Genomic DNA, 57,671 nt, shown 5'->3' with positions numbered 1-57,671 from the left:
AAAACTCGGCTCAGGGTTACCGTTTAAAAGATGGAACCATCGCAGCAAGGTACGATCCCACTAAAAAGGATCTCTATTTATTTAAGGCAATAAATGGTATAAATGCACCCGTGCCCAATGTAGAACACTTTAACCTCGCCAACCCGAGCTATACCATTAAAAATTTAAGCGATTACGTATTTACCAAAACAGAAATTCCGGCTGCATATAATCTGGTTAACGCAGTGTACCTGCAAGATCAGATAAAATACCATCAGCTCACTTTAACATTGGGTTTACGACAAGAGTGGTACGAAGATTACAGCAATTACAAATTGGCTACCGAAAAGAAAATTTATCAGCATAAGCTTTTGCCAAGGGCCGGAATTACCTATGCCATAAACGCAAACATTAACCTTTACGGAACCTATTTACAGGGGTACCAGCCTCAAGGAAATACCTCAACCCTGGTTATTGTTCCACCACCTGCAGGAACCAATTTTAAACCTTTAGAAAGTGATTTAAAAGAGATTGGTGCAAAATCTGAATGGTTGAATAAAAGTTTGATGGTTAACATTTCGGTATTCGAAATTAACCAGAAAAACCTATTGATGAATGCAAACGATCCGTTGGATGTAAACCGCCTGATAGAACGCGGTGCCCAACGCAGCCGTGGTGTCGAATTCGAAGCTTCTGGCTTTATCAGGTCTAACTGGCAGTTTAATGCAGGTTATAGTTATGTAGATGCCATTATTAAGGATGATTTTAATCCTGATTTAATTGGTCAAAGGGTGCAGAACACACCAAAACACAGTGCCAGCTTATGGACACGCTACAACTTTGAAACACTTAAGCTAAAGGGAATAGGTTTTGGAGCCGGTTTACAGTATAGTGGCACTAAACTTCCGTTGTACATCAGAGATTTCGTACTACCTGCTTATACCCTTTTTGATGCTGCGCTTTATTATTCGCCCGCTGGTTCTAAAGTTCAACTGGCTGTAAATATGAATAACATTTTAAATAAAACCTATTGGGTTGGCGCACAAAACTATCTACGCCTTTTCCCCGGTACGCCAAGAAACATAATGTTTAACGTAACCTATAGAATATAATGCCAAATAGAATAAGCACTATAGCCAAACAAACTTTTAAAACCGTCCTTAACAACAGGGCCACCTTAGCCTTAACCCTTTTATTAGGTTTATCGCTTGGTTTGGCTACCTATGTAGGCTGGCAAAATTTTAAAACACAAAACAATCAGCGCCTGCACTATAAAGAATTGGTTAGGGCACAATGGCTGGCCAAACCAGATAAACATCCACACCGGATGGCGCACTATGGTTACCTCGCCTTTCGCGAGAAACACGAACTCAGTTTCTTCGATTTTGGGATAGAAAGTTTTGCTGGTGTATCGATCTTTTTAGAAGCGCATAAACAAAACACAGTGAATTTTAGTGAAGCAGGTTTTTCTAACGGCATGTTGCGCTTCGGCGAAATTAGTGTGGCCATGGTTTTGCAACTCCTGGTACCACTTCTCATTTTCTTTTTAGGTTACAACAGCATTTCGGCTGAGCGCGAATCGGGAACATTAAAAATCCTGCTATGTCAAAATGTAAGCTGGAAACAGCTCCTCTGGGGCAAAACATTGGGCATAATTGGTGTTTGTTTGTCGATATTTATACCGCTTATGCTGCTTACCATTTTGCTATGGGCCTCGCTAAGTCATTGGCAGATTAGTGGCGATGCCAGTTTACGCTTACTGGTATTGATTTTTAGCTATGCAATTTATTTCTTCATTGTATCTGCCATAACGGTTTTGGTTTCGGCATTTGCGCGCAGTTCTAAATCAGCCCTAACTACTTTATTGGCCTGCTGGATATTTTTTATGGTCATTATGCCCAGGATTACCCAGGCAATCGGCGTAAAAATCTATCCCTCGCCATCTAAAATAGAATTTGCAGATGCCATTGCTGCCGACATCCATAAACAGGGCGATAGCCATAATCCAGATGACCCACATTATGCTGCGATTAAAGACTCACTGCTCAAAACTTACGGTGTTACCGATGTAAAAAAACTGCCATTTAACTATGGTGGCTATATTATGGCAGAGGGCGAAAAAATAACGTCAAAAATTTACAGTAACCACCAAAAGGAACTGAATAAAATTTTTGAAAAGCAGAACAGCATTACAAAGGTAGCAGGTTTCATAAACCCTTACTTATCCCTCAAGCATATTTCGATGGCCATAACAGCCGCTGATTTTAACACCTTTGTTGATTTTCAGAACCAGGCAGAAGCCTACCGTTATCAGCTGGCTCAAAAGATGAATAAACTACAAATTGATAAGATCAGTAACATTGCCCCAGGAGAAGAAGAAAAACCTTTGGCCATTAGTAAGGCAAACTGGGCCGAGCAACCTGATTTCAATTACCACTTTGGCAAATTAAGTTTAGTAATAACAAATGAGTTATTGGCACTGAGTGCTTTAGCCTGTTGGTTATTGGCAACGGTTATGCTGCTACAGTACACGACCAGGTGGATTAAAACGATATAGCTATTAAGGATGAAAAAAAGTATATATAACCTCGAATTTAAACTGTTTTTTAGAAACAGCTCCTCATGGACAGGCATCATTGTGCTGCTGATTACAGGCTTTGCCGGTTTGTATTTCGGCAAAACATTAATTGCCAAGCAACAGGCCGTAATTGAAAAAGCAGCAATGTTACAAAAGAAAAACACCCTCAGCAATATCGATCATTTTGGTAAAGATATTGGCTTATTGTTTTACCACAATAAATTTTCATTGGCTAATGCACCAAATGCCTGGGCCGCCTTTGCTAATGGGCAGCGGGATATTAACCCTTATTTAATCTCGGTAACCATGCTGGGTTTAGAAGGTCAGATTTACGATACAGATATTAATAACCCGGTAAGCCTGCTTTTGGGCAACATGGACCTGAGTTTTGTATTTATCTTTTTATTCCCCCTGGTAATTATTGCCTTTAGCTATAACTTACTTTCGGAGCAAAAAGAGAGTGGAATTTGGTCGCTTTTAAGGGCGCAGACCAATGAGTCTTTTCGGGTAATCTTGCAAAAATTTTTAGTTAGGGTAGCCGTAATTTTTTCTGTTGCTTTATTCCTATTATTTGTAGCTATTCTTTATCTGCATTTGCCTGTAGATTTCATTTTCTTTTCAATAACCACTCTCATCATCCTTTATCTGGCCTTCTGGTTTGCAGTTTCATTTTTTGTCATTTCTTTAGCAAAATCATCGAACTTTAATGCATCGGCATTGGTTGCTGTTTGGGTACTTATCTGCATTGTAATTCCAGCATCACTTAACCTTTTTCTTACCCGAAAATATCCCATGCCAGAAGCACTGCAACATGTAATTAACCAACGCGAGGGTTATCACGAAAAATGGGACATGGCCAAAGAAGTAACCATGAAACCATTTTTTGAACATTACCCGCAGCTGAAGCAATATCCCTTCCCGCAAGAGAAAACTTTTAGCTGGTTCTGGTATTATGCCATGCAACAGATGGGTGATGACCAGGCAGTGGCAAGCAGGCGCGCAATTGAGAATAAACTGGCCGCCAGACAGCGATTTACAAATACGTTTGCATTTTTCTTCCCTACCATACAAACCCAGTTAGGGATAAACAACATGGCTGGGTCGGATCTTAATACCCATCTCGATTTCCAGCAGGCGGTTAGAAAATATCACGAGCAGATCCGCTTGCATTTTTATCCAACAATTTTTCTTAATAAGGCAGTAGACAGTACAGATATTAAGGCCTATAAACTGGAAAAATATACTCCGCAGCAAAGGCCTTCAGTTTGGGTTAATTTGCTATCTATATCGATCCTCACCGTAATCTTAATTGGAACAACAGCTTTTAACTTTAAAAGGCAGGAACAATTTTAGGTTTACAGTGGTTGAAACAATATAAAAATGGTCTGTGTTTACATGGACCATTTTTTTATCATAAAAACGTTTAGCACGTTAATATTGAATAAGATAGCCCCTCAAATAAAAATTAGCCAAAATCAAAAGCAGTATGAGTTAAACCCTAAGTTGCAGCAAATAACTATTGAACCATTTACTAAAACCTATTACCCAAAAAAGAAAATCTTTACATCTGGCTGTGCCTACAGGATGGAACAGGATGGACTAACGAAATAAAAGTTCTAATCTCGTATAACCAAATATAATCAATTATTAATCGATACTTATATGAGCAAGAAAAACCACACATCAAACAATGCAATCGTTTGCACTTAATTGCCCCCTATATTGCCATTTAAAGCCTTAAAAACGAAGCAAAGACTATTGTAGTCAAAAAAAATTAAAAACTAACTCATTTTTCATTCAACAACTGCTAATTCATCCCAATAAACAATGGATTAATTGCTTAATCATATGCCCTCAAAACAGATAGCACATTCCATCTGATATGCTATTTGGCTAAATAACCAAATATTTACATAACCAATAAAACTATGGATCTTAATTTTTATCCAGAAAATCTAAAGCGACGAAAAGGCTCTTCGTACAAAAAAATCCTGTTTACGGGTATGTCGGCATTGTGCCTACTCTGTGTGGCGAATACTGCAGATGCGACCAACCGTAAAGCAATACCAAGAACTGTGGGTACAAACATTTCAACGAGCAAACGAGATGTTAACCTTAAAGGAAAAATTGTTGATGAAAAAGGTGAAACTTTAGTTGGCGTTAGCATTAAAGTGAAGGGCACTACCATTGTTGCTTCTACCGATGCCAACGGTGCTTTCTCCATTACTATCCCATCAACCGTGAGCAACCCGGTTTTGGTGGTTTCGTACATTGGATATACCACACAAGAGGTACCTGTAGATGGAAAAACAACGATCAGCATCCAATTAAAAAGTTCCACAAATGATTTAGACGAGGTTGTAGTTGTTGGTTATAATACCGTAAAGAAAAGTGATTTAACTGGATCGGTTGTAAGCGTGGGTGCAGAACAGATCAGATCGAGACCCGTACAAAATGCATTACAAGCCATACAAGGCAAGGCAGCTGGGGTTGATGTTACTTCAAACGAGCGCCCAGGTCAGATCGGCTCCATTTTAATCAGAGGCGTACGATCTATAAACGCCAGCAATTCACCACTTTACGTGGTAGACGGTATTCCATTTTCCGCAGGCGGTATCGAAGCTATCAATCCTAACGATATTGAAACCATCGACATTTTAAAAGATGCATCGGCAACTGCAATATATGGATCCAAAGGAGCAAATGGTGTTGTTCTGGTTACCACTAAAAAAGGTAAAGCCGGCAGATTAACTTTAGATTATGTGGGTACAGCAACTATCGAAACCATCCAGGATAGAACACAGATGATGAATGCTGCCGAATATATCGAATTCCGTCGCGATGCTTACCGTCGTGTAGGTTATTTAAACCCTGCAGCACAGGCAAGCACTACTTATCCTGTTATACCAACACAAGCAGATGATAACCGTATATTTCCTAACGATAGTTATGTAACGGCAAATATTGCGCAAGGCTGGCAAAATGGAGTTTACAATGGCAGTTTAGTGCCCACAACAAACTGGACCGATTTGGTTACACGTACTGGTGTTACACAAGACCATGTATTAAGCGCCAGTGGCGGTACAGACAAATTAAAAGCCTACGCCTCATTTGGCTACTTAAACCAGATTGGTACAGAACTTGGCCAGGATTATAACCGTTATACTTCTAAGGTAAGTGTAGAATTGAATCCGGTAAAGTGGTTTAAATTCGGGGCTAACATTACCGCATCTTATGGCTTGCAGAACTATGGATTTTCAACAGGTAATGCAACAGGGCCGAGCAGTTTATATGGCGCAGCACTTGGCATGCTGCCTGTTGCTGTACCTTTTGATGCAAACGGTAACAGGATCAATTTACCAGGTGCCGACATCAATATTCAAAATCCAGTGGGTGAGGATCAATACAATATTAACTTACGTAAAGTGTTAAGAACAATCGGCTCTTTCTATGCTGAAGTAAGCCTTTTAAAAGGATTAAAGTACCGTATTAACTTCGGTCCTGATTTTTACAACAACTACAACGGAAGATATCAGGACGCAAAATCAATCAATCGCGGTGCGGGCGAATCAGGTTCTACCAATTATGCTCAGCTTAACCAAAACAACAGATTTGCCTATACGCTAGATCACTTGGTTTACTACGATAAAACAATAAAAAAGCACAATTTTGGCGTTACTTTATTGCAGAGTTCATCACTCTTTAAAGAAGAGAGTTCATCAATGACCGGAACTAAAATCCCTTTAAGTAACCCACTTTGGTATGGCTTAGGCGGGGCCAATATTCCGAGCCTTGATGCTTTTAGTACCGATTTGAGCCGAAACACGCTTGTATCTTACATGGCCAGGGTTAATTACAGCTTTAATAGCAAATACCTATTAACTGCATCTGCCCGTTGGGATGGTGCATCGCAATTAGCTGAAGGCAACAAATGGGACTTTTTCCCTTCTACTGCAATTGCATGGCGTATAGATCAGGAAGATTTCATGAAAAACATTAAATGGGTTGATCAATTGAAACTTCGATTAGGTGTGGGTAGTGTAGGTAATTCGGCCATTTCTTATGGAACAACTCTAGGTAAATTACAGCCCTTAACTTATACTTATGGTGGTTCGGTACAAACCGGCTATGTAGCTTCTGATGCATCACTGGCCAATCCGCCTACCTTACCAAACAAGGCGCTTGGGTGGGAGCATACCTTACAATATAACCTTGGTCTTGATTTTAGCTTAGTTAAAGGAAGAGTTGGCGGTTCCATAGACTTATATAAATCTAAAACCACCGATCTGTTATTGCAAAAAGATATCTCTTCGATAAATGGTTATACTTCATCTTTCGATAACATTGGAGAAACCCATAATAAAGGTATCGACATTACCCTGAACACGGTGAACTTAAAAAACAAAGATTTTAACTGGTCTACAACATTAAGTTTCTCGGCGAGCAAAGATAAAGTGGTTAAATTGGCCAACGGCGATGTAATTGGCAGTTTATTGTTCATCGGTCAAAGGGTTAGAGTGGCCTACGATTTTGTAAAAGATGGCATCTGGCAAAATACGCCTGAAGACTTAGCTGAAATGGCAAAATTTAATGCTAACCTACCGGCAGCAAGCGCTTTTAAACCAGGCAGCATTCGGGTTAGGGACTTAAATAACGATTATAAAATTGATGCCAATAACGATAGAATGATTAGAGGAAGTTACACGCCAAGCTGGACCAGCGGGATGACCAATACCTTTACTTATAAAAATTTCGACCTTTCTATTTTTATTATTGCTAGATATAATTTCTTAATTGCCACAGGTGCGGAGTCACTACAAGGCCGTTTTGCCCAGCGCTTGGTTGACTATTGGACACCAACCAACCCAACAAACGATTATCCTGCACCAAATTATGGAAGTGCAGCCGGCGACCCTTACAGAAGTTCTATGAACTACCAGGACGGATCTTTCGTAAAAATCAGAAATATCTCATTGGGCTATTATTTCCCAGAAAAAATTGCTAAAAAATTAGCATTATCTAAATTAAGGGTATATGCACAGGCCATTAACCCGGGTTTAATTTACTCTAATGTTGGTTGGGTTGATCCTGATTCGGGCATCTCATCCAACAATACCGTTACCTCAACTTTTAACCGAGGTGTAGTATTTGGTGTTAATGTTAGCCTGTAATCCTTAATCGCTATTTAAAGAAATTGATCATGAAAAAGATTATAAATATATTATCGGGTGCTGCAATATTGGGAGGATTAATGATTTTCCCTACTTCTTGCAAAAAAAGCTTCTTAGATGAAGAAGTTGTTAATGCCCGTACCACTGCAGATTTTATCACAACTGATGGCCTCGACGGTTTAACCATAGGCATGTACCAAAGTTTAAAATTTCATTTTAATTATACCTGGGCATACACTACATCTAACTATGGAGTGGATGAATTTACCGTTGGTGGAGATAGAACCGAACAAATGTGGAACTCTTACGACGCAAGTTTAAATTCCCTTAATTCGGATGTGGCCAGTGTATGGGATAATATGTACGAAAACATAAATTCGGCCAATATTCTTATCAAGAACGTGCCACTGTATTATCAGGGTACAAGTAAAAACACACGCCTGGGCGAAGGTTATTTTATGCGTGCTTTCGATTATTTTAAACTGGTAAAACAATATGGTGGTGTTCCGTTGAGGTTAGAAGCACAGGATTTCATTCAGGAAGAATTTACAAGGAATAGTGCAAAAGAGGTATATGAGCAAGTGATTCAAGATTTTACACAGGCTTATAACTTTTTGCCAGCAACGGTAACAGAAACCGGGCGGATTACCAAATGGGCAGCTGCGCACTTTTTGGCAAAAGCGTATTTATTCCGTGCAAGCGAAATAAACAATGCATGGAATAGTGACACCAAAACTGCTGATTTACAAAATGCAGTAAAATATGCCGACCTGGTGATTAACAGCGGTCAACATACCCTGGCTACCAACTTTAGCGATTTATGGAATTTCACCACCATTGATGGCGCGAACGAAACCAACAAAGAAATCATATTAGCCGCACAATTTTCTGGCAATACAGCTACTCAGGGGCGTTATGGTAACCAGGTACATTTGTATTATCCCTCTATTTACCAAAATTTACCCGGTATGCAACGTGATATCCCGGGCGATCGTGAATTCCAGCGTTTAAGATCTACGGATTATGCCCTCGACGTTTTCGACCGTGTAAACGACTCGAGGTTTTGGAAAAGTTTTAAAACACGTTATTTATGTAATAGGCCTGCCGGAGCACCACTTTGGACAGCAGGAACAGCGCCAACACCAGATCTTGTAGGTAAAGCAAAATTTGCCGGCGGAGAAGAATCTATTTTATATATCGTTAATAATGCAGGCGATACCAGGTATACACCTGCCGTTGCAAATGCAAACCCTGCACTTCCCACCGATATTGGCCGCCGTAAACCAAGTATGTATATAAGGTATTTTGCTGGCCAACCCCAAAGTTATTTGGGTGGGCATGGAAATTATGGTGTAAGTCAGTTTGTTGCTTTATCAAAATTTATGGATGGTTCCAGAAATGCTGTTGCCTCGCAATTTGGTCAACGTGATGGCATTTTAGCCCGTTTGGCAGAAACCTATTTAATTGCGGCTGAAGCTTACGGACGAATGGGCCAGTTTGCGCAGGCCATTCCATACCTAAATAAAGTTAGAGACCGCGCTGCGTATAAAGAGGGAGAAGACAGATCAGCGTATGTAGATGGTGGTGCGTCGTATAAAAACAACCCTGCTGCAAACACAGCGCCATTTGTTTCATACTCTGATAAAAACAGCTATTTCGAGTCGAATAACCTAACCGCCACAACTGCCACTACCCTAACCGGTATGCACTTAAATAGCGAGGCCGATATATTTAACTCCAACAAAGAGTTTTATGATAAAATTGGTGCAACCTCACAAGAAAATAAGTTTACAGCTTTTATCTTAAACGAACGCTCGAGAGAGCTAATGGGCGAGTTATTGCGTTGGGAAGATTTGGCACGTACCAAAACATTGGTGACCAGAACCGCTGCCTTTAACGATGAGGCAAAACCTTCAGAAAGCAAACATTACCTGCGCCCAATTCCTCAAAGTTTCTTAGATGTGATTAAGAGCGGGGGCGCAGCATTAACACCTGAACAAAAACAAGCTATGCAAAACCCTGGCTGGTAAGCAAATTAAGCCTTAAAAAGAGCAATTTACCTTCGGGTTTATTGCTCTTTTTTTGTTTGGATATTTACTATTTATTGTAGTGAAACCGGCATTGAATAACGGCACATTGTTGATCTTTACCTTTGGTACCCGATATTTGATAAACCAGACGATGCTCCCCGGTAATCCGCCGCGACCAAAAGCCCTTTAAATTATGCTTTAATGGTTCTGGTTTACCCAAACCATGAAACGGAGTTCTCTTTATGTCCTTCAACAGTTCTCTGATTTTTCTTTCTGCTTCCGCATCGTTATCCATCCAATATTCAAAATCTTCCCAAGCTTCTTCAGTGAATACGATATTCATAGCTTAGTCCTCAACCGATTTTCCGTCTTCTAAAGAGAATCTCCTAGTTTTACCTACTTTCAAACTTTCAATTGAGTTTTCTAATCTTTTACGATTTGCTTCCGTTGACATGAGATGTGCAGTTTCGGTAAGTGCATTATATTCTTTAATTGAAATCACTACAATAGCATCATCTTCATTATTATTTCTTGGAACAATCAAAACGTCCTCTGTAGCACTTACCTCATCGAAATAGCCTTTCATGTTTGTTCTCAGAGAAGAAATGGTCACTGCTTTCATATTTATAAAATTTGTACAATCAAATGTACATCATAACGTACAAAAAACCAAATAAAAATAAATAACATGACCTCTATTATTATTTCCTTTCATCTTATATTCGGCTCCGTTAAATTGTATTACTTTTGTTACCACCTCGCTATATCGGATAAAGCATTCTTTCAAGCATTTGAAAAGCGCTAAAAGCTGTTTATCCATATGCAACCCATTCTCTACAGGATAGAGCAGGATGGCACTCTCAATTTTAAACGTTAATCTCGTTTAAACTATTTAACCAAATATTTCCTTTTTATTAATGGCGTTTTTATCCCAATGGTATAGAAACTGTCCAATAATGATCAATTTGAGATGAAGAAACTCCTCCTTACCTTTTTAGTACTGTTTTCTATATGTGCTTTTGCTCAAAAAAGCAATAAAACAACGCTAGTTTCCAAGCCATTGTACAGCGATCCTGTTTATAATGGTGCGGCTGATCCGGTCGTGATCTGGAATAAAGGCGAAAAAAAATGGTTTATGTTTTATACCAACCGCAGGGCCAACGAAAAAAAATTAGATGGGGTAAGCTGGGTGCATGGCACGAGGATTGGCATTGCCGAATCGAAAGACGGTGTAAAATGGAAATACCGCGATACCTGCGATATTCAATATCGGTTAACCGATTATACCCATTGGGCACCCGAAGTAATCGAAAATAAAGGACTGTACCACATGTATTTAACCTATGTGCCCGGCGTTTTTAAAGATTGGCGCCACCCGAGGTATATTGTCCACCTCACCAGCAAAAACCTCATCAACTGGAAATTCGAATCGAAACTAAACCTTGCTTCCGACCGTTGCATTGATGCCTGTGTGTTTAAACTGCCCGACAACAAAGGCTGGCGCATGTATTACAACAATGAAATGGCTGGTAAATCGATCTATTATGCCGATAGTAAAGATCTATACAACTGGGAAGATAGCGGTAAAAAACTGATTGGCGATAAAGGCTGCGAAGGTCCGAAAGTTTTCTATTGGAAAAACACTTATTGGATGGTGGTCGACAACTGGAACGGTTTAGGCATATATTCATCTACCGATCTCCTTACCTGGAAACGACAGCCTAAAAACATTTTACAGGCACCCGGAAAAGGAACTGATGATGGTGTAATGGGCGGCCATGCCGATGTGGTAGTGAATGGAGATAAAGCCTACATCTATTACTTTACCCATCCTGGCCGAACACCCGAAAATAAAGGAATCGATAACTACACCACCAGAAGAAGTGTGATTCAACTGGCAGAATTAGATTACGCCAATGGCGAAATCAGCTGCAACCGCGATAACCCCCTATCCATTAAATTAAACCCCTAAGCAAATATAATGAAGCATATTTACCTCTTTTTAATGGTTGCGTTCCTACCCTTTATCGCTTTGGCCCAACAACCAGCTACCCCACGAAAAACCTACAACTTTAATCCTGGATGGAAACTGTATGTTGGCGATTTACCTGGTGCAGAAGGTAGCGATTTTGACGACAAAACGTGGAAAGCCATTGCCCTTCCCTACGCCTGGAACGAAGATGAAGCCTTTAAAAAGTCGATAGAAGATTTATCAACAGGCATTGCCTGGTACCGCAAACATTTTACCATTCCAGAAACCAGCCAAAGCACTAAAATATTCCTCGAATTTGAAGGCATCAGGCAGGCCGGTGAATTTTACCTGAACGGAAAGTTTATTGGTCGGCATGAAAACGGTGTAATGGCCTTTGGGTTTGACATAAGTAGCTTAATCAATCAGAACAAAGAAAATGTGATTGCAGTTAGGATCGATAATGCCTGGAACTACAAAGAAAAGGCAACCAATTCTGGCTACCAGTGGAACGATAAAAATTTTAATGCCAATTATGGTGGGATATCGAAAAATGTACGCCTGCATGTAACAGGCAACATATACCAAACACTTCCACTTTATTCTACTTTAAAAACTACGGGTAACTATTGTTACGCTAAAGACTTTAATATTAAAGGTAAATCGGCTGTGATTGTTTCCGAATCGCAGGTAAAAAACGAAAGCACTGCAGATCAGAAACTGGTATATGAAGTGGAACTAAAAGATCTTGACGGAAAAATTGTTAAAATCTTTAAATCCGTAGAAGCCCATATCAAAGCGGGCGATACTTTAACTTTAAAAGCACAGGCATTGGTAACAGATTTAAACTTCTGGAGCTGGGGCTATGGTTATCTGTATACCGTTACCTCAAGGTTAAAATCTGAGGGCAAGATTATCGATGAGCTGAAAACCAAAACCGGATTTAGAAAAACAGCATTTAAGAACGGGATGGTTTATTTGAACGACCGGGTATTGATGATGAAGGGTTATGCCCAGCGCAGCAGTAATGAGTGGCCGGCAATAGGCCTATCGGTACCACCTTGGCTAAGCGATTACAGTAATCAACTCATGGTAGAAAGCAATGCCAATTTAGTCCGTTGGATGCACATTACACCCTGGAAACAGGATATAGAATCTTGCGACCGTGTAGGTTTGATTCAGGCGATGCCTGCCGGAGATTCGGAAAAAGATGTAACGGGCACCCGTTGGGACCAACGAAAAGCGGTAATGACGGATGCCATTATTTACAACCGCAACAACCCGAGTATCGTTTTTTACGAGTGTGGAAACGAATCGATCAGTGTAGCGCACATGCAGGAAATGAAAGACATTAGAAATCTTTATGACCCAAATGGCGGCAGAGCTATCGGATCGAGAGAAATGCTCGATATTCCTGAAGCCGAATATGGCGGCGAAATGTTGTACATCAATAAAAGTGCAACTAAACCAGTATGGTCTATGGAGTATTCGAGAGATGAAGCCTTACGGAAGTATTGGGATGAGTTCTCCCCTCCCTTCCATGTAAATGGTGCAGGTCCGAAATACAAAGATGCCGATGCCAGCGACTACAACCGCAACCAGGATTCTTTTGCCATTGAAGATGTAATCCGTTGGAACGAATATTACGAAGAACGCCCCGGAACAGGAACTAGGGTAAGTTCTGGTGGGGTGAACATTATATTTTCTGATTCGAACACCCACCACCGCGGGGAAGAAAACTACCGCAGAAGTGGCGAAGTGGATGCGATGCGCATTCCAAAAGATGCCTTTTTTGCGCACAAAGTGATGTGGGATGGTTGGGTTGATGCAAAAAAAACTGGCATCCACTTAATCGGGCACTGGAACTACAGGGCCGGCGTTAAGAAGAATGTATATGTGGTGGCCAGTGGCAACAAGGTAGAGCTGATTTTGAACAATAAATCGCTTGGTTTTGGTGAAAAAAGTAATGGTTTTCTATTCACTTTTAAAAACGTTAATTATCAGGCAGGAACAATCAAAGCCATCTCTTATTCTTCAGTAGGAAAAAAACTGGCCGAAACACAATTAAAAACAGCAGGCAAACCAGTAGGATTAAAACTTACTGCTATGAAAAACCCAAGCGGTTTTAAGGCTGATGGTGCCGATGTGGTATTGGTACAAATTGAAGTAACAGATGAGAATGGAAACCGTTGCCCTACGGCTTCAGATATGGTCAAATTTAGTTTAGATGGACCAGCCGAATGGCGTGGAGGTTTGGCCCAGGGACCCGATAACTATATTTTAGCTAAAGACCTGCCAGTTGAAAATGGAATAAACAGAGTGCTCATCAGATCAACAAGCACTGCTGGAAAAATTAATTTAACAGCAAAAGCTGAAGGCTTAGAATCTGCCAGCCTTTCTTTTGAAACTTTAGCAGTTAAAACTGAGAATGGATTATCTGGCCAATTGCCAAGCGATGGCTTAAAACCAAACTTAACCAAAGGGGCAACACCAGTTGATCCATCATACACTGTTTCGCGGAAATCGATCAAAATTGTGTCAGCCGAAGCTGGTGCCAATAACGATAAAGCTAATTTAAGTTTTGATGATAACGAATTGAGCGATTGGGTAAACGATGGAAAAATCGCTACTGCATGGATTAAATATACTTTAGCGAAAGAAAGTACAGTATCAGCAGTGTCTTTAAAATTGAATGGTTTCAGGACTAAAATTTATCCATTAAGGATCCTGGTTGATGGAAAGGTGGTTTTTGAAGGCAATAGCAAACCAAGTTTGGGTTATTTTACAGCAAATTGCAAAGCAACAAAAGGAAAAACAGTGACTATACAATTGGTGAGTTCAGGTAAAGAAAAAGAAAACTCATATATTGGCGTAGAGGTAAATGGTAAAAAACTCGATGATGGTGTTGACCGTGCAGAAACCAAACTAAAAGGTGGTTTAAGTATTATTGAAGCAGAAATTTACGAGCAGCCTTAACCGATGAACTGTCTGTAGCGTTAAGCGCAGCGTCTCTACGGAGTTAATTATAAGATTGAGTTTCAAATTCAACTGACAAGAACGAGTCGGAGACTCTTTTCCATTGATAGTCCGTAGAGCCCTACTGAACGCTACGAACAGATTTTGAGATCTTTGAACCAGGTTATTGAAATGAAATTTAAAAGATTTTGCTTCGCAGAGCCTTTGGGTTCTCCTCCGAAGGAGTTCCTTTGGACACTGCGGTCGAAATGACGACACTTCAGGGAGACAAATTAGCCCTCAGACTGACATTAAATAACATGAACTGTCCGTAGAGTTAAGCGCAGCGTCTCTACGGATTTAATTATAAAATTGAGTTTCAAACTCAACTGACAAGAACGAGTCGGAGACTCTTTTCCATTAATAGTCCGTAGAGCCCTACTGAACGCTACGAACAGATTTTGAGATTTTTGAACCAAGTTATTGAAATGAAATTTAAAAGATTTTGCTTTGCAGAGCCTTCGGGTTCTCCTCTGCGGTCGAAATGACGACACTTCGAGGAGACAAATTAGCCCTCAGACTGACATTAAATAACATGATATGAAAACATTTAAAAAAGCTTACCTCCTACTCTTTAGCTTAACCGCTTTCATCCATACGGCAAATGCACAGTCTAAAGCCAATATTGAGGTTAATTTCGACAAGAATATAGCGCCCATGAAACCCATTTGGGCCTGGTTTGGCTACGATGAGCCAAATTACACCTATATGAAAGATGGCCAGAAGTTATTGACCGAGATTTCAAAATTAAGTCCCGTTCCAGTATATGTACGTGCGCACAATTTACTTACCTCCGGAGATGGTACACCAGCTTTAAAATGGGGATCGACGAATGCCTATACAGAAGATGCCAAAGGCAATCCGGTTTACGACTGGAAAATTGTTGATCAGATTTTCGATACCTACGTAAAAAGAGGTATGAAACCTTTGGCTCAAATTGGCTTTATGCCCGAGGCGCTTTCAACCAAACCTCAACCCTATCAACACAAATGGAAACCTGGCGCCCGGTATGATGAAATTTTAACCGGCTGGGCCTACCCACCTAAAGATTATAAAAAATGGGGCAATTTGGTTTACGAATGGGTGAAACATAGTGTAGCACGTTATGGCAAAGCAGAGGTAGAAAGCTGGTACTGGGAAGTGTGGAACGAGCCAGATGGCGCTTATTGGAAAGGCACACAGGCCGAATTCTTTAAACTTTACGATTATGCTGCCGATGGACTTAAAAGGGCTTTACCCACAGCAAAAATTGGTGGCGCTAATGTAACAGGTGGTGGCACCAAGTATTTAGATGCCTTTATTAAACACTGCTTAAACGATACCAATTATGTAACCGGCAAAATTGGATCGCCTTTAGATGCCGTACTTTTTCATGCTAAAGGTTCACCAAGGGTGGTTAATGGAACCGTTGTGATGAATGTAAGGGCTCAGCTCCGCAATATTGATGGCAACTATAAAATTATCAGTAAATACCCTCAGCTAAAAAACATACCAGTAATTATTGGCGAATCCGATCCTGAAGGCTGTGCCGCTTGTGGCATGAGTACCAATCCTGAAAATGCCTACCGAAACGGCACCATGTATTCGAGTTATACAGCAGCCTCTTTTGCCCGGCTTTACGAACTTACAGATAAATATAAAATCAACTTATTGGGCGCTGTTACCTGGTCGTTCGAATTTGAAAACCAGCCTTGGTTTGCGGGTTTTCGCGATTTAGCTACCAACGGCGTGGATAAACCTGTTTTAAATGTATTCAGAATGTTTGGCCAGATGAAAGGGAACCGTGTTGAAGCCATAAGTAACCGCATGTACAATTTAAACTCTATTTTAGATTCGAGCATCAGAAAACTACAAACAGACATAGGTGTTTTGGCCACCAAAGCAGAGAAAACTGCTGCTGTTATGTTTTGGAATTACCATGATGAGGATAAAACGGATTCTAAAGATGTTGTATCCATCTTGTTGAATAAATTGCCTGCAAAAATGGTAACTATTACAGCATATCGCATTGATACCGAAAACAGCAACGCTTATTCGGAATGGAAAAAAATGGGTTCACCTCAAAATCCAGATGCGAAACAGATTGCAGCATTAGAAAAAGCAGGCCAGCTAAAAATGATTGGTAAACCCAGAAAATTTGATACCGCAGCTGGTGCTTTTGAAATTGAACTAGCCAGGCAGGGTGTTGCTTTGTTGAAGCTGGATTGGTAGCATTTTGCTTTTTTGCCACGGAAAGCACGGAAATAAGGAAGGTATTTTTCTCCAATTCCGTGGTCTGTGTCTCCACAGATCACCTAAATATTCTTTTTTCCGTTCTGTGAGGACACAGACCCAGGATGAAGGTTACTCACAATCTCAGCCAACGCTCGTTTCTAACAAGCGTTAAATAAACAATCGTTTATAACGATATAATCGTAATGTTATTTACGCACTCGTTTGGAAACGAGCGCGAGCAATGAAAGTTGCCGTGGTTTGCGTCTCCACAGATCACCTAAATATTCTTTTTTCCGTTCTGTGAGGACACAGCCCCAGGATGAAGGTTACTCACAATCTCAGCCAACGCTCGTTTCTAACAAGCGTTAAATAAACAATCGTTTACAACGATATAATCGTAATGTTATTTACGCACTCGTTTGGAAACGAGCGCGAGCAATGAAAGTTGCCGTGGTCTGTGTCTCCACAGATCACCTAAATATTATTTTTTCGTTCTGTGAGGACACAGACCGAGGTTAAAGTTGACACTAAATACTTTCACATTTAGAGCGCAAGGCCTATAGTAAATGCTAAATTTCTTCCCGTTTTCCGCTTATACGCTTCGCTTCCTCGTGCCTCGTTGCTGCAGGGTATTGCTCCAACAGCGGCTTAGCGGCTACAACAGCATTTCATTTGTAAAGTTGCAGGGTGCACAACCCCTTGTTCCTAAACCCGATTGTAATGTAAAGCCCAAAGCGTAGCGAGGACTTGAAATGAAAGCGGGACTGAAAACCGCCAAGAACCACAAGCCGCTTATTTCCTAATACTAAAATATTTTTAGGGGAGCACAATGCTTGTACTACACAATTTACCGTTGCCCGCTGACTGAAATTATTAGTTATCTTCAGCACTAAGGTTTAACGATCAATGGTGCTCCGTTTACCATTACGTTCTCAATTTTAACATCCTGGTAGCTGTTTTTCAAAAAAGGTGTTTTTGTAGTTACTCCCAAATCTTTAAAAAGAAAACCCGATACCTTATCTTCAGGGTTTCCATCCATTTCGCCAAATTTTGTTGCTTCTACTTTAATGTTTGAGATCTTGATGTTTCTGATTGTGCCAAATGGTTTTGCAGTGCTGCCTGCCAAATCGAAAAACTGTTTCCAGGGATTTAAGTCGATAATAGCGCCGCATTTTCCTGTAATGTTTTCTACCGTAATATTTTCGTAAAGCTGAAAAGTATCTCCACGCATTTTCATTTTTAAAATCGGGCAGTTATTTTCTACCTTACAATTTCGCATGGTAATATTGCGTGCATGAATACACTCGCTTCCCATGGTTAAAGTAGCATGTGCTTCGCCAATGGTACAATTTTCTATTAAAATATCCTCAACAATACCATTTTCTGGGCGTTTCTGTGCATCAGGGCCTTTACCGCCTTTAATGCAAATGGCATCGTCATTTACCGAGATATAACAATTCCTGATCGTTACTTTTTTACAAAAATCAATGTCTATACCATCAGTGCTTGGTGCTTTTACGGGCCTAAATGGCGAACGGATATCGCAATTCTCAATTAATACATCATTAGATTGGTATAAATGGGTTGTCCAGAATCCAGAATTACGCAATTTTACCCCTTTAATATTCACATTATTACATCCCCAGATAAAAAGTAACCGCGGACGGCTCACCTCCAGGTTTGTAGATTCCCTTCCTAATTTCTTAAGCGAATCGCGGTGTGCCCAAAATGTTTTCCAGAATTTAAGTCCATTTCCATCAATGGTACCTGGGCCTGAAATACTAAAACCATCTACTTTTGTCGCATTAATTAATGCAGCAAAGTATTTAAGGCTCCTCCCTTCCATACGCGATGGGATAAAAGGGTAATCTTTTATGTTATCAGATCCTTTAAGCACAGCACCTTCTTGCAGCAGCAGTTTCGTTTTAGGTTTAAAAAAGAGTGCTCCGCTAAGATAAACACCTTTAGGGATTACGATCGTTCCTCCTCCTTTTTGATAAGCCTTGTCTATTACGGCCTGAATAACTTTCGTGTTTAATTTGGTGCTATCTGATCCAACGCCAAATTTTGTGATGATATAATTTTGAGCCATGGCATTTGTACCAATGGCCGTAAACAAAGCGAGTATAATGAGTTTTTTCATGATAAAATGCATATTGATTTGTACAAAGCAAGATTTCCGACTGCGCAGGAAAGACGGTATACGATTAATTAAAAGCTGTAATGCTTACCGGGCCGATTAAGCCTGAAGGCATTACGTTCCAGTTTGATGCATCAAAATCCTTATAGTTAATATTTACGAAATTGATTTCATGGTAATTCCGCCATTGGACTTTTTTGATATCCATATCACGGATGCGGTTCGCCATCAAATTAACCACTTCTATTTTGATGGTATTATGCCCTGCTTTTAAATATTTGCCAACACGGGCCTGAAAAGGGATACTCCATAAAATCCCAACCTCCTGCCCGTTGATCCATACACGCGCACTCTCATCTACCTCATTCAGATTTAAAACATACTCTTTAGCCGTTTTTGAACTCAGCGTAAAGCTTGAAGTATAAACACCTGTACCAGAAAAGGTCTGTAATTTAGGGTCGTTTAAAGTAGTCCAGCTTACCAGTTTAGCTAACTGCTGATCTGCAGGAAGCTCCGGCCCACCTTCGGTAAAATGTAAATTCCATGGTTGGTTAAGATTGATCGAATGCGCAGCTTTGTTTAAATAAACCCAAGGCGAGTTGCTTGTTCCATTCTGATCAACCTTTAAAAACAAACCCTCTCCAGATTTAAGTTGTACACGAACTTTTTTATCGCGTACTGCCGCCAACCCCACATTCGAGCTTTGCGGATCCATGATTAAAACCTGCCCCCTTTCGTTTAAAGAAAGTTCGGTATCAATATCTTTAGCCGTGTGGTTTACCAGATAATAATATCTGCCAGTTGTTGTTTTTCTCCTGATAAACTGTAGTCCGCTATCGGTTAAAGTTTCTCTGTTAATGGCGATTGCGCTTAATGCTTTTTGCACATCGTTAGCCAATAAAATTATTCCAGCGCCAACTTTAACCTGTTTAATACCCTCTGCGCCATCCGTAAAAATCAATTTAGCCAAGGTGGCCTTTAGCTGTGCCCTGCGGGTTTCCAGGTTGTTTAAACCCGGAACATCTTTAGGTAATGCCTGAAAAATGACTTTCGCTCCGTTACCGGCCAATTTAATCATTTGATCCAGCGTTTCCGGGCGCATCATTTCGCATTGCGGAACAATCAACACCTTGTACGGCGAAGCAGTCGTGTTAGTACTAATCAATGCCTTGTTAACCGTTGATTGTTTTAACAGTCGATCGGATGCAAAATCAAAAGAGTAACCCGATTTGGAAAGCGCTTTCGATAATTTATAAAAAGCCGTTGGATGTAACCACTCGTCAACATCATGTACTTTTAAGGCCATATCTAAACCTTTAGCCTTGTTCCATACATCATATATTGGCCAGTAGATTAAAAGTTCGTTGTCTGACTTTCCTGATTGAAGAATAGATTGACAACGGGCGATGTAATTATTCAATCCCTGAGCCTGCGGCCATAAACTGTTGTTCGGATTCATTTCTACCGAGGCATAAAACAGCCATCCCGGCCAGGAAACATTTGCTGGCGAATTGGTGGTTCCGTGATAAAAGATATGGTTTATGCCTGCCAGAAACAACTGTTCTGCTTCTGGTTTACATTGCGAAAATGATGTTTTAAAATGCTCGGTTAGCCAGGTAAACGTTTCGGAAGACACCAGTTTTTTGCCGCCTGTATGTGCTGCAGATGATGCAAATTTGCTCATTATCGGATCGGGATCTACATTACGGATATCTCCTGCATCGCGCCTAAGGCCTGGAATAGGGAAATAACTCGAACCAAAGGTTTCCGTTTCAGGAATATCAACCGCTCCATAAAGATCGAGCAGATTGCCTGGCGAACCATGCGACTGGTTTTTGGTCACCGATTTAAGCTGATGTGCCCAACTACTCCAGTTTTGCGTAAAATTATGGAGCAAAAGTTCATCCATGGTTTCGCGGTAATCAGATTTTAAACGGGCAATATTTGCATTCGTAGAATCTTTACCAGTTAATTCTTTAATATGAGTGGCCAGATCATAGCCCCTGTTTTTCTTAAATTCCTGAAAAAAAGTTGGCGTCCATGTTGCGCCATAAACTTCATAACTATCATTAAAAAACGAGCGAACACCTTGGGGTTTACCTCCAAAAGCGTCCGAAAATCTTTTAAGATAAACATCTACTGCATTTTTATCGAGGTGATCCAAAGTAAAACCTTCGCCGCCAGGTGCTGCACGTTTAACCATTTGTCTGGTTTTACCTGCAAAAGCAGCATAAATATCCCAGCTGCCGCTTCCAGGCGACCAATTTAAAAATCCATCAGTCTGAACTTTAGAAAGCAGGTTGAGCACCTCACCATTATTACCATATGCGGTTAAAGCCTGTAACTGCGCGAAATCCTGTTTGGCTTCTTTAACCTTAACGGCTTCAGTCAACTTCTCGCCACCTTTGAGCGTGTATTGCTGGGTAATCAGTTTGGTTGCTGCATGCTCTGGTTTAATCTGCGGACCGCCAAATGGCCATCCTGTGCCAGTGTTCATATCTACACCCAAGCCTAAAGTATTGGCTTTATTTATCGTGTAGTGTAGTATATTCATCCACTCTGGCGATAAAAACTGTAAATATTGCTTTTCAAAGCCCTTAGCACCATAAATTGGCGTAATTTCTACACCGCCAAGACCAGCATCTGCGTATTTTTTTAAAACCAGGTTCAAGTTCTGTTCGTCTACAGCATTTCCCATCCACCACCAGCGGGTCCAGGGTTTCATCTGCTTTTCGATAACAGGCCAATTGCCTGTATTTTTAACAGGCTTTTGTGCTTTAGCCAAACTAAAAGCTAATGTGCTTAACAGCAGAACAGAACAGAATCTTTGTAATTGCATAAGTTTAATCTAAATGGAATACCATTTCTAAAGGGAATGTTTTTGGGGAATTATCGGCATTGGTTTCCATAATATCGGCCATGTATGCCCACCATTTTTGCACAATCTGGGTGCTGCCCAAATCTTGTGAGGAGCTTCCGTTTTGTTGTTGCACAGCGAAAAGTGTGTTTGTTTCTTCATCTAAAAAGATAGAATAATCGCTGATCCCATTTTCCTTTAACAAAGTGGATAGTTCTGGCCAGATCTCATCATGACGCTTTTTGTATTCTGTTTCAAAACCGGGTTTAAGTTTCATCTTAAATGCAATTTTCATGTGATCAATTTTATTATTTAATCGGGTTAAAACTTATATGTACTCATTAATACTCTATTATCTCAACAAAATGTTTGTCAGTCTGAGCGTAGTCGAAGACCCTTACGTTAAATAATTAAAAAAAGATTGTCCTTCCCTCGCCGTGGTTTGTGTCCGCACGAACCGCTAATATTATTTATTTTATACTCAAACTGAAATCGTTCAGTTTCGGTCTGTGAGGACACAGACCGAGGAACTACCCCACTATTAATTCACTACAAAACTCAAATCTGCACTGTTATCTCCGGCCGATTTAATCCATAATATTTTATTCTTGGTATCATAAAACCAGCCCTCAGTTTTATCTAAACGATCTGGTGTTTTTAAAACTTTTAGTTTTTGCCCATTCTCCGAAACTGTTGTAGGATCAGCTTTTCCTGTCCAATGTATTTTAGCCAGATATTTATGCTTAGCAGACTGAAAACTACCTGCTGGTTTAGCTACTTTCAGCGTTAAAGTCGACGCTGTTAATGAGGAAGTGATCTTGGTTAACGCAAAGTTTCCTGTTTTGTAGGCAGCACTTAAATTATCGTCTTCGTACATATCACATTTAGAAGTTCCATAAGGAAAAACGTCAAGCGTAATCACATCAACAGGTTTTTCACCACTGTAGGCCATTTCTGGCTGCATCGGAATAATACTTCCTGCCTTAACAAATAAAGGAATGGTATCCAAAGGTGCTACCACATGGCGATAACTTTTACCTTCGTATTTTTCATTTGTCCAATAGTTAAACCAGGTACCTTCTGGTAGATAAACCGAACGGGTAATGGCACCTTTGGTGGTTACCGGAGCAACCATTAAGTTATCTCCAAACATATACTGATCACCAATTTCGTACACATTTTCGTCATCCTGATGGTTGAGCACTAAGGCCCTCATCATTGGCAAACCTGTTTCGTATTGCTGATGCATACTAGTATACATATAAGGGAATAAACGGTAACGCAAGAGATCGTATTTTTTGAAATTACGCAAAGCATCTTCACCATATTTCCAGGGTTCTTTATAACCGGGGTGATCCATTCCAAAAACGAGTGCAATCGGGCTGAACATCCCAAACTGGACCCAACGGATATACAGCTCCGGATCGGCCTGATGCTCGAAACCGCCCATACAATGTGCCCAGGAACCTACACCCGAAAGACCAACATTTAGTCCTGCCTTAATTACCGGAGCAAAGTATTGCCATTCGCTTGGCCAATCGCCTGCAAAAATATACGGATAACGTTGAATGCCCGAATAACCCTCTCTGGTTTGATTTAATCCCCTAAAACCATTAAACTTTTCGAACTCCAAAAACGGTGCTTTGGCATAAGCTATTGGAAAAAGATTGTGCAAACGTTCTGCATCTTTCCCTGTTGGGCCAACCTTCTCACTTTCGTTGGCTAAAGATCCAAACGCACTACCTTCATCCGTTTTCAGAAATTTAGCACCTAATTTTGCTACGCGCATTACGCCGTTATCCCACCACCATTGCGTTGCCTTTTCATCAAAAAAGTTTACAAATTCGCCGGGTTTACCGTTTTCGGGATAAGTATAGCCCTGCGCCCTGGCCTGATCTAACAGGTTTAATTTTTTGGCATTATCAAACCGTGGACGCAGGTGCAATCCAACCATTTTATAATTCAAGGCGTAAATGCTATCGAACATCAATTTTGGATCTTTAAAGGTTTCTCTCCATTCGAAAGAAGTTGCACCTTTACCTCCATTTTCGCCGAATAAGCGCCAGGTAGAATCTAACCAAAGCAGATCAACCGGGATACCTAACGACCTGTATTTCTTTGCAAGCTCAACCACATAATGATCGGAACTTTTTGCCTCATAACCCCATGTACCTCCACTATATGTACCGGCATGTAAGCCCAAGGCAAACTGCGGCAACATGGGCGATTTGCCAGTAATATTTGTATAATGATCTAAAATAGCAGGGAAAGTTGGCCCATATATGAAATAATAATCCAATTCACCATCAGCTGCTTTAAAACTGTACTGATCTTTTTTAGAAGCGCCCATGTCCCATTCGGTAGCAAAAGAATTATGCAAGAAAATACCATAGCCTTTTGTACTCATAAAAAACGGAACCGGACAATAATTGGCTTCCAATATATTGTAAGCGCCAATGGCATGCGGCAAACCTTTACCACGCCCAACATTTAAGGTTACTTTTTTAAAGCGGCGATCCATAAAATCCATGCGCTCGCCAAAACCAAAGAAATGCTCGTCGGCCTGCAGTTTTTTGCTTACCCCAACCTGCGTATTTTCTTTATTTACAGATCCGTTCACTTCGCTGCTCAGCAATTTACCCTTGGCGTCAAAAACATCAATCCTGAAAGGGGCTTTGTATAATTTAACCACCAATTTTGAGGTAGCAAGCAAGAAATGATCCTTTTTATCCGAAACTTTAACTACTACATTAGCCCAGTTGTAATGAATCACCATCAGGTTTTCGTTGGCTTCGAATTTTCCGTTCCAACTGGTTCTGATCCTGAAGATTTCTGGTGTACAGAACTCCAATTTCACTTCTCCCTTTGTGGTTAAAAATGAAATGGTATTACCCGTTTTTTTAAAACCAGATTTATAATCGCCAATGCTTTGCGCCCTGGCGATGGCAAGCATAAAAATTAAGGATAGGGCAAAAGCTAAAAGTTTCTTCATCATATTTATTGTATTTCCAACTGGTTAATTACCAAGCCCGGATCGAGCATATAAATTTTCACAGTCGATTTACCTGTTTTATTAATCTGGTGTTTGGTTATGCCTGAAGCGTAACCCTGTAATACATTCTGTTTCCAGATATTATTTTCTGAAGCCGGAGAAATATTAATCACCTGCGGCTTGTCGTTATTTACAGAAACAGCATAACGCACTTTAATCCCATTATTAACGCCCTGGGTAGGTAAACATTTCACTTCGATCTGGTGTTCGCCTTGTGTTTTGAAATCAACTTCGTAAATAGTAAAGGCGGCATTTTGAAGCGCTGTTTCCCCGAATGGCTTAAAAGTAAAAGGATAAAGAGAAATACCATCACCACCTAAACCAAGTCCTTTTAGGGTTTGTAAAGATAGTCCCTTCGGCACTGATTTCTCGGCATATTTAGCCGCACCTACAATAATCTTATTTTCAGATTTCGCGCTAATGTCTGATGATTTCGCAGCTACAGAATCGGCCACTTTTGGCATTTTAAAAACGGCTAAATCGCGTGGCTTCCAGCTCATCATTCCGTTCCATTTGCCACCAGCAATTTCTTCATTGTATTTTTTGGTAATCAACTGAATCTGCTCAAAAGCAGCTTTTGATTTTTTCGAATAAGTTAAGGCCGATTGATCGCCGTTTGCCGCTAAAACCAGACTTTTCTTTGCGTATAAAATCTTCTGGTTCATCAGCATGGCGCCTTCAACCGGGTATAAAATTAATTCAAAATAAGCATCTTTTAAGCGTGCTGGCATCTGATTATTTAAACTTTTGGCCTGACCATAAATCTTTTGATATGCAGCCAAACGTTCTTCGGCCTGGGCATCGGTAAAATTAACACTGGCCATATGCTCTGGCTTAGCAGCATGCGCCAAGCGGTAATAAACAGCTTTTATTTCGGCAATGGGTTTTGCAAATTCAGCTCCGAAAGTCTCTGCAGCCCAGCTTTCAGCATATTGATCTGCGTTTTCGGGTTTCCACTGGTTTACATTCCAGGCCAAATCCATGGCAAACTGCATTTCCATTTCTGCAGGTTTAATATCGCCTACATTTACAACCCAAAGTCGGTCGGCTTTATACTGGTAAGCTTTGCTTAACTCATAAGAAATCAACGATGGAGAAATAGACGAAAGCCAGAGGTAATCTTGTGGCGCACCCCAGTAAGAAATATGGTAATACACCCCGCTTCCACCCGAGCGTTTTTGCTCTTCAGGGTTCGAAAGCTGACGGATATAACCATGGTTATCATCAGCCCAAACAATCGTTACATCATCAGGCAGTTTTAATCCGGCCTGGTATAAGGAAAGCACCTCTTTGTAAGGGCAAAAAATCTGCGGAATGGAACTTACCGGTTTAGTAATATTCTTACCGAGAATAGTTCGTTGATCGGCAATTACCTCACCCAACAATTTCACTTTTTCATTTTTATCTTTCGGGCCTGGCATGCTGCCATCGTGGATACCGCGCATCCCCACAGTATAAACCGATTCGTAATTTTTTGCCTGTTTTACACGGTCGGTCCAATAGTTTTCAATTTCATTTTTATTCAGATCGTAGCGCCATTCGCCTGGTTTTTTACCATATTCGTGCTCGAAATTCTCAGCCCATTCGAAAACATTGTTCCTCAGCATCGGCTCACAATGACTCGAACCTAAAACAATGGCATATTTATCGGCCATTATGGGATTATTGGCATAATAATAAAACGCTTTGGTTGAAGGATGCATACCTGGCCAGATGTAGTTAGCTTTTAGCCTGAGTAGCAGTTCGAATATTTTAGTATAAGTTTTTGGGCCGATATCTTTCACATCGGTATCCATCATTTTAGCTGCCCAGGGCTGGATTCCCCAATCTTCATCATTGATAAAAATACCACGGTATTTAACTGAAGGCGATTCTACCAAAGGCCGACCAGCTTTTACGTATAACGATTTTTTTGTTGCAGGTTTCACATCGGCCCACCAGCTCAGTGGAGATACACCAAGCATCCTCGACAGTTGAAAAACACCAAAAGCCGTTCCCCGCCTATCGCTACCGGCAATCACCAAAGCTTTTTTTACTCCTTTTAAAGGATTTTCAATCACTGAAATAGAAAAGGTTTCCCATTTGCCGTATAAAGCGGCTCTGTTTACTTTTCCAGTTTTAACCAATTGATCTATGTAAAGCGAATGCCCCATGGTACCAATAATGATGGGGTAAGCACTTAAAACAGGATTATTTCTCAAAACCGAAGTCATTGTTCCGGTTAATAAGTGAATATCGTCTTTAAACGCTTCGGCAGCGATACCAACAACTTCTGCATCTTTTTCATCGATATAAATAGAGGCTGCTTTTCCTCTATCCACAATGGGGAAAGATGAAATACTATTAATTTCAGAAACGGCAATGCCTATCCTTTGCGCCATATTTTGTTTAGGCAGAAAGAATAATAATAACATCAATACCGATAAGCCAGCTAGATTTCTGAAATTCATCTTAATTATTTTTTAAGCTTGTAAACCTCAGTTCCGGCCAATAAGAAACAACCCAAACCATAATCTTCAAAATCAGGTACACTAGTATAACTTACGGGCTGTCCATCTTTTGGTTCCTTACCTGTCCCTTGCATAAAACCGATAAAACCATTTTTTTGAACAGCATCTTTCGTCATGGCGTTCCATGCTTTGGTGATGACAGGCAGATAAGTAGCTTTATCTAAAATACCCTGATTTACACCCCAGGCCATACCATATACAAACAAAGCAGTACCTGAAGTTTCTTTACCGCCAAAATGTGTCGCATCGTGTAAGCTTACATTCCAGAAACCGTCAGCACGTTGAATCGGCACCAAAGCTTTAATCATTTCGTTATAGGTTTTTAAATATTCATTGCGGTGAGCTTCATTTTCAGGGATAATTTCTAATACGCGTACCAGCGCAGCAACTACCCATCCGTTTCCTCTAGACCAATAACAATCCTCGCCATTTGGTTCTTTATAAGGGGGTACAAAATCTTTATCGCGCCACCAAAGGCCATCTTTAGCATTGTACAAACCACCACCTTCAGTATTTTTGGAATGCATATACATTTTGTACATGTAATTGTAGTAAGTGGTATCGCTATATAATTTACCCAGTCTGGCAAAAACCGGCATCCCCATTTGGATGGCATCAATCCATGTCCAATCGTTTACCTTGCCTGATTTGATTACCAGATCAATAGAAGCTTTAATGTCTTTAATGCGTTCTGGTTGTTTATCAATCAGATAAAGATCGATATAGGTCTGCCCACAGGCCTGATCATCAGCATTTTTTGTTGTGATGCCATTTCTTAAACCCCAATTGTGTTTTTCACCCCATTGAACGGCATAATCGTAATATTCTTTCTCAGGATGGATTTTATAAAGATTCATCAATCCTTCGTAATACACGGCTCTTGTCCAGATATTGCTTGGCCGCTCCCTGTTGGTTATAATAGATTTCCCGGCATCAGGCCACTTATTCATAAAATAAGCATTTGTTGCTTTTAATGCCTTTAAAACCTCTTTTTTATTAGGTATTTTCTGTGCCAAAAGTAGCTGGATAGATATACTGAATATTATTGCAGCGCTGAATATAAATTTCTTCATGGTGATATTTCGCTTATCTTAATTGGTTTTTGGTTTTACTTTTAACTCATCCGGACTATCTTTTGTAAAGGTATCGAACTGAATTTTCGACGGGCTTTCGAAGATATCTTTCACGGTATTAAAAGCCACTTCATATTTTGGATTAAACCCGGCAGACATCATATATTGCTGTAAACTGAAATAAAGTTGCTGCGCGGCAGGTGCATCTTTTAAATCAGGTGATAGATTGGCACTCGAAACCACCAATTTCCCCTTACCTACTTTTGCTTCGAAAACCAGTGCCAAACGGCGGTTCAAAAACCAGGTATCAATTGGTTGAATAATTGGTTTAAATCCCGAAGGGAAATCTTCAAGGTTCATCACCTGCGATTTGTTTACGATTTCCCACCACTGCATATCGCTGTGAAAATCGGTCGGAAAATTATTAAAAGCGGCGTGTTTTGGATCACATAAAATACCTAAAGTGTGTGGCGGGCGCATTTTGAACCACGAGGTATTCCAAAAAACAGGTAGGAAAGTTTGCACCACTTCTTTTCCTTTCACTACTTTGCCTGCTGCATTGAGAAAGACATTGCCTCCCTCGGCCAAAACAGATTGGGCTTTGTCATCTAAACTGGTACAGTAATATACATTGCTTTTAACCTGTGGCAATTGCACAGGGTAAACCCAGAAACTCCAGTCGTTGGCAAATTCAGTTCCATCAATGGTAATCTCCAGTTTTAGTTTTGTTGCTTTTGTAATATTATTTAACGGAAATTTAATTTCTCCGATGGTAATACAATTGGTAACTGCTAAGGTTTTAGGACTGAAACTGCCTTTTGCCACATTTGTGCCACTGTCATCTTTGAGTGTCCAAGAGAGTTTTGCATTTTCAATTGGTGCCTTTCCAAAATGTGCCACTTCTACTGCAGCTGCTAAGGTTTCGTTATTGGTAAAAACAAATTTTGAAACTTTTAGCAAAGGCACTGTACTGTTAGAAAAACTCTTGAATTCTTTAGCTGTGATATAACCCTTTTCATCCCAAAACGCATCTAAAATGCCAACAAGTGCTGTTCCCTGTCCTGGGTAATCATTTAGCGACAATAACTGGTAACCATTGTAATTCGGCGTTCTCAATGCTTTTTCGATTTCATTTTTATAACAAAGGGCCTGTAATTTACCCGAAGCCATTAAAAAGTCATGCCCTTGATCGGCCATATCGTGGTCTTTAAGATCTTCCTGAAACATTTCGAAGTTTTTCGCACGATAAACACCAGTATATTTTTTTATTTCAACGAAATTAGGGAAAGCACAATACTGTCCCATTTCATGTGCTACAAAAGGCACGTTAAACTGTTCGATCTGTTTGGCATAGGTAGAAATACTTTCTGGTTTTCTACCCCAGTCTAAACCCCTGGCACCTGCACGCACCATATATTCATTGTTTTGAATAACTGGCCAGCTGCCACCAACCGATGCCCCAGTGTACAATCTTCTAGAATCTTTAGCTTTCCAATAATTATTGAATTTAGTAAGGTACTCCACTTGCTTTCCCCGTGGTTCGTTGCCATAGGCCATCATGCAAAAGGATGCATAATTGCCATAGCTTTTAGCCATGCGATTGGTTTCGTCGTAGATAAACTGGTCGATTGGTTTTCCATCTCCGATAGATGTACCGTGATTGGCCCAGCTTGGTCCTTCTGGCTGAAGGTAAAAACCGACCTGATCGGCAGCAATAAAAGCTGCTTCTGGGGGGCAAAACGAATGAAAACGCATGTGGTTTAACCCGTGAGCCTTTGAAATTTTAAAAATGCGTACCCATGCGGCAACATCCATTGATGGATAACCGGTTAACGGAAATTCGCAATTATTAACAGTTCCGCGTAAAAAAACCGGCCGGCCGTTAATTTCAAAAGTTCTGCCTACGGCTTTAAACTCACGCATACCGAATTGTAGCTTTTTCTCGTCTTTTTTACCATCTTTCAATAGTAAAGTAGCTGTTAAACGGTACAATGCCGGATCGAACTCATCCCAGGTGGCTATTTTATCGCCCATTGGCAAATTGATTTCCAAAGCACCGTCACCATTTGTAATTTGATAAACTGCGGTTACAGGCTTAACCTGAAGTGCATTTTTGGTATTGAAAGTTGTAGCAGTAAGCGTAATTTTTCCGGTGGAGGATTGCTTAGCATTGGCTTTAAGCTGGATTTTAACCTTGGCCGATTTGTTCTTTAAATCGGGGTAAACCTGAATATCTTCAAAATACACGGGAGAGCCGGCCACCAGTTCCATTTTACCTACTACACCATTCCAGTTTCCCTGTGTATGGTCGGTTAAACTATGTGAATCCTGCCCAACATTTATGGTCTTGATGCGATTGTCTATTAAGAGCGTTATCGTATGTTTTCCTGCTTTTAAATTTGCCGGGAGTTCGAAATTTTGCGCAACTACAAAGGTATACTGTGTTCCAATTTCGATATCATCTATCCAAACCTTTGTTTCTGAATGAGGATATTCTAAAGATAACACCAGTCTTTTACCCTTCCAATTGGCAGGAATTTCGATATCTTTTTGATACCATGCTGCGCCTGTATAATGTTTGGCAGGAGTTAACCAGAAAGGTATTTTCAGGTTACCTGGTTTACGGTATTTTTCCAAACGGGGATGAAAAAAGTACGAGCTATCGTAAATACTTCCAGTCCATTTTGTTTTAAGGGTAATGTCATCGCCCTTTAAGTTTTCGGCCATTGAGCCTGGCAGATTAACGGATTCGGGAAGAACGGTTGAGTACCATTTTCCTTTAACCCCTTCATCTTTAGCATCAATTTTGAAATGCCATTTGCCAGCTAGCGAAATGCTTTGGGCATGTATCTGCGTGATGCTTAAAAATATAAAAGCAATGCCGATCAGCACTTTGAAAACCCGGTTAACCTGTATATGCATAAAATTAGACGGTTTATCACCGCTGGTATTTGGTTAGGCGGTTAAAATAATATAATATTGGCAGTAAAGCATCCTGTAGTATCCTGCCCGATGGTTATTTCAGGTAGCTATTCAGTTTATTGTTTTTTAATTTCTTCAGGCCTTCTACAACAGCTGCTGCATTTAACTTCGCTCCTGCTTCGTTAGTATGCGTATGGTCTTTCTCGGTAAAAAAGGTCTTCACTTCAGTTGCGCTTAAAGTGGCATATTTATCTTTAATGATCTGGTTTAATGGAATAAAATCGACTTTTTCGGCCTTTGCGACTTCTTCGGCCCAACCTGCATAACTATCGTTGGCTAAAACGATAACATTATCTTTAACCGGATTGCGCGGAATCGGTGAACATATAATCGCTGTTGCGCCTTTAGCTTTAATATCGCTGATAAATTTGCGCAGGTACCAACCATAAGTATAAACCACTTCTTGCTTTTTCTTAATCGGGTTATAAATTTCTTTACTTTCCGTTCCGATGCCTTTTATGGTACCACGGGCACGGGAAGTATCGTCTAATGGGCTGCTATCATTATGACCAAACTGCATCATCACGAAATCTCCTTTTTTCACTTTTGCCAAAACAGCATCCCACAAGCCATTGGTTTGAAAAGTACGACTGCTGGTACCGCCAAGTGCATCGTTTTCGAGATTGATTTTCTCGGAATTAAATAAATTTCCGATAAAACTTCCCCAGCCCCATAAAGCGCCGTCGCCTTTACCTTTTCCATTTTTAACGGTCGAATCGCCAATGAGGAATAAAGTGGGTTTTGCCTGCTGTTTTAAGATGATGCAGGAAGAAAAAATAATGAATGCTGCTAAGAGAACAATGCTTAAATATGTTGTTATTGGTTTCATGCTTAGTTTATTAAATTTACCGTTAGCGGTTTGATTAAACAGATTATTTTGGAATCGTCATTTCGAGCGGAGGGCAACGAAGTCGAGAACCCGAAGGCTCAGCGAAGCTAAATCTATCTAGATAGATCTCTCCATTCCGCTATGCTACAGTCGAGATGACGCATTTTTCGGTCATTGCCTTTGGTCTTTCAGCTTTAGTCTTTCTCCTTTATTAAAGCAGGTACTTTTTCAAATTACAGTCTTTTAATTCCCTGATTCCTTCTACAACAGAGGCCGCGTTAACTTTTGCGCCTTCTAAATTTGTGTGGGTATGGTCGCCCGGGAAATACAGTTTTACCTTATCCGGACCGAGCGCATCATATTTATCGGCAGTTATTTTATTCAGATCAATGAAATAGGCATTTTCTTCTTTGGCTACATCAGCGGCCCATTTCCCAAAATCGTTATTGGCTCGAACTACTTTACCATCTTTAAAAACATTCCTTGGGATCATCGAAAGTACAATCGGTGTAGCGCCTTTTGCTTTGGTTTCGCGCACAAATTTGCGGATATACCAACCGTAAGTATGTACGGTTTCTACTTTTCCATCGGGCCAGGTTAGTACTTTGGTTTCTTCACCGGTGCCTCTTAGCACCCCTCTTCTTCCTGCTTTTGTGGTATCAGGAACACTTCCATCGTTGTGACCGAACTGCATGGTAACAAAATCACCCGGTTTTAATGTTTCCAAAACTTTGTCCCACCTGCCCTCCGATAAAAAGGTGCGGGTACTTCTTCCGGCCATGGCATTATTCTCTACATGAATTTTTGTCGTATCAAATAAGGACGCAATCGGTGTTCCCCAGCCCCAGGTTTCTTTGTTTGAGTTGCGGACTGTAGAATCGCCAATGGTATGAAGAGCGGGTTTATGCTGCGCAATAAAGGCGAAAGATGAAATGATGATGATCATTCCCGCCAGGATAAAGCTATATTTTTTCATTCTTGTTTGGTTAAAATCTGTTTATGGTACTCAATTAGTTTAATATTTGGCTTTGGTGGTTTATTCATATCGTCGCCCATATAAAAACTGGTATGTGGGGGCTGATTATAGCCCACATTTTGCCATGCAATACTCAAACGGTATTGCGGATCGTGCATGAAGGTATAAAAACGGTGCGTTGTTGGAATGGTAGTGGTAAATATCCTCAATTCGCTGGCGTCGGCGGTGCGATAAATCACTTCTTCGCGCCAATCACCTAAAATATCAGCCGATAAAGCCGGGGTTGATTTAGTGCCATTGTTTGATAAACAGTTATATATCCTTGCATTGAGCAACCTAACCGTTTTGGTATTTTCGTAATCCCATTTATCGATAGCCGTAGCATTTAGAATTTCACTCTGGCAATCCCCATCCCAAAAAATACCAAAGTTAATACTCGGGGTAATCGACGAAATTTTGTTTCCCTTAGCATCGAACATTCCGGTTATGCCTGCACCTGCAACCCAGCATTCTGAACCTCTATACCTTGGATCGATATTTAAAGCTAGTCCCCTACCAGGTCCTTCGCCATCTTCGCCGGCTTTTACAGATGCTTTCTTCCATAATATTTCTCCGGTTCTGGCATCCCTGAAGCTTGCTCCGGCATCAGAAAATTTTTCCTGAATATCAAAAACCTCTAATCCTGGTCGGTCCGGATCCAGATCGCCAACATGTAATGCATCTCCGTGCCCTAAACCAGTGGTGTACAAGCCCTTTCCATTATCATCAATGGTCATGGCACCATAAATAATTTCATCTTTGCCGTCATTATCTACATCTGTAATGCTTAAATTATGGTTTCCCTGCCCGCTATAGCCCTTATTTCCGGGTTCGCCACTGTCAAAAGCCCACCTTTTGTGCAGGTTTTTACCTTTAAAATCCCAAGCGGTAATAAAAGTTCGGGTATAGTAGCCCCTGCTCATAATTAAACTGGGATGTTTTCCATCGAGATAAGCTATTGCAGCCAAAAAACGGTCCATTCGGTTTCCATATCCATCACCCCAGATTTTTTTTAATTCTTCGGTTGAGGGTTCGAGATTTGGCGAACGTGGGGGATTAAACTGCGCGGTGGTAATTTCTGCTCCGGTTAAGCCATCAAAAACAGTTAAAAACTCCGGCCCTGCTAAAATGTATCCATTTTTGTTCCGCCAATCTTTAGTGGTATCGCCTATAAACTTCCCTTTTCCGTCCATAGTGCCATCAGCTGTTTTACAGGCAACTTCTGCTCTGCCATCTCCATCTAAATCGTACACCATAAATTGGGTATAATGCGCGCCCTCACGGATATTCTTTCCTAAATTAATGCGCCATAAAAACGTACCATCTAATTTATACGCCTCCAGTAAGGGATCTGTTGTGATACCCGCCTGCGAGTTATCTTTTCCTATACCCACCTGGTGTAAAACAATTTCATATTCCCCGTCGCCATCTAAATCTCCGACCGAAACATCGTTTGGGGTATAACCTGCCTGTGTTTTTAAGGGAATAGATAAATAAGGTTTTGCCTCCGTATTTTGATGCAAGGTGAAAGCAGCACTTTCTGTGTTTTCTTTCCCATTGATAATGGGTTTTACAAACCATTGATTTTCAACAGTAAAATCTATCTTTTTATCCGTAAAAATTGTTGCTCCGGTTATTGGTGTTTTATTCAGTTTTACAGGATCTGAATGGTTTGTTCTCCTGTAGAGATTAAAAGCAATGTCATCGGGATCGGTACCTAAAACCCGCCAGCTGACAAAAACACTATCGCCAGGCATGTGTACGGCCACAACACCTCTGCCGAGCGTTTCCATTTCACGTTGAGCGAAAAGCTGAGTAGTACAGAATAAGCTAATAATGAAGCAGGATGCTATAATGGTTTTAATCATAAAGGCTTATAATTCTAATTAAAATATAGGGTTGATTCATAGCTTATCTAATTGGTTATTGAACTTTATAGACTGTTTTGGCCGCTACAGCCACTCCTTTATCAGTAATTCCATCTGCTTTGATCAAAATATCGGCTTTGTTATCTCCGTTGAAATAAGTGATGGTTGCTTCGCCGTTTTCGTTGGTTTTTACAGCTGGGGACCAAAAAATAGTGGTTCGTAAATCTTTATTTGGTGTTGCCGGACTGCTATAATTTGGTGAATAGAAAGTCCTTGCAGCATAATAACCATTTAAATTGAGGTTTAGCAAGTCTAAATTTGGTCCACGCAAGGCCTCATCTTTCAAATTTAGGCTAATCAGGTACACATCTTTTCCAGTACTATTTAATAAATGCTGAATTCGAACCTGGTTAATCTGATCCATAGTTAAGCTGTAGTAATCTAAGCGTTCGGTAAAGAGCTCCTCTCGGTTATTTACCTTAATAACAGGCCTAACTTTTTTTCCGTTGGCGAGAAAAGTGACTCCTTCGTTGCCCAAACTATCGTTTTCTTCTGCCGGATAACTTCCTTTAGCTTTTGTTAACAGGAAATGTTCCAATCCCTTGTAAGAATAATCGGCTGCCGTAATGTTGAAAACTTCCTCGGGATACCCGAATGAGGTAAGTACATCCTGAAACAGCACCACCTTGTTATTTTGAGCGGCTTTAATCTCAATATCGTTTAAACTGATCGAATCGCCAAACTTGTAAGTACGGTTATAATCCATGCGTTTACCGATTTCTACGTTCAGGGTGTTCGAAATTCCAGATGAAATCGTTTTTAAAGGTGCTAAATTTAAAGGTTTAATCAGCGTATCAATCTGCAGCCAGCCACCTTTTTTCCCTTTATCATCTTTTGATGAAATTTTCACCGCTTGATTGCCATACCAGCTGAGCCCATCCAGAAAATATCGTCCGCTCTGATCGGTTTTCGTCGTAAAGATTTTATTGCCTGTAAAATTGGTGCCAAACAGGGTAATGTTCATATTCGGAATGGGCTTATCGGCCAGTTTCTCTCTTACCAATCCTTTAATTGTGATGCCAGGCTCAGGCAAATAACTTATTTTAATGGCCGAATCGGCCAGTTTTCGCCAGATATAATCTCTCCAGCCCTGGGTAAGCAACAATAAGTCGAGCTGTTTTAAACGAGATGGATTTTTAGCATCAAAATATTGTGCAGCGTTTTTAATATCTCCCTTAACCTCCGATTGCAGCATCAGATACGAAACAATATCATTTCCATCATCCGGAATAAGTCCATCAACAGCAGCTAAGGAAAATGCCGTTTTAGCTGGCTGACCAAGAAAATTGGTTGCTTTTACCCTAATAAGCACTTTCTCTCTTGGTTTATAAGCTGTTTTGTTTGGGGTTATCGAGAAATTGACCTTATTTTCGTCTTGTATAAAAATAAGCCGTTCACAATGAGGTCTGTTCTGGTCATCTAGCAAGGTTATACTTGCAATACCATTAGGAAAACCTTTTGTTGGGATAGATACCGATACTGTAGCTTTAGTTAATTTGATCGATCCGGAATAAATATTATCGCTGGCATGTTTAATTACGAGCGTAATGCTTTTATCCTTCAACTCGCCAAACATCAACGCGTTGGCACTAATACTTGCTTTGATATTTAAAGAATCGGTAGTAATATGTAATGAGAGGCCTTTTTTAAGGCTTAAGGGCATTTCAGACGAAAATTTTTCTTTGCCATAAAAGCCCTCAACCTTATATTTCTCATCCGCTTTGGGCGTAAAAGCAAAAATGCCCATGCCCGCATCGGTACTTTGAAAAGTAGTTACGGTATCGCCTTTTGACGAAATTATACTACCTGTAGCTTTAATCCCGTTCCCAGCATCATCATTGGTTTTAAAGGCCACAATACTGGTTAATCCTTCAACCAGCGAGCCGCCCTCCGGAAAAAATGCAATCGATTTTTTCGAATTGGAAACATCTGTTTTTTTGACCGGATTACGCGTAAAATAAGAAGCGTTTTCGACAATATTATTGCTAATGTGGATCCGTTTCTGGAAAACAAAATCATCACCAAAGTTTCGCATCCAATTGGTGTAAGCCCTAATGCCGTACCAACCAGAAGGAATAGAATCTTTCAGCTTAAAATCTCCCTTTCCCAGTCCACCATCCAACCTGATCATTTTCCGGTCTAAAACTTCCGATTTTGGCGAAAGCAGCTCCACATATAAATTATTGCTGGTAGCGGTTAAACTGCTGCTTTTTCCATTTACCAAATAGGCGCTAAACCAAACATCTTCTCCAGTGCTGTAATAACTGCGGTCTACCTGTAGGTACGATTTCTCAAAAAAGAGTTTAACCGATTGTTTATCTGCAGCTTTTTGTTGCGCCGAACCACAGAGGGTTGCTGCACTTAAAAAGCCAAGCAAAGTATATTTTTTAAGATTCATAGTCCTTTTATCAAGCATGTGAACCAGCTATTTTGCACATAGAAGCCCTGCTGATTAAAATAGTCAATATTTGAATACTGAAGAAAAGAAGGCTCATCATGTGTTATTGGTTAGTGGATCATACGGCCACTGGGTAGCAGCCATTAAATGATTCATGTCGAATGTAAATAGTATATCTTTAAGGTGCATCCTGTAGTATCCTGCTTTTTGATGATGACAATATGTTATAAGAAAGATTTTAAAGGTTTCGGCAAAATAAATTTTAAACATCAAGTAAAAAGTTACTTTACTAAACCCTTTTACTACCTCCATCACTATTTCTGTTGCTTAGATCATTTTCCCTAATGCTAAGATTGTAGAATTTATCGACAAAATCAGCAATGAAGAAAAAAATAAATGTTCAAATGACGTTTATTATTTTAAATATTTTACTTTTACCATTAGATCTTCCAAATATTAAACCGTATGAAATTAAATTACCCTGTAAAAAGTGTGTTTTCGGCATGCATAGCGTATGCTGCAATTGGAATTGGATATATCCCAGAAATGCAGGCGCAAACTGCAAAAGTAATCAAAGTTAAAACAGACCATTCTATTGCCAAGGTGCAGCCGAATATGTGGGGTGTTTTTTTTGAGGATATTAACTTTGGTGCTGATGGCGGCATTTACGCCGAACTGATCAAAAACCGCTCTTTCGAATTCGCAAAACCGCTGATGGGCTGGACCATCCAACGCAAAAGACCACAGGAAGGTGAAATTTTGGTGGTAAACCGCAAGGAAGTAAACACCGCCAATCCAAGGTACCTACAGGTAAAAAAACAAACTGACGATTTCGAACTGCTAAACGAAGGCTTTAAAGGTATCGGCGTAAAAAAAGGGCTTCGCTACGATTTTTCGATCATGTACCGTCAATCAAAGCCTGGGGTTAAACTCGTACTATTATTAAAAGATGCGAACAATAAAATTATCGGACAGGGAAGTTTAACACCGGACCAAACGGGTGGCGACTGGAAAAAACAATCAGCAAGTTTTACCGCTACTGAAACCGATCCAAAAGCTAAGTTCTCAATCTTATTTCAAGGAAATGGAAACATTGATCTGGATATGATTTCGCTGTTCCCTGGCGATACCTGGAAAAACCGTCCGCAAGGATTAAGGGCAGATATGGTGCAATTATTAGCCGATATGAAACCAGGTTTTATCCGTTTCCCAGGCGGCTGCATTGTGGAAGGAACCGATCTTGCCAATCGTTATCAATGGAAAAAAACCATTGGTCCGATCGAAAACAGGCAATTGATTATGAACCGCTGGAATACTGAATTTGCCCACCGCCCGGCACCAGATTATTACCAGAGTTTTGGTCTGGGGTTTTTCGAATATTTCCAACTGGCAGAAGATATAGGTTCGGATGCATTACCGATATTAAATTGCGGTATGGCCTGTCAGTTTAATTCAGCTGAAGTAGCGGCTCTTGACGAACTCGATCCTTATGTACAGGATGCTTTGGACCTGATCGAATTTGCCAATGGCGATGTAAGTACCAAGTGGGGAAAAATGAGGGCTGATCTTGGTCATCCAAAACCTTTTAACCTAAAAATGATGGGTATTGGAAACGAAAACTGGGGGCCACAGTATCTGGAAAGAGTAGCCATTTTCACTAAAGCCATAAAAGCTAAATATCCAGATTTTAAACTGATCAACAGCTCGGGTACCGATCCTGAAGGTGATCGTTTTAACTTACTAAATACCACTTTAAGAAATAACAACGCCGATTTTATAGACGAGCATTATTACCGCCCTGCCGATTGGTTTTTAAAAAATGCTGGGCGTTACGATAATTACCCAAGAAACGGAAGCAAGATTTTTGTTGGTGAATACGCCGTTCATGCGGATAAAAATTTTGTTGGCAGCAACAGAAACAACTGGCAAAGTGCGTTGGCGTCTGCTTCGTTAATGACAGGCTTGGAACGCAATGCCGATGTGGTACAAATGGCTTCATACGCGCCACTTTTTGCCCATATTGATGCCTGGCAATGGGCACCCGATATGATCTGGGTAGATAATTTAAAATCGTACGGAACACCTGATTATTATGTACAGAAACAGTTTTCTACCAATAAAGGAACCGATGTAGTTTCGATTACGCTTGATGAGAAGAACATTATCGGCCAGGATGGGCTTTACGCTTCTGCGGTAACCGATCAGCACAAAAAAGAATTGATCATTAAAATTGCCAACAACTCCGATCAGGCACAAAACATCGATTTCGACCTGGAAGGAAAAATGAAACTAAAAAGCAAGGCCACTAACGAAGAAATAGCAAACAGTAACCTAAATCAACTCAACTCTTTCGAAAATCCCGAAGCGGTTAGCCCCCAAAAAAACGCCATCAACCTAAAAGGTAAAAAACTCAACATCACTTTAAAACCTTATTCTTTTAACGTTATCAAAATTCCATTTAACCAATAGATTTAACGAGATCATGATGAAAAAACTTATCTTATCTGCTGCTGTATTCTGCAGTTCTATTTTAGTGCATGCACAAAGCGAGACCCAGCTAACCATTAAAGCTGCTGGTGATCAGATGGTGAGCAAACACATTTACGGTCATTTTTCCGAACATTTGGGCCGCTGCATTTATGATGGTTTTTGGGTGGATGAAAATTCGACTATTCCCAATAAAGGAAGAATCCGTTTAGATATTGTAGATGCTTTAAAGAAGATAAAAGTTCCAAACCTGCGCTGGCCAGGCGGCTGTTTTGCCGATGAATACCATTGGAGAGATGGCATAGGGCCGAGAAATCAACGTCCGAAAATGGTAAATACCAACTGGGGCGGCGTAACTGAAGACAATAGTTTTGGTACACACGAATTTCTAGACCTCTGTCAGATGCTCGATTGCGAACCTTACATTGCAGGTAATGTGGGCAGCGGAACCGTTGAAGAAATGGCCAAATGGGTAGAATACTTAAATTTTGATGGTGTAAGTCCGATGACGGCTATCCGCAGCCAAAATGGTAGAGAAAAACCATGGAAAGTTTCTTTCTGGGGTGTGGGTAACGAAAGCTGGGGTTGCGGAGGAAACATGACGCCTGCTTATTATTCCGATTTATACCGCAGGTATGCCACTTATGCACGTAATTATCCGGGCGCTCCGCTAAAAAGAATTGCCAGCGGTGCAAATTCCGACGATTACAACTGGACAGAAACCTGCATGAAAAACATCGGCAACCAGATGTGGGGATTAACTTTACACTATTACACCATCCCAACCGGAAACTGGGGCAAAAAAGGATCAGCTACCAAATTTGATGAGGCACAATACTTTTCGACCATGAAAAACTGTTTAAAAATGGAAGAACTGGTAACCAAACACTCAGCAATAATGGATAAATACGATCCTGAAAAGAAAGTGGCCTTAGTGGTCGACGAATGGGGAATCTGGACGGATGTAGAACCTGGAACAAACCCTGGTTTCTTGTATCAACAGAACAGTTTACGCGATGCATTAATTGCTGGCACCACTTTGAATATCTTTAATAACCACTCCGATCGTGTTAAAGTAGCCAACCTGGCACAAACTATTAATGTTTTACAGGCCTTAATTTTAACCGAAAAGGATAAAATGATCTTAACCCCTACTTATCATGTTTTTGATCTGTACAAAGTGCATCAGGATGCCAAATATCTACCGATTGCCTTTACCAGCCCTGATTATACTGTAGGCGATCAAAAAATTCCGGCTTTAAATGTTTCTGCCTCTCAGGATGCAAACGGCGCTATTCATATTTCGTTGGTAAACTTAGATCCAAACAAGAAAATTGCCTTAAGTACCGTTTTAGATGGTTTAAAATGGAGCTCCGTTACCGGACAGATTTTAACCTCAGCCAAACTTACTGATGTAAATACATTTAGCGATTCTAACAAAGTACACAATGCAAAATTTACAGGCGCAAAAAAATCAGGAAATTCGCTTAAAGTTGAGTTGCCTGCGCAATCGGTTGTGGTACTCGAATTAAAATAAAATGATGAAAAAACGCATATATCTTTTTATAATCTTACTATCGGCTTTTTTTAATGCCCAGGCACAGTCGAAAAAGGAGGTTTATCTCTTTGCATATTTTAAAGGTAACGGGGAAGACGGGTTGCACCTGGCCTATAGTAACGATGCATACAAATGGACCGCGCTTAAAAATGACCAATCATTCCTAACACCTAAGGTAAGCAAAGATAAATTGATGAGAGATCCTTGTATTATCCGAGGAGCTGATGGCTTATTTCACATGGTTTGGACAGTAAGCTGGAAGGATAAAGGTATTGGTTATGCCAGTTCGAAAGACCTGATTAACTGGAGCGAGCAGCAGTTTTTACCGGTAATGGCTAAAGAAGATGCTGCAAGAAATACCTGGGCACCTGAAATCACTTATGATAGCCGCACCAAAACTTATATGATTTATTGGGCTACAACGGTTACAGGCAAGTTTAATGAAACGGCCTCAACTGAAGAAAGCGGTTACAATCACAGAATGTATTACGTTACCACCAAAGATTTCAAAACCTATTCGGAAACTAAACTGCTTTACGACCCAGGTTTTAATGTAATTGATGCTACTATTGTAAAAAACGGGAAACAGTTTATTATGTTTTTAAAAGACGAGACCCGCGAGCCTGCTCAAAAGAATATCAAAATAGCATATGCCGATCAATTAATTGGTCCTTACAGCAAGGCGGGAAATCCAATTACGGGAAATTATTGGGCCGAAGGACCAACAACCTTAAAAATTGGCAATAACTGGATGGTGTATTTTGATAAGTACCGCGACCATAAATATGGCGCAATCCAATCTGCAGATTTAAAAAACTGGACCGATGTTTCTGATAAAATCTCCTTACCAAAAGGTTTAAGGCACGGAACCATATTAACAATTAAGAAAAAAGAACTGGAAACCTTATTAAAGCAATAAAACATGCTAAAGAAGTATAAAACTTTCTCAAACAAGATCCTGAAACAAGTTCAGGAGGACGATCGCATTGGATAATCCACCCGTGATCTGTGTCCGCACAGACTACTTTGTTAAATCACATCAATTTACCTGCCACGCGTCATGCTGAACTTGTTTCAGCACCCCATCAAACTTGGTATAAAACTCCATAATAGATCCTGAAACAAGTTCAGGAGGACGGTCGCCTTTAATTCATCGTCATTTCGACCGCAGTGGAGAAATCTATCTTGATAAATCTCCTCCACGCGTCATGCTGAACTCGTTTCAGCACCCCATCAAACTTGGTATAAAACTCCATCATAGATCCTAAAACAATTTCAGGAGGACGATCGCCTTTAATTCATCGTCATTTCGACCGCAGTGGAGAAATCTACCTTGATAAATCCCCTCCACACGTCATGCTGGGCTCGTTTCAGCATCTTTATAGTCTACACATATCCACTTCAAAAACCTTCCTCATAGATCCTGACCACGAAGTAGCTATTAGACCATTGAACACAATAAACACAACTAATAAAACAAGTTCAGGAGGACAATCGGTCTGAAAATGCTAGTGGTCTGTGTCCCCACAGACCACGGAATAAGACGAAATGACGCCAGCTATCTATCTCACCAACCTCACCTCATATATATTTGCAATAGCTGATCCCTGATCGGCAACAAATTTCAGTTCTAAATCTGCTTTTAATAGTTCTTTGGGGATTTGGTATTCCTGTGTATAAAAAATATCACCTTTGCTTCCATCCAGCTTTACTTTTTCAATTACAACGCCATTAATCAAAATAGAAAAGTTTTTATTCTTTTCTTTTCCGTAAAAAGTTAAGCTCAGCTTATTTGCCGATAAATCTTTGTTTTTAAGCACATAACTAAACCATGCTTTTCCATTTCTAAAATGCCTTTCCTGATACGTTCCGTTATCGGTTTGCTCACCCTTAAAATTGTGGTCTGATTCTGGCTGCTGTTCTCCAGTGTTGATCAGATCGACGGTACGCTGTTCCGTTTTCATTTTTTCTTCTTCTGCCAACTTAATCGCCTTTGCACGTTCCGGCAATGCTTCTGCGCTGCTGTAAGGAAAATAAACCACATACCGCTTTTCGGCCAGGGTGTAAAAAGGAACCAATTTTAAAGATTTGTATTTTGGCTGATAGATCGCATTTTGAGCACTGAAGGTTAAACTGTTTTTATCAGTCAAAGTAATTTCATTTGCTAAGGTATTTTTAGCGCCTGTAACGAGTGGTGCATCGCTAATCGGGAATAATGGCCCTGAAGCAATATGCCCCATCCTACTGCCATCGGCTAATAAATTAGGTTGATTTAATGTATCCATCGCCGCAGCAAGCACAACCGGGCCACGAAGAAAGGCCACCCAATCAGAACCATCGGGCATAAACTCAGTGGTGGTGTGCATGGGCAAGGAAATGTTAAGCACATCACCGGTAGCCCAAACACGATCGATACTGGCATACCCATTCGCATTACCTTTGGTGGTTACTTTTTTTCCATTCACCAAAACAGTCATTTTTCCATTTTCTACCCAAGCCGGCTGACGAAGATGTAGGGCAAAACGTTGCTTGTTCTTTAACTGAAGTTTGATCGTTGTATTTTCTGCATCAGGAAAAAGCGTTTGTTGAGTAAGCTGAATACCTTTTTCCTTCCAGTTTAAGGTAGACGGAATGAAAAGATTTACATACATATCATTCTTGCCATGAGCATAAATCAACTCTCCATACTTACCATGGTTTTCCAATCCGGAGCCTACACAGCACCAAAAACTCTCCTGCGGGCTCGAATAAGTACGGTAATGCCCCGGCCGCATCGGTGTAAAATATACAAAACCACCTCCTGGTCTTTGAGAAGAAAGGATATGATTGTAAAGCGTACGTTCGTAATAATCGAGATATGTATTAGAAGGCGCGGCCAAAAATAGCTGTTTAGTGAGCTTCAACATATTGTAGGAATTGCAGGTTTCTGGCCCTTCCCGCGATTCAGTCATCGAAGAAAAGTTATTGGCCGGATGAAAGTGCTCTCTAACACTATTTCCACCTATGGCCACCGTTCTATGTTCTACTACTGTTTTCCAAAAGAAAGCAGCCGCATTCGCCCAGGAAGGGTCTTTATCCAGCAAGGCGATCTGCTCAAAACCGATTACCTTAGGAATCTGTGTGTTTGCGTGCAGACCATTAAGGGCATCCGTATTTTTTAGCAATGGATTTAGGATAGATTGATCCGAAAAGCGTTTCGCTAGTTGAAGATACTTTTGATTACCCGTTATCGCATAAACATGCGCGAAAGTTTCATTTAATCCACCATGTTCGCTTTTTAGAAGTTCTTGTACTTGCTGATCAGATAAATTCGAAACCAGATCTATACACCAATCGGTGAGTTTTAGAAGCATTTCCTTTGCTTTTGCATTACCCGCAACCGCATAAGCATCGTAAAGCCCAGCATAAATTTTGTGGATATTGTACAAAGGAACCCACTTTCCATTCAGCGAAAAACTCGACGACCTGATGTTGCCAGCTTTGATCTCCTTCCAGATTTCTTTCCCACCTGGAATGCCTGCCAAATAGCCATCACCATTTTTTACCTGGCATTTATCCAGTTCGGCAATCATGTATTCCATTCGGTCTTTAACCTTGGCATCACCAGTTGAGGCATACATTAAAGCCAGAGCGGATAAATAATGTCCGCCGATATGCCCGTCTAAACCTGTGTTTTCCCAGTTTCCGTAAGATACTGCTTTAGGTTTTAATCCTGCCTCCTTTAGATAAGGAGCCAAAAGCCTGTCCGCATCTAGCGAAAGCATGTATTTTTTATCGGTTTCCTGTGCCTGCTTAAACGGCCCTTCGAGCAAACGGACTTCCGATAAATTGAATGGTTGCAAGCTGCTTTGCGCAAAGGCAGCACTACAGGATATTATTAGCAGGAAAGCAGTGATTATCTTTTTCATTTATAACTTATTCTAATTCCCATCTGGTTTAACTACACTACTTTTGGGGCTCTCTGGCCAGTGCCAATCTGCAGGATTATCTGGTTTTGCCGGATCAAATTTTGGCAGATCATCAACCAGGTATTTCGCAATGCCTAATTTCTGTTCTTTAATCCCTAAGATAACACATTGTGCAATTTCATAAGCCCCATAAGGATTAAAGTGTGTGTTATCGGCCAGTGCCTTATCCTGGCCAGGATAACTGTTAGCAGGATAATGAACAAATGCTTTTTTTGATGGCTCCTCGCCCAAAGCATTAAACAAAGTCGATGTCATGGCATTCAGATCAATTAAAGCAACCTTCTCTTCGGCAGCTACTTTACGTGCAGCATCCGGAAAATCGCCAAGAGAATTTACGATTTTTCCATCCGGGCCAAAAGACCTTCTACTGGTTGAGGTAACCACAACAGGGATTCCTCCTTTTTTCTTTACTTCCGAAATGAATGTTTTTAACCTTTCGGTATACGATTTATAAGCACCATCATTGGGTCCTTTATCTTTTTGATCATTGTGTCCAAATTCAATAAAAAGGTAATCGCCAGGTTTCATTATACTTAAAACCTTCGTTAATCTTTTGCTCCCTAAAAATGAGCCCAATGTTAAGCCCGATTCTGCATGATTGGCAATGGCAACACCAGGTTTAAAAAAACGGGGAATCATCTGCCCCCACGATGCCCATGGTTCATCGTCCTGGTTCACCACGGTCGAATTTCCAGCCAGGAAAACAGTAACCTGATCTTCAACCTTCGTAATTTCGAGTGCCTGTAGTGCGGTTTGATGGTCAAACTCCAAAGTAAGTTTATCATCCCAATCGAGTTTGGTGAGTTCGCGCGGCTTCAGCGAAACCAATTGCCCATCAGCAATATGTTTATCTTTAACATTTACAATAAAAGTTTTGGTTAACGATTGTCCTGTGGTGGTTTTTACATCTTCCAGCATTAACCTTCTCGATTCAGCTTTTACTGTGCTTAATGCGGCCCCCTTCGGATCGCCAAGTGTAACTGTTATTTTGTAATTCCCTTCGGGCACCGCAATCGAAAAATAAAAAGGTTTATCACTCTTAATCAGATCGGCAGTTAAAAAATTCTTCCCGCCATAATCTACCCCCTCAGCTTTCGAATCAAAATCGAAACCATAACCCTTTTCTTTACTATAAACATCAGTTGGTAAAACTGGTGTATAACCTTTAGCAACCTTTCCGGTACCAAAATCAAATTTGTAATTGTTTTTTTCCTGGGCCTGGGATAGATTGACAATTAAACCAAGAAAAATGAATGGTTTAATAAACTTTTGAATGCTCATATGCTTAAGGTTTGGAAGAGCTGTTTGATGAATAAATCAATCATGATCGCTTTCCTATAAAATCTGGTTAAATAAACGTCTACCCGACATTTATAAACGAATATAAAAACAATTCTCAATTAAAATGAAAATGAATAGCGTTTTTAAAATTTAAGCATTTTTTTAATAAAAGTGTGCTGTCTACAAACACAAAAAATAACAAACATTTAATTACTGATACTAATTAATACTACAAAGATAAACAATTCAAAACGCAACATAAATTTCTTCAATTTTTAATTAAAAATTTACAAACACAAAAAATATGAAGTAGCAAGACTAAAAACTCTATTTCGCGAACTTAAATAAATAAAAATTCAATGATTTTCAGTAAAAAAAGTATAAAAATTAAACACAAAGCATAACAAATCAATCAATTACAAAATAAAATTCATAAATTAACCCATTATTAATATTAACCCAATGTAAGGCCGCTTCTTTTGTATATAAAATTTAAATAAACCATATATAGAAGCATAATTGAAAATATTAATAAGAATTTTGTTCATAAAATTCATTTTTAAATGAACTGAACAGGTGCTTTACAATTGACTGTTCACTTCATTCATTTATAAATTTTTAAAACAATTTGACTTAATCAAGTCGTATATTAGTCTAATTAATCATACACACTATCTCTAGCGCTAAAAAGCTGTGTTATTGTGTATTACGGCCTGCATAAAGAACCATTATGCTGCGCTTAAATCATCCACCAAACAGAAGATTAGAATCAAAATCTAAAGCCATGAACAAACACGCCATTATTGGAGTAACTCCCTTCGAAATCCCTGATAGCAGATTGGTTTCCAATTTACAAAAAGCAGATTGCTTTCCGGTTCTCAGTCTTGGGCACAACATAACCGAAACCGAAAACGCACTTCATTCACTTGTAGAATTGGGTATTTCAGATTTTGGTGTAAGCATCAATTCGGCGGTATTCGCCAACATTGATCTTCCTGCCCAGGTAAGTTTAATTATTGCTCCGTATGATTTCGTGATAAAGCGTAAAACATCTGCAAAAATTATCTATCAGGTTTATGACCTCGAATCGGCACTGGCTGCACAAGCAAAGGGTGCCGATGGAATCATAGTAAAAGGAAATGAAGGTGCTGGCCGTGTGGCCTACGAATCTTCTTTTGTACTTTTTCAACGGATTATTAAAGAAATTACACGTATTCCGGTTTGGGTTCAGGGTGGTGTGGGTATCCATACTTCCGCTTCATTAATGGCTCAAGGCGCAGCAGGGATTATTTTAGATAGCCAACTCGCCTTATTCCCAGAATGTTCCGCTCCTGAAGATTTAAAAACTGTTTGTGGTAAGTTAAGCGGAACAGAAACCAAACTGATCGATAAAGCCCGCGTATTGGCCCGTCCAAATTCGCCGGTATTGGCAGAAGATATAGATTATAATGGTCTTCAAAAACATTTTAAAGGTTACAATCTGGAAACAAATTATCTTCCAATGGGTCAGGATATTGCCCTATCGATTGATCTGGTTACCAAATATAAAAAGCTTGATAAGTTGATTTTCGGCATAAAGGAAGCCATTTACGGCCATTTAAAACAAGCCAAAGCCATCAATATAATAAAAGCGAATAACTCGCTTGCTAAAGATTTAAACATCACCTACCCTATTGCGCAGGGGCCGATGACCAGGGTAAGCGATGTAGCGCCGTTTGCAGATGCAGTTTCGGAAGCTGGTGCCTTATCATTTATCGCGTTATCCTTATTAAAAGGAGCGTCGGCAAAAAACCTGATTGAAGAAACCAAAAAATTGGCTGGCGAAAAAACCTGGGGTGTAGGCATTTTAGGTTTTGCACCACAAGCGCTTAGAGATGAGCAACAGGAATATATATTAAATGCGAAACCTCCTGTTTTACTAATTGCAGGCGGAAGACCATCGCAGGCTAAGCCCTTCGAAAAAGCCGGGATCAAAACTTTTCTCCATGTACCCTCTGCTTCTCTTTTAGATATGTTTTTAAAAGAAGGTGCTAAACGCTTTGTATTCGAAGGCCGCGAATGTGGCGGTCACGTTGGTCCCCTATCCAGCATGGTATTGTGGGAAAAACAGATTGAACGTTTATTAAAGGAAGAAAATCCGGAAAGCATCAGTGTTTTCTTTGCCGGTGGCATTCACGATTCTTTTTCTACTGCATTCATTTCAGTAATGGCGGCTCCTTTGGCTGCCAAAGGAATGAAAATCGGTGTATTAATGGGTACCGCTTATCTATATACCAGGGAAGCTGTAAGCACAGGCGCCATTTTGGATAAATTCCAGCAGGAAGCCATGCAGGCAAATGAAACTGTACTGCTCGAAACTGCTCCAGGGCACGAAACCAGGTGCTTAAATTCTTCATTTGCCACTTTCTTTAACGAAGAAAAACAGAAACTTCAGGCAGAGGGAATGGATAAAAAAGAAATCTGGGCAAAACTGGAAACACTAAATGTTGGCCGTTTACGTATTGCCGCTAAAGGCATAGAAAGACGCGGCGATGAACTGGTAAAAATCGACGAAGCTGAACAAACTGATCTGGGCATGTATATGATCGGTCAGATTGCACCTATGCATAAAGAGGTGATGTCATTGCTCGATCTTCACCAGGATGTAGCCGACAACAACTATTCACATATTTTAGACGCCACACTTTCATCACCTCCTGAAAATAAAACCAAAGCTTTAGATGTAGCTATTGTAGGTATGGCCTGTATTTTCCCTGGAGCTAAAAACCTCGAAGAATACTGGCGTAACATCATTCTAGGAAAAGATTCGGTAACCGAAGTACCGGATGAAAGATGGAATAAAGAACTATATTATAATCCAGATTCTACCGCAGGAGACATGTCGCACTCTAAATGGGGCGGTTTTATCCCGAGGATAGATTTTGATCCCTTAGAATTTGGTATTCCACCGCAGTCGCTTGCGGCCATAGAGCCTACCCAACTGCTTACCTTAATGGTAGCCAAACAGGCCATGCAGCACGCGGGTTATGCCGATGGTGGTGTAGACAATGAAAATGTATCTGTTATTATCGGTGCTGAAGGTGGAAACGATCTGGCCAACAGTTATAGTTTCAGAGGTTTTTACAAACAGGTTTTTGGCGAAATGCCAGCCGAAGTAGATGCCATATTACCAAAAACAACAGAAGATTCTTTCCCGGGTATTTTGGCGAATGTAATTTCGGGCAGGATCACCAACAGGTTAAACCTGGGCGGTCGAAATTATACGGTTGATGCAGCCTGTGCTTCATCTTTGGCAGCAATAGACCTGGCTTGTCAGGAGTTATTTTTAGAGAAATCGGATATGGTTTTGGCTGGTGGAGCAGATCTGCACAACGGCATTAACGATTACCTTATGTTCTCGAGCACACATGCCCTTTCTAAAAAAGGAAGATGTGCCACTTTTGATGCCGAAGCAGATGGAATTGCCCTCGGCGAAGGGATTGCCATGATCGTATTAAAACGATATGACGATGCTTTACGCGATGGTGATACGATTTATTCTATTATTAAAGGTGTAGGTGGATCGAGCGACGGCAAAAGCCTTGGTTTAACTGCGCCACGTAAAAACGGACAGGTAAATGCTTTAGAAAGGGCTTATAGCCAGGCTGGAATTACGCCATCACTGATTGGCCTGGTAGAAGCACATGGTACAGGAACCGTAGTTGGCGATAAAACTGAAATCAGTGCATTAACTGATATGCTTAACCAATCGGGCGCAACCGCCGGACAAACACATTTAGGCTCCGTAAAAACGCAGATTGGCCATACCAAATGTGCTGCTGGTATTGCTGGCTTGATTAAAGCATCGCTGTCCGTTTATCACGGGATTAAGCCACCTACCATCAATTTAAAAACACCAAACAGTTTCTACAACGCCCAAACCAGTCCATTTGCTTTTCATACCGAAGCTGGTTTATGGATGGAAGAAAAAAGATATGCTGGCGTTAGCGCCTTTGGTTTTGGCGGAACAAATTTCCATGCGGTATTGGAAAGTGCTCAGAATACTGAGAACAAAAATTCGATCTTAAAATCGTGGCCTTCTGAACTGTTTGTTTTCAGGGGCGATACTTACGAAGAAGCCAAAAACTACATAATTTCGGTAAAAAATCTCTTGGATCTGAACGATCAGATCGAACTGAAAGATATTGCATATAGCCTTGCAACGGTTAATGCAAAACCTGTTCAATTGAGTATTGTTGCCAATCATGCAGAAGATCTGGTAATGAAAATCGACCTTGTTTTATCTGGTGTAGAAAGCAAAGACACCTACCTTACTCAAAAACAGAATGGCAAGGTTGCTTTTATGTTCCCAGGGCAGGGAAGCCAACGGGTAAACATGGCAAGGGATCTTTTTGTGGTTTTCCCTGAAATGAGAAAACTGCTGAAAGCTTATCCTGAATACGAAAAAATCCTTTTCCCAAATACTGTATTTAATGATGCGGATGCGAAAGCACAAAAAGAACGCATAAAAGATACCCGCATGGCACAACCGCTATTGGGTATTGTTGATCTTGCAATCGCTAACTTCTTAAAATCATTGGGTATTATGCCTGATATGGTTGCGGGTCATAGTTATGGCGAATTGCCTGCGCTTTGTTTTGCTGGTGCTTTTGAAGAAGAAGCCCTGGTTCACCTAAGCGCAGAACGGGCAAAATCTATTTTAAATGCAGTAGAAAACGGCGATCCAGGCACTATGCTTGCCGTGAGTGCAAAACAGGAAGATCTTGCGCAATACCTGGGTGATATTAAAGAAGTTTATCCGGTAAACTTTAATGCACCAACACAATGTGTTATTGCGGGCAGTACAGCAGCTATCGGCCAGCTGGCTGCAGTGTTAAAAGAAGCCAAAATATCTTTCCGCCCGCTTGAGGTGGCCTGTGCTTTCCATAGTCCATTGGTGGCCAAATCGAAACAGCTTTACCAACAAGTGCTTTCTGGCGTAAACTTTAATGATCTAAAAATTCCGGTATGGTCTAACACCACGGCAAAAGAATATCCAACTGAAGCTGCCGCTGTAAAAGAACGTTTGACCGACCATTTAATAAAACCTGTCCTTTTTGTTGATGAGCTTAGGGATATGTATGCTGCCGGCGCCAGGGTTTTCGTAGAAGTTGGCCCTGGCAAGGTGCTAAGCGGTTTAACAAAAGCTTGCATCGGTAAAGACGAAGTGATTTTACACACCGAAGATCAAGGTCAGAATAAACTCAGCAATTTGTTGGGCACACTGGCTGGTTACATGGCTACCGGTCGCGAAATCAAACTCGAAAAATTATTCGAAGGCCGTTCTGTTAAAAGCATCAAATTGGATGAGCCTTCAATTTATAAAAAAAGTCCCGCTATCTGGTATGTGAACGGTCAACACGCTGTTCCATCAACAGGTAAACTTCCGGCAAATGGTGCATCTCCTATTACTAAACCGATCATCCTTATGAATAACACCTCTATACCAACTGAAAATCAACAGGTTAATGGCTCAGCCAAAGACTTGATGATGCAGGAGTACCTGCACAGCATGAAAATGCTGATTCAGGCACAACGCGATGTAATGCTTTCCTTTTTAGGACAAGCTCCCGCCATGCCTTCGCAAATCGTTAACCAGCCCCTAACATCATATCAGGCACCTCAACCAGTCCGTATCGAAAATCAGATTACGGCAAAACAAGAAGTGCCTCAGGCGCAAACCATCGAAGTAATAACACCTGCGGTTGCACAAAAAGACTTAAAACTGGTGCTTTTGCAGATCGTAAGCGATAAAACCGGCTATCCGCAGGAAATGCTGGGCATGGAAATGGATCTGGAGGCCGATTTAAGTATCGATTCAATTAAACGCGTAGAAATTATCGGTGCTTTACGTACCGAACTGGGTGGTTTTTCTCAATTGAACCTTCCGGAAGATAAAATTATGGAACAGCTTGCCGGACTTAAAACCTTAAGCAGCCTTGTAAATTGGCTTACAGAAAATACCGAACAGCCAAAAGCAGTGAGTGCACCTGCTGTAGCAGTAACTCCAATAATTGAAGCAGAACAGATAAAATTTTCATTGGATCAGTTAAAATCGGCCATTCTTGATGTGGTGAGCGAAAAAACCGGTTATCCAAAAGAAATGCTGGGCATGGATTTAGATCTTGAAGCTGATTTAAGCATCGATTCGATCAAAAGGATGGAAATTATCGCCTCACTTAAAGAAAAAATCGGTTTTGGCTCACAAAGCGAACAAGCTGATGATTTAATGGAAAAACTGGCCGCAATCAAAACCTTAAACGCCCTGATTAACTGGATTGCCGATGTTGAAACAGAAAGCTCGGAGGTGCTTACAGAAGCAAAAAAGCTTATTGAGGAGAGCATCGATGACCAAACGGTTAAAGAAAAATTATCCCGTTTAAGATTTGAGCTAACTCCTGCTGCATTGACCATCACCGAAGCAGCCATTTTAAAAGGTCAGCGTTTTGCCTTAACCGATGATGGTGGCGGACAGGCGATCAAAATCAAGAAAGTGCTCGAAAAACATGGTGCCATTGCCGATCTGGTGAGCTTTGAAGACTCATTGGATGGCTATCAGGGCCTCATCATTTTGAACATGTTCGAAGCACAGCAAAAAGTAGGCATTCTCGATCATTTCGCAACCATTAAAAAACTAAATTTTGATACCGTAAAATGGGTGTACCTAATTGCAGATACCAAACAATATTTTAACGATCAATCTGATATTTCTTTCTTACGGAATTATCAAGGTTATTCGGGTTTCTTTAAAAGTTTAGACCGTGAATACGAGCATACCAAATGCCGTTTTATCAGTCTCGAAACCAAAATGTCGCCAGATGAAATCACGAATATCACCTTAAATGAAATCCTGAATCCGGATAAACCTTCGGAGATCATTTACAACGACCATAAAAGACACATTATGGAACTTGTACCGCATCAATTGAGCACCGAAACCGATGCGCATATCCATCTGGATAAAGATGCTGTAGTAATGGTTTTAGGTGGTGCGCAAGGTATAACCGCCGAACTGATGATCCATTTCGCAAAAGATTACCCTTGCAGGTACATTTTGGTGGGCCGTTCTGCAAACCCTATTGCCTCCGCAAATGAAGCCAGCTCTTCGTTAAAAACCAAAGATGAGATCAGACAGTATGTGATTAAACAGGGCGAGATTAAAAAACCTGCCGAGATAGAACAGGAAACGAATCGGATTTACAAAAACAACCAGATTTTACGCTGTATTACAACTTTAGAGGAAGGCGGATCGACAGTAGTTTACGAATCGTTAGACCTTAAAGATGAAGAAGCGTTAACCCGTTTGATCAATCAGGTTTATGAAGATTATGGTCGCATAGATGGCGTGGTACATGGTGCAGGTTTATTGGAAGACAAACTGTTCCACAGCAAAACTCCTGAATCTTTCGGACGTGTTTTCGATACCAAAGTAACCCCATTAAGGGTATTGGCGGAACAATTAAGGCCAGAAACCCAATTTGTGATCCTTTTCTCAAGCATTGCTTCTGTTTATGGAAACCGCGGGCAAACCGATTATGCCGCAGCAAACAGTGTAATGGATAAATATGCCTGGGCCTTAAAACAAAAAATTCAAGGCAAGGTAATGGCTATTAACTGGGGACCGTGGAAAGGTGCAGGTATGGTTTCGCCAACATTAGAAAAAGAATACCAACGCAGGGGAATTGCATTGATACCTTTACAGGATGGAATGGAAACTTTCCTGAACGAACTTAAATATGGTAAAGAAAGCCAGGTACTAATCATGGCCGGAAACACCTGGACATAGAAGGATCGATGTCGATACTTTTAGCCCCGCCAAATTCGTCATTGCGAGAAGGCTTTTTCAGCCGACGAAGCAATCTTACAACGATCGCTACCAGCTTGCGCATTAAGATTGCTTCGTGCCTCGCAATGACGGCCTTACGATTAGAACTGTCATCCTGAGCTTGTCGAAGGACCGTTTTTAAATGTCTTACAAAGCGTTTCGACGGGCTCAACGTGACAATTTGATTGAATTATAATATGATACAGCCTAATGACGATCGTGTTAGTTAAACAGGCTAAAAATAGATAGTAGAATAAAATTAATAGAACTAAGATTCGAAAGATCCCCCTAAGCGAACAAGATGAAGAAAAGCGACGTAGCAATTATTGGAATGTCTTGCATTTTTCCGGGTGCGAAAGATGTGCAGGCCTTTTGGGAGAATATTATCAACCGCGTAGATTCTACACAAGAGGTTCCGGCTGATCGGATTGATCCTGTTCATTTCGACAAAACAGTTAGCGGGGTAGATCGTTTTTATTGCAACCGTGGCGGTTTTATTCCCGATCATCAATTTGATCCACAACGTTTTGGCATTTTACCCTTGGCTGTAGAAGGTACCGAACCCGATCATCTGTTAACCTTAGATCTGGTTCACCAAGCATTAGAAGATGCTTCAGTATTCGAAAAAAAATATTCCCTCGATAAAACCGGGATCATTATTGGCAAAGGCAATTATGTGGGACCTGGAGCAACCCGCGCCATTGAAATTGTACGTACAGGCGAACAGATTTCGAGTGTATTAAAAGACTTAATGCCACAACTTACTGATGCAGAAATTGAAAAGGTAAAACACGAATTTCAATTGCGTAAAGGCCGTTTCAGTGCCGATACCGCAATGGGACTGATTCCTAATTTAGTGGCCTCGTTGGTAGCCAATCGCCTTAATTTAGGCGGACTGGCTTTTACTTTGGATGCTGCCTGTGCCAGTTCACTCATCGCGGTTGATCACGGCGTACAGGAACTGAATAGTGGCCGTTGCGATATGATTATTGCAGGCGGTGTACATTTAGGTCAGAATGCTGCTTTTTGGAGCATATTTTCTCAATTAGGTGCTTTATCCAAACAAGAAAAAATAAAACCTTTCGATCAAAATGCCGATGGATTGATTATAGGCGAAGGTTGCGGTTTTGTGGTACTCAAACGCCTCGAAGATGCCATCAGAGATCAGGATAAAATTTATTCAGTAATTAAAGGTGTGGGCGTTAGCAGCGATGGAAACGGAACCAGTGTAATGAGTCCCTCGGTTAAAGGCCAATTGAAAGCAATCACCGAAGCCTGGAAAAACGCTGAACTGGAAAGTAAAAATATTGGCTATTTAGAAGCCCACGGAACAGGTACCCCACTTGGTGATAAAACCGAGGTTGAAACCTTAAAACAGTTTTTTGGGCAGGATACCGATCTGCCAAAAGCAGGTATCGGTTCTGTAAAATCAAATATCGGTCATGCCATGCCCGCAGCAGGTATAGCAGGATTGATCAAATCGAGTTTAGCACTCTACCATGGCATCATTCCTCCTACCTTGCATTGCGACGAGCCCGTAGCGCAGCTGGCTGAAACCCGTTTTTCTGCCGTGCAAAAAGCGGCAGACTGGAATCAATCGGGCTTACCAAAATTAGCGGCTGTAAATGCATTCGGTTTTGGAGGGATCAATGCTCATGTAGTTTTAAGTGCTTACGAAACGCCTAAAAAAGATGAGGTATTGGTTATTGCAAGGCCAAGTCACGAAGCTTTGATCGAATCGCTCGAAAATGGAGATTATAGCATTGGGAATGGAAATTTCCGTTTGGTATTGTTCAACCCAAGCCCCGAGCGGATTAAAAAAGCTTTAAAAATTGTGGCTAAAAATTCTCCCTGGAGAAATAAACAGGACATCTGGTACACCAATGCGCCATTATTGGTGAACGATGGGAAAATTGCATTCGTGTTCCCTGGTTTAGATGGACTTGCGGGTGGCGAAATTAAATCGGTAGCCGATTATTTCAACATCAGTATCGACGAAAACGAAAAACAGGACGGCCTTTTAAGCGAGGCCCTGAACATCCTCAACAAAAGCAGCGTTTTAGATCAGGCTTTAAAACAATTGGGCATTAAATCTGATATGAATGCAGGGCACAGCCTTGGCGAATGGCTTGCAGCAAGATCTTCAGAACTGGCAGAAGAAAGTTCGGTAATGAATTTACTGAATGTGCTTAACCCCGAAACTTTTGAACTGAAAGATTCGCGTTTTATTGCCGTGGGTTGCGGTTTAGACACCCTTCAACCCATTATCGAAAGTATACCCGATTTATACCTTTCGAACGATAACTGCCCCCAACAGGTCATTCTTTGCGGCAGCAAAATCGCACTTGAAGAACTTGTTCCGATACTAAAGGTAAAACAGATTTTTCATCAGATTTTGCCTTTCCAATCGGGTTTCCATTCGCCGTTTGTAGCCGATAAATTGGGATTAATTCTCGAAGGCATGCAGGATATGCAGTTCCGGAAAACCACTACACCACTCTGGTCTGCTACTACTTTAGAAACTTATCCCGAAGGTTTTGAAGCCATCCGTCGGTTAAGTGCCGAACATTTAATTAAACCGGTGCGTTTCCGCGAACTTACTGAAAAATTATATGCAGAAGGTGCACGCGTTTTTATCCAGGTGGGTTCGGGCGGTTTGGTCGGCTTTATCGACGATACTTTAAGGGGAAAAGAAATTAGCACCATTAGTGCCAATGTGCCGATCCGTTCGGGTATTACGCAGTTGCAAAGGGTTTTAGCAGCACTTTTTATC

At 40.6% G+C, this 57,671-nt stretch carries 28 protein-coding genes (2 of these 28 cut by a window edge); 13 read left to right on the top strand and 15 right to left on the bottom strand.

The features are described 5' to 3' along the window. The 5 genes from AC07VK_RS01105 to AC07VK_RS01085 all read left to right on the top strand — a co-directional run. Positions 1–1,091: the 3' portion of a TonB-dependent receptor domain-containing protein gene (locus AC07VK_RS01105; RefSeq protein ID WP_492957730.1), read on the top strand. Its footprint begins 1,417 nt before the window's first position; only the last 1,091 of its 2,508 coding nucleotides appear in the window; its start codon lies off the left edge, out of view; its stop codon occupies positions 1,089–1,091. Further along, complete coding sequence (locus tag AC07VK_RS01100; protein WP_492957728.1) at positions 1,091–2,536, top strand: ABC transporter permease; 1,446 nt, start codon at positions 1,091–1,093, stop codon at positions 2,534–2,536. The genes AC07VK_RS01105 and AC07VK_RS01100 overlap by 1 nt, the downstream gene beginning before the upstream one ends. A 9-nt stretch (positions 2,537–2,545) precedes the next feature. Continuing rightward, the gene (locus tag AC07VK_RS01095) at positions 2,546–3,910 is read left to right on the top strand and encodes an ABC transporter permease (protein ID WP_492957726.1); all 1,365 of its coding nucleotides are present in this window, start codon (positions 2,546–2,548) and stop codon (positions 3,908–3,910) included. A 575-nt stretch (positions 3,911–4,485) separates the two neighbouring features. Further along, a complete protein-coding gene (locus AC07VK_RS01090; protein ID WP_492957724.1) occupies positions 4,486–7,728 on the top strand; it encodes a SusC/RagA family TonB-linked outer membrane protein in 3,243 nt (1,080 codons plus the stop codon). A 29-nt stretch (positions 7,729–7,757) separates the two neighbouring features. Continuing rightward, positions 7,758–9,758 (top strand): RagB/SusD family nutrient uptake outer membrane protein, encoded by a 2,001-nt coding sequence (locus AC07VK_RS01085; RefSeq protein WP_492957722.1) that lies wholly within the window; start codon positions 7,758–7,760, stop codon positions 9,756–9,758. 67 nt (positions 9,759–9,825) lie between these two features. Here AC07VK_RS01085 and AC07VK_RS01080 read toward each other — a convergent pair whose 3' ends face one another. Next, complete coding sequence (locus tag AC07VK_RS01080; RefSeq protein WP_057933537.1) at positions 9,826–10,101, bottom strand: Txe/YoeB family addiction module toxin; 276 nt, start codon at positions 10,099–10,101, stop codon at positions 9,826–9,828. Positions 10,102–10,104: 3 nt separating this feature from the next. Continuing rightward, on the bottom strand, positions 10,105–10,380 hold the full coding sequence (locus AC07VK_RS01075) for a type II toxin-antitoxin system Phd/YefM family antitoxin (protein ID WP_057933538.1): 276 nt from the start codon (positions 10,378–10,380) through the stop codon (positions 10,105–10,107). A gap of 348 nt (positions 10,381–10,728) precedes the next feature. Between AC07VK_RS01075 and AC07VK_RS01070 the strand changes: the two genes are divergently transcribed. The 3 genes from AC07VK_RS01070 (at position 10,729) to AC07VK_RS01060 (ending at position 16,953) form a co-directional block, all read left to right on the top strand. After that, on the top strand, positions 10,729–11,730 hold the full coding sequence (locus AC07VK_RS01070) for a family 43 glycosylhydrolase (protein WP_492957720.1): 1,002 nt from the start codon (positions 10,729–10,731) through the stop codon (positions 11,728–11,730). A 9-nt stretch (positions 11,731–11,739) separates the two neighbouring features. Next, positions 11,740–14,703 carry a glycoside hydrolase family 2 protein gene (locus AC07VK_RS01065; RefSeq protein WP_492957718.1) on the top strand — a complete coding sequence of 988 codons (2,964 nt, stop codon included), beginning with the start codon at positions 11,740–11,742 and terminating at the stop codon, positions 14,701–14,703. 579 nt (positions 14,704–15,282) lie between these two features. Next, positions 15,283–16,953: a GH39 family glycosyl hydrolase gene (locus AC07VK_RS01060; RefSeq protein ID WP_492957716.1), complete on the top strand. Its 1,671-nt coding sequence runs from the start codon at positions 15,283–15,285 to the stop codon at positions 16,951–16,953. A gap of 892 nt (positions 16,954–17,845) precedes the next feature. Here AC07VK_RS01060 and AC07VK_RS01055 read toward each other — a convergent pair. From AC07VK_RS01055 to AC07VK_RS01005, 11 genes are all read right to left on the bottom strand, one after another. After that, complete coding sequence (locus AC07VK_RS01055) at positions 17,846–19,099, bottom strand: glycoside hydrolase family 28 protein (RefSeq protein WP_492957714.1); 1,254 nt, start codon at positions 19,097–19,099, stop codon at positions 17,846–17,848. 64 nt (positions 19,100–19,163) lie between these two features. Further along, entirely contained in the window at positions 19,164–21,935 is a 2,772-nt protein-coding gene (locus AC07VK_RS01050) for a glycosyl hydrolase (RefSeq protein WP_492957712.1), read from the bottom strand. 4 nt (positions 21,936–21,939) lie between these two features. Beyond that, positions 21,940–22,248, bottom strand: coding sequence for an L-rhamnose mutarotase (gene rhaM / locus AC07VK_RS01045; protein WP_055906177.1), 309 nt, complete (start codon positions 22,246–22,248; stop codon positions 21,940–21,942). Between the two features lie 246 nt (positions 22,249–22,494). Continuing rightward, positions 22,495–24,948, bottom strand: a complete 2,454-nt coding sequence (locus tag AC07VK_RS01040) for a glycoside hydrolase family 31 protein (RefSeq protein ID WP_492957711.1) — start codon at positions 24,946–24,948, stop codon at positions 22,495–22,497. Between the two features lie 2 nt (positions 24,949–24,950). Beyond that, positions 24,951–27,455 carry a glycosyl hydrolase 115 family protein gene (locus AC07VK_RS01035; RefSeq protein WP_492957709.1) on the bottom strand — a complete coding sequence of 835 codons (2,505 nt, stop codon included), beginning with the start codon at positions 27,453–27,455 and terminating at the stop codon, positions 24,951–24,953. Positions 27,456–27,460: 5 nt separating this feature from the next. Then, the gene (locus AC07VK_RS01030) at positions 27,461–28,588 is read right to left on the bottom strand and encodes a glycoside hydrolase family 88/105 protein (protein ID WP_492957707.1); all 1,128 of its coding nucleotides are present in this window, start codon (positions 28,586–28,588) and stop codon (positions 27,461–27,463) included. Between the two features lie 18 nt (positions 28,589–28,606). After that, on the bottom strand, positions 28,607–31,510 hold the full coding sequence (locus AC07VK_RS01025) for an exo-beta-1,4-galactosidase (protein WP_492957705.1): 2,904 nt from the start codon (positions 31,508–31,510) through the stop codon (positions 28,607–28,609). A gap of 94 nt (positions 31,511–31,604) precedes the next feature. Continuing rightward, positions 31,605–32,399, bottom strand: coding sequence for a rhamnogalacturonan acetylesterase (locus AC07VK_RS01020; RefSeq protein ID WP_492957703.1), 795 nt, complete (start codon positions 32,397–32,399; stop codon positions 31,605–31,607). Positions 32,400–32,610: 211 nt separating this feature from the next. Further along, positions 32,611–33,375, bottom strand: a complete 765-nt coding sequence (locus AC07VK_RS01015; RefSeq protein ID WP_492957701.1) for a rhamnogalacturonan acetylesterase — start codon at positions 33,373–33,375, stop codon at positions 32,611–32,613. Next, entirely contained in the window at positions 33,372–35,282 is a 1,911-nt protein-coding gene (locus tag AC07VK_RS01010; RefSeq protein ID WP_492957699.1) for a rhamnogalacturonan lyase, read from the bottom strand. Before AC07VK_RS01010 ends, AC07VK_RS01015 begins: the two co-directional genes overlap by 4 nt. A 55-nt stretch (positions 35,283–35,337) precedes the next feature. Beyond that, the gene (locus AC07VK_RS01005; protein ID WP_492957697.1) at positions 35,338–37,740 is read right to left on the bottom strand and encodes a carboxypeptidase-like regulatory domain-containing protein; all 2,403 of its coding nucleotides are present in this window, start codon (positions 37,738–37,740) and stop codon (positions 35,338–35,340) included. A 465-nt stretch (positions 37,741–38,205) separates the two neighbouring features. Between AC07VK_RS01005 and AC07VK_RS01000 the strand changes: the two genes are divergently transcribed. Genes AC07VK_RS01000 through AC07VK_RS00990 form a run of 3 tightly spaced genes read left to right on the top strand, consistent with a single transcriptional unit; the run spans position 38,206 to position 42,704 of the window. Continuing rightward, positions 38,206–40,209: an alpha-L-arabinofuranosidase family protein gene (locus tag AC07VK_RS01000; RefSeq protein ID WP_492957695.1), complete on the top strand. Its 2,004-nt coding sequence runs from the start codon at positions 38,206–38,208 to the stop codon at positions 40,207–40,209. 13 nt (positions 40,210–40,222) lie between these two features. After that, positions 40,223–41,764 carry an alpha-N-arabinofuranosidase gene (locus AC07VK_RS00995; RefSeq protein ID WP_492957693.1) on the top strand — a complete coding sequence of 514 codons (1,542 nt, stop codon included), beginning with the start codon at positions 40,223–40,225 and terminating at the stop codon, positions 41,762–41,764. Position 41,765: 1 nt separating this feature from the next. Then, positions 41,766–42,704 carry a glycoside hydrolase family 43 protein gene (locus AC07VK_RS00990; RefSeq protein ID WP_492957691.1) on the top strand — a complete coding sequence of 313 codons (939 nt, stop codon included), beginning with the start codon at positions 41,766–41,768 and terminating at the stop codon, positions 42,702–42,704. Between the two features lie 643 nt (positions 42,705–43,347). On the opposite strand, the gene AC07VK_RS00985 is transcribed toward AC07VK_RS00990, so the two are convergent. Continuing rightward, positions 43,348–45,693 carry a beta-L-arabinofuranosidase domain-containing protein gene (locus AC07VK_RS00985; RefSeq protein ID WP_492957689.1) on the bottom strand — a complete coding sequence of 782 codons (2,346 nt, stop codon included), beginning with the start codon at positions 45,691–45,693 and terminating at the stop codon, positions 43,348–43,350. A 12-nt stretch (positions 45,694–45,705) separates the two neighbouring features. After that, positions 45,706–47,034 carry a rhamnogalacturonan acetylesterase gene (locus AC07VK_RS00980; protein ID WP_492957687.1) on the bottom strand — a complete coding sequence of 443 codons (1,329 nt, stop codon included), beginning with the start codon at positions 47,032–47,034 and terminating at the stop codon, positions 45,706–45,708. 784 nt (positions 47,035–47,818) lie between these two features. Here AC07VK_RS00980 and AC07VK_RS00975 point away from each other — a divergent pair. Continuing rightward, positions 47,819–54,859: an SDR family NAD(P)-dependent oxidoreductase gene (locus AC07VK_RS00975; RefSeq protein ID WP_492957685.1), complete on the top strand. Its 7,041-nt coding sequence runs from the start codon at positions 47,819–47,821 to the stop codon at positions 54,857–54,859. Positions 54,860–55,199: 340 nt separating this feature from the next. Beyond that, a protein-coding gene (locus AC07VK_RS00970; RefSeq protein WP_492957683.1) for a beta-ketoacyl synthase N-terminal-like domain-containing protein crosses the window boundary here: on the top strand, positions 55,200–57,671 show its 5' portion. The gene runs 1,764 nt beyond the window's last position; the window shows 2,472 of its 4,236 coding nt (coding positions 1–2,472); it begins with the start codon at positions 55,200–55,202; its stop codon lies off the right edge, out of view.

This window comes from Pedobacter sp. GW821-FHT01D05, from assembly GCF_059422505.1.
This window is presented reverse-complemented; position numbering and strand designations above follow the sequence as displayed.

What these genes read in the sequence shown, in the direction of transcription:
- AC07VK_RS01100 (WP_492957728.1), top strand. Translation starts at nt 1,091, where the DNA reads ATGCCAAATAGAATAAGCACTATAGCCAAACAAACTTTTAAAACCGTC.
- AC07VK_RS01095 (WP_492957726.1), top strand. Translation starts at nt 2,546, where the DNA reads ATGAAAAAAAGTATATATAACCTCGAATTTAAACTGTTTTTTAGAAAC.
- AC07VK_RS01090 (WP_492957724.1), top strand. Translation starts at nt 4,486, where the DNA reads ATGGATCTTAATTTTTATCCAGAAAATCTAAAGCGACGAAAAGGCTCT.
- AC07VK_RS01085 (WP_492957722.1), top strand. Translation starts at nt 7,758, where the DNA reads ATGAAAAAGATTATAAATATATTATCGGGTGCTGCAATATTGGGAGGA.
- AC07VK_RS01080 (WP_057933537.1), bottom strand. Translation starts at nt 10,101, where the DNA reads ATGAATATCGTATTCACTGAAGAAGCTTGGGAAGATTTTGAATATTGG.
- AC07VK_RS01075 (WP_057933538.1), bottom strand. Translation starts at nt 10,380, where the DNA reads ATGAAAGCAGTGACCATTTCTTCTCTGAGAACAAACATGAAAGGCTAT.
- AC07VK_RS01070 (WP_492957720.1), top strand. Translation starts at nt 10,729, where the DNA reads ATGAAGAAACTCCTCCTTACCTTTTTAGTACTGTTTTCTATATGTGCT.
- AC07VK_RS01065 (WP_492957718.1), top strand. Translation starts at nt 11,740, where the DNA reads ATGAAGCATATTTACCTCTTTTTAATGGTTGCGTTCCTACCCTTTATC.
- AC07VK_RS01060 (WP_492957716.1), top strand. Translation starts at nt 15,283, where the DNA reads ATGAAAACATTTAAAAAAGCTTACCTCCTACTCTTTAGCTTAACCGCT.
- AC07VK_RS01055 (WP_492957714.1), bottom strand. Translation starts at nt 19,099, where the DNA reads ATGAAAAAACTCATTATACTCGCTTTGTTTACGGCCATTGGTACAAAT.
- AC07VK_RS01050 (WP_492957712.1), bottom strand. Translation starts at nt 21,935, where the DNA reads ATGCAATTACAAAGATTCTGTTCTGTTCTGCTGTTAAGCACATTAGCT.
- rhaM (WP_055906177.1), bottom strand. Translation starts at nt 22,248, where the DNA reads ATGAAAATTGCATTTAAGATGAAACTTAAACCCGGTTTTGAAACAGAA.
- AC07VK_RS01040 (WP_492957711.1), bottom strand. Translation starts at nt 24,948, where the DNA reads ATGATGAAGAAACTTTTAGCTTTTGCCCTATCCTTAATTTTTATGCTT.
- AC07VK_RS01035 (WP_492957709.1), bottom strand. Translation starts at nt 27,455, where the DNA reads ATGAATTTCAGAAATCTAGCTGGCTTATCGGTATTGATGTTATTATTA.
- AC07VK_RS01030 (WP_492957707.1), bottom strand. Translation starts at nt 28,588, where the DNA reads ATGAAGAAATTTATATTCAGCGCTGCAATAATATTCAGTATATCTATC.
- AC07VK_RS01025 (WP_492957705.1), bottom strand. Translation starts at nt 31,510, where the DNA reads ATGCATATACAGGTTAACCGGGTTTTCAAAGTGCTGATCGGCATTGCT.
- AC07VK_RS01020 (WP_492957703.1), bottom strand. Translation starts at nt 32,399, where the DNA reads ATGAAACCAATAACAACATATTTAAGCATTGTTCTCTTAGCAGCATTC.
- AC07VK_RS01015 (WP_492957701.1), bottom strand. Translation starts at nt 33,375, where the DNA reads ATGAAAAAATATAGCTTTATCCTGGCGGGAATGATCATCATCATTTCA.
- AC07VK_RS01010 (WP_492957699.1), bottom strand. Translation starts at nt 35,282, where the DNA reads ATGATTAAAACCATTATAGCATCCTGCTTCATTATTAGCTTATTCTGT.
- AC07VK_RS01005 (WP_492957697.1), bottom strand. Translation starts at nt 37,740, where the DNA reads ATGAATCTTAAAAAATATACTTTGCTTGGCTTTTTAAGTGCAGCAACC.
- AC07VK_RS01000 (WP_492957695.1), top strand. Translation starts at nt 38,206, where the DNA reads ATGAAATTAAATTACCCTGTAAAAAGTGTGTTTTCGGCATGCATAGCG.
- AC07VK_RS00995 (WP_492957693.1), top strand. Translation starts at nt 40,223, where the DNA reads ATGATGAAAAAACTTATCTTATCTGCTGCTGTATTCTGCAGTTCTATT.
- AC07VK_RS00990 (WP_492957691.1), top strand. Translation starts at nt 41,766, where the DNA reads ATGATGAAAAAACGCATATATCTTTTTATAATCTTACTATCGGCTTTT.
- AC07VK_RS00985 (WP_492957689.1), bottom strand. Translation starts at nt 45,693, where the DNA reads ATGAAAAAGATAATCACTGCTTTCCTGCTAATAATATCCTGTAGTGCT.
- AC07VK_RS00980 (WP_492957687.1), bottom strand. Translation starts at nt 47,034, where the DNA reads ATGAGCATTCAAAAGTTTATTAAACCATTCATTTTTCTTGGTTTAATT.
- AC07VK_RS00975 (WP_492957685.1), top strand. Translation starts at nt 47,819, where the DNA reads ATGAACAAACACGCCATTATTGGAGTAACTCCCTTCGAAATCCCTGAT.